Annotated in this window: 48 protein-coding genes; 30 read left to right on the forward strand and 18 right to left on the reverse strand. The window is 51.1% G+C overall.

Annotated elements, in window-relative coordinates; genetic code table 11:
- Positions 1-566: 566 nt before the first annotated feature.
- Complete coding sequence (locus Abci_RS08070) at positions 567-1,550, forward strand: DUF1852 domain-containing protein (protein ID WP_048838658.1); 984 nt, start codon at positions 567-569, stop codon at positions 1,548-1,550.
- 27 nt (positions 1,551-1,577) lie between these two features.
- Entirely contained in the window at positions 1,578-2,606 is a 1,029-nt protein-coding gene (locus Abci_RS08075; RefSeq protein ID WP_048838659.1) for a methionine synthase, read from the forward strand.
- Positions 2,607-2,825: 219 nt separating this feature from the next.
- Here the strand turns inward: Abci_RS08075 and Abci_RS08080 are convergent, their stop codons facing one another.
- The 3 genes from Abci_RS08080 to metF form a co-directional block, all read right to left on the reverse strand.
- Complete coding sequence (locus Abci_RS08080; protein ID WP_158319786.1) at positions 2,826-2,963, reverse strand: hypothetical protein; 138 nt, start codon at positions 2,961-2,963, stop codon at positions 2,826-2,828.
- 351 nt (positions 2,964-3,314) lie between these two features.
- Positions 3,315-3,872 carry an epoxyqueuosine reductase QueH gene (locus tag Abci_RS08085; protein WP_244877622.1) on the reverse strand — a complete coding sequence of 186 codons (558 nt, stop codon included), beginning with the start codon at positions 3,870-3,872 and terminating at the stop codon, positions 3,315-3,317.
- Between the two features lie 13 nt (positions 3,873-3,885).
- Positions 3,886-4,944, reverse strand: coding sequence for a methylenetetrahydrofolate reductase [NAD(P)H] (metF, locus tag Abci_RS08090; protein WP_048838661.1), 1,059 nt, complete (start codon positions 4,942-4,944; stop codon positions 3,886-3,888).
- 125 nt (positions 4,945-5,069) lie between these two features.
- Here metF and Abci_RS08095 point away from each other — a divergent pair, with 125 nt between their 5' ends.
- Positions 5,070-5,963 (forward strand): LysR family transcriptional regulator, encoded by an 894-nt coding sequence (locus Abci_RS08095; RefSeq protein ID WP_048838662.1) that lies wholly within the window; start codon positions 5,070-5,072, stop codon positions 5,961-5,963.
- 43 nt (positions 5,964-6,006) lie between these two features.
- On the opposite strand, the gene Abci_RS08100 is transcribed toward Abci_RS08095, so the two are convergent.
- On the reverse strand, positions 6,007-6,840 hold the full coding sequence (locus Abci_RS08100; protein WP_181015833.1) for a helix-turn-helix transcriptional regulator: 834 nt from the start codon (positions 6,838-6,840) through the stop codon (positions 6,007-6,009).
- 297 nt (positions 6,841-7,137) lie between these two features.
- Between Abci_RS08100 and Abci_RS08105 the strand changes: the two genes are divergently transcribed.
- Positions 7,138-7,833, forward strand: a complete 696-nt coding sequence (locus Abci_RS08105) for an aspartate/glutamate racemase family protein (RefSeq protein WP_048838663.1) — start codon at positions 7,138-7,140, stop codon at positions 7,831-7,833.
- A 398-nt stretch (positions 7,834-8,231) separates the two neighbouring features.
- Here the strand turns inward: Abci_RS08105 and Abci_RS08110 are convergent, their stop codons facing one another.
- From Abci_RS08110 to Abci_RS08120, 3 genes are all read right to left on the reverse strand, one after another.
- Entirely contained in the window at positions 8,232-8,861 is a 630-nt protein-coding gene (locus Abci_RS08110; protein ID WP_048838664.1) for a LysE family translocator, read from the reverse strand.
- 43 nt (positions 8,862-8,904) lie between these two features.
- Positions 8,905-10,098, reverse strand: coding sequence for a pyridoxal phosphate-dependent aminotransferase (locus Abci_RS08115; RefSeq protein ID WP_181015834.1), 1,194 nt, complete (start codon positions 10,096-10,098; stop codon positions 8,905-8,907).
- Between the two features lie 308 nt (positions 10,099-10,406).
- A complete protein-coding gene (locus Abci_RS08120; RefSeq protein WP_048838665.1) occupies positions 10,407-11,279 on the reverse strand; it encodes a PhzF family phenazine biosynthesis protein in 873 nt (290 codons plus the stop codon).
- Positions 11,280-11,708: 429 nt separating this feature from the next.
- Between Abci_RS08120 and Abci_RS08125 the strand changes: the two genes are divergently transcribed.
- Positions 11,709-12,317 carry a nitroreductase family protein gene (locus Abci_RS08125; RefSeq protein WP_048838666.1) on the forward strand — a complete coding sequence of 203 codons (609 nt, stop codon included), beginning with the start codon at positions 11,709-11,711 and terminating at the stop codon, positions 12,315-12,317.
- Between the two features lie 91 nt (positions 12,318-12,408).
- Here the strand turns inward: Abci_RS08125 and Abci_RS08130 are convergent, their stop codons facing one another.
- Genes Abci_RS08130 through Abci_RS08145 form a run of 4 tightly spaced genes read right to left on the reverse strand, consistent with a single transcriptional unit; the run spans position 12,409 to position 17,947 of the window.
- A complete protein-coding gene (locus tag Abci_RS08130) occupies positions 12,409-13,386 on the reverse strand; it encodes an LLM class flavin-dependent oxidoreductase (RefSeq protein ID WP_048838667.1) in 978 nt (325 codons plus the stop codon).
- A 6-nt stretch (positions 13,387-13,392) separates the two neighbouring features.
- Entirely contained in the window at positions 13,393-14,385 is a 993-nt protein-coding gene (locus Abci_RS08135; RefSeq protein WP_048838697.1) for an LLM class flavin-dependent oxidoreductase, read from the reverse strand.
- Positions 14,386-14,398: 13 nt separating this feature from the next.
- Positions 14,399-15,721 carry an LLM class flavin-dependent oxidoreductase gene (locus Abci_RS08140; RefSeq protein ID WP_048838668.1) on the reverse strand — a complete coding sequence of 441 codons (1,323 nt, stop codon included), beginning with the start codon at positions 15,719-15,721 and terminating at the stop codon, positions 14,399-14,401.
- Between the two features lie 45 nt (positions 15,722-15,766).
- Positions 15,767-17,947, reverse strand: a complete 2,181-nt coding sequence (locus tag Abci_RS08145) for a TonB-dependent receptor (RefSeq protein WP_244877624.1) — start codon at positions 17,945-17,947, stop codon at positions 15,767-15,769.
- Between the two features lie 694 nt (positions 17,948-18,641).
- On the opposite strand from Abci_RS08145, the gene Abci_RS08150 reads away from it, so the two are divergent.
- The 9 genes from Abci_RS08150 to Abci_RS08190 are packed head-to-tail and all read left to right on the forward strand — an operon-like array spanning position 18,642 to position 28,150.
- Complete coding sequence (locus Abci_RS08150; protein ID WP_048838670.1) at positions 18,642-19,970, forward strand: LLM class flavin-dependent oxidoreductase; 1,329 nt, start codon at positions 18,642-18,644, stop codon at positions 19,968-19,970.
- Entirely contained in the window at positions 19,970-21,496 is a 1,527-nt protein-coding gene (locus Abci_RS08155) for an ABC transporter substrate-binding protein (protein WP_084597590.1), read from the forward strand. The genes Abci_RS08150 and Abci_RS08155 overlap by 1 nt, the downstream gene beginning before the upstream one ends.
- A complete protein-coding gene (locus Abci_RS08160; protein ID WP_048838671.1) occupies positions 21,496-22,464 on the forward strand; it encodes an ABC transporter permease in 969 nt (322 codons plus the stop codon). The genes Abci_RS08155 and Abci_RS08160 overlap by 1 nt, the downstream gene beginning before the upstream one ends.
- The gene (locus Abci_RS08165) at positions 22,461-23,306 is read left to right on the forward strand and encodes an ABC transporter permease (protein ID WP_048838672.1); all 846 of its coding nucleotides are present in this window, start codon (positions 22,461-22,463) and stop codon (positions 23,304-23,306) included. The genes Abci_RS08160 and Abci_RS08165 overlap by 4 nt, the downstream gene beginning before the upstream one ends.
- Positions 23,303-24,148, forward strand: coding sequence for an ATP-binding cassette domain-containing protein (locus tag Abci_RS08170; RefSeq protein WP_048838673.1), 846 nt, complete (start codon positions 23,303-23,305; stop codon positions 24,146-24,148). The genes Abci_RS08165 and Abci_RS08170 overlap by 4 nt, the downstream gene beginning before the upstream one ends.
- Positions 24,141-24,917 carry an ABC transporter ATP-binding protein gene (locus tag Abci_RS08175; protein WP_052944803.1) on the forward strand — a complete coding sequence of 259 codons (777 nt, stop codon included), beginning with the start codon at positions 24,141-24,143 and terminating at the stop codon, positions 24,915-24,917. The genes Abci_RS08170 and Abci_RS08175 overlap by 8 nt, the downstream gene beginning before the upstream one ends.
- Complete coding sequence (locus Abci_RS08180; RefSeq protein WP_084597591.1) at positions 24,914-25,924, forward strand: P1 family peptidase; 1,011 nt, start codon at positions 24,914-24,916, stop codon at positions 25,922-25,924. The genes Abci_RS08175 and Abci_RS08180 overlap by 4 nt, the downstream gene beginning before the upstream one ends.
- Before the next feature lie 9 nt (positions 25,925-25,933).
- Entirely contained in the window at positions 25,934-26,779 is an 846-nt protein-coding gene (locus Abci_RS08185) for an alpha/beta fold hydrolase (RefSeq protein WP_048838675.1), read from the forward strand.
- An 18-nt stretch (positions 26,780-26,797) separates the two neighbouring features.
- Positions 26,798-28,150, forward strand: a complete 1,353-nt coding sequence (locus Abci_RS08190) for a hypothetical protein (protein WP_048838676.1) — start codon at positions 26,798-26,800, stop codon at positions 28,148-28,150.
- Between the two features lie 312 nt (positions 28,151-28,462).
- Here Abci_RS08190 and Abci_RS08195 read toward each other — a convergent pair whose 3' ends face one another.
- A complete protein-coding gene (locus Abci_RS08195; RefSeq protein WP_371861417.1) occupies positions 28,463-29,872 on the reverse strand; it encodes an amidohydrolase in 1,410 nt (469 codons plus the stop codon).
- 184 nt (positions 29,873-30,056) lie between these two features.
- Between Abci_RS08195 and Abci_RS08200 the strand changes: the two genes are divergently transcribed.
- The 6 genes from Abci_RS08200 to Abci_RS08225 are packed head-to-tail and all read left to right on the forward strand — an operon-like array spanning position 30,057 to position 37,779.
- Positions 30,057-32,543: a TonB-dependent receptor plug domain-containing protein gene (locus Abci_RS08200; RefSeq protein ID WP_084597592.1), complete on the forward strand. Its 2,487-nt coding sequence runs from the start codon at positions 30,057-30,059 to the stop codon at positions 32,541-32,543.
- An 18-nt stretch (positions 32,544-32,561) separates the two neighbouring features.
- Positions 32,562-33,506 carry a transporter substrate-binding domain-containing protein gene (locus Abci_RS08205; RefSeq protein WP_048838677.1) on the forward strand — a complete coding sequence of 315 codons (945 nt, stop codon included), beginning with the start codon at positions 32,562-32,564 and terminating at the stop codon, positions 33,504-33,506.
- Positions 33,503-34,336 (forward strand): amino acid ABC transporter permease, encoded by an 834-nt coding sequence (locus Abci_RS08210; RefSeq protein ID WP_048838678.1) that lies wholly within the window; start codon positions 33,503-33,505, stop codon positions 34,334-34,336. The genes Abci_RS08205 and Abci_RS08210 overlap by 4 nt, the downstream gene beginning before the upstream one ends.
- Positions 34,333-35,088 (forward strand): amino acid ABC transporter ATP-binding protein, encoded by a 756-nt coding sequence (locus Abci_RS08215; RefSeq protein WP_048838679.1) that lies wholly within the window; start codon positions 34,333-34,335, stop codon positions 35,086-35,088. The genes Abci_RS08210 and Abci_RS08215 overlap by 4 nt, the downstream gene beginning before the upstream one ends.
- A gap of 27 nt (positions 35,089-35,115) precedes the next feature.
- Positions 35,116-36,429, forward strand: a complete 1,314-nt coding sequence (locus Abci_RS08220) for an LLM class flavin-dependent oxidoreductase (protein ID WP_048838680.1) — start codon at positions 35,116-35,118, stop codon at positions 36,427-36,429.
- Positions 36,430-36,441: 12 nt separating this feature from the next.
- Positions 36,442-37,779: an MmgE/PrpD family protein gene (locus Abci_RS08225; protein WP_048838681.1), complete on the forward strand. Its 1,338-nt coding sequence runs from the start codon at positions 36,442-36,444 to the stop codon at positions 37,777-37,779.
- Between the two features lie 212 nt (positions 37,780-37,991).
- Here Abci_RS08225 and Abci_RS08230 read toward each other — a convergent pair whose 3' ends face one another.
- On the reverse strand, positions 37,992-39,083 hold the full coding sequence (locus Abci_RS08230; RefSeq protein ID WP_146806971.1) for a PilN domain-containing protein: 1,092 nt from the start codon (positions 39,081-39,083) through the stop codon (positions 37,992-37,994).
- 249 nt (positions 39,084-39,332) lie between these two features.
- Between Abci_RS08230 and Abci_RS08235 the strand changes: the two genes are divergently transcribed.
- Positions 39,333-40,736 (forward strand): cytochrome-c peroxidase, encoded by a 1,404-nt coding sequence (locus tag Abci_RS08235; RefSeq protein ID WP_244877625.1) that lies wholly within the window; start codon positions 39,333-39,335, stop codon positions 40,734-40,736.
- A gap of 39 nt (positions 40,737-40,775) precedes the next feature.
- Here the strand turns inward: Abci_RS08235 and gspG are convergent, their stop codons facing one another.
- Positions 40,776-41,234: a type II secretion system major pseudopilin GspG gene (gene gspG / locus Abci_RS08240; RefSeq protein ID WP_048838683.1), complete on the reverse strand. Its 459-nt coding sequence runs from the start codon at positions 41,232-41,234 to the stop codon at positions 40,776-40,778.
- A gap of 107 nt (positions 41,235-41,341) precedes the next feature.
- On the opposite strand from gspG, the gene Abci_RS08245 reads away from it, so the two are divergent.
- The gene (locus Abci_RS08245; RefSeq protein WP_048838684.1) at positions 41,342-41,749 is read left to right on the forward strand and encodes a lytic transglycosylase domain-containing protein; all 408 of its coding nucleotides are present in this window, start codon (positions 41,342-41,344) and stop codon (positions 41,747-41,749) included.
- 117 nt (positions 41,750-41,866) lie between these two features.
- On the opposite strand, the gene Abci_RS08250 is transcribed toward Abci_RS08245, so the two are convergent.
- The 4 genes from Abci_RS08250 to Abci_RS08265 form a co-directional block, all read right to left on the reverse strand.
- A complete protein-coding gene (locus tag Abci_RS08250) occupies positions 41,867-42,772 on the reverse strand; it encodes a hypothetical protein (protein ID WP_048838685.1) in 906 nt (301 codons plus the stop codon).
- Positions 42,765-45,065 (reverse strand): type II secretion system secretin GspD, encoded by a 2,301-nt coding sequence (gspD, locus tag Abci_RS08255; RefSeq protein WP_048838686.1) that lies wholly within the window; start codon positions 45,063-45,065, stop codon positions 42,765-42,767. The genes Abci_RS08250 and gspD overlap by 8 nt, the downstream gene beginning before the upstream one ends.
- A gap of 5 nt (positions 45,066-45,070) precedes the next feature.
- Entirely contained in the window at positions 45,071-45,676 is a 606-nt protein-coding gene (gene gspM, locus Abci_RS08260; protein ID WP_048838687.1) for a type II secretion system protein GspM, read from the reverse strand.
- A gap of 219 nt (positions 45,677-45,895) precedes the next feature.
- Positions 45,896-46,645 carry a prepilin peptidase gene (locus tag Abci_RS08265; RefSeq protein WP_052944804.1) on the reverse strand — a complete coding sequence of 250 codons (750 nt, stop codon included), beginning with the start codon at positions 46,643-46,645 and terminating at the stop codon, positions 45,896-45,898.
- Between the two features lie 77 nt (positions 46,646-46,722).
- Here Abci_RS08265 and Abci_RS08270 point away from each other — a divergent pair, with 77 nt between their 5' ends.
- From Abci_RS08270 to Abci_RS08305, 8 genes are all read left to right on the forward strand, one after another.
- On the forward strand, positions 46,723-48,492 hold the full coding sequence (locus Abci_RS08270) for a GspE/PulE family protein (RefSeq protein ID WP_084597593.1): 1,770 nt from the start codon (positions 46,723-46,725) through the stop codon (positions 48,490-48,492).
- Positions 48,489-49,730 carry a type II secretion system F family protein gene (locus Abci_RS08275; protein ID WP_244877626.1) on the forward strand — a complete coding sequence of 414 codons (1,242 nt, stop codon included), beginning with the start codon at positions 48,489-48,491 and terminating at the stop codon, positions 49,728-49,730. Before Abci_RS08270 ends, Abci_RS08275 begins: the two co-directional genes overlap by 4 nt.
- Positions 49,714-50,145, forward strand: a complete 432-nt coding sequence (locus Abci_RS08280; RefSeq protein WP_048838689.1) for a prepilin-type N-terminal cleavage/methylation domain-containing protein — start codon at positions 49,714-49,716, stop codon at positions 50,143-50,145. The genes Abci_RS08275 and Abci_RS08280 overlap by 17 nt, the downstream gene beginning before the upstream one ends.
- Positions 50,135-50,533 (forward strand): prepilin-type N-terminal cleavage/methylation domain-containing protein, encoded by a 399-nt coding sequence (locus Abci_RS08285; protein WP_048838690.1) that lies wholly within the window; start codon positions 50,135-50,137, stop codon positions 50,531-50,533. The genes Abci_RS08280 and Abci_RS08285 overlap by 11 nt, the downstream gene beginning before the upstream one ends.
- Before the next feature lie 2 nt (positions 50,534-50,535).
- On the forward strand, positions 50,536-51,141 hold the full coding sequence (locus Abci_RS08290; protein ID WP_048838691.1) for a prepilin-type N-terminal cleavage/methylation domain-containing protein: 606 nt from the start codon (positions 50,536-50,538) through the stop codon (positions 51,139-51,141).
- Positions 51,131-51,580 (forward strand): hypothetical protein, encoded by a 450-nt coding sequence (locus tag Abci_RS08295; RefSeq protein WP_146806969.1) that lies wholly within the window; start codon positions 51,131-51,133, stop codon positions 51,578-51,580. The genes Abci_RS08290 and Abci_RS08295 overlap by 11 nt, the downstream gene beginning before the upstream one ends.
- A gap of 383 nt (positions 51,581-51,963) precedes the next feature.
- Positions 51,964-53,619, forward strand: a complete 1,656-nt coding sequence (locus tag Abci_RS08300) for a phospholipase C (protein WP_052944805.1) — start codon at positions 51,964-51,966, stop codon at positions 53,617-53,619.
- A 547-nt stretch (positions 53,620-54,166) separates the two neighbouring features.
- A partial coding sequence (locus Abci_RS08305; protein ID WP_048838694.1) for a hypothetical protein occupies positions 54,167-54,429 on the forward strand: 263 nt, incomplete at its 3' end.

A 54,429-nucleotide genomic window follows, 5' to 3' on the forward strand; every position in this document is an offset into this window, starting at 1 on the left:
TTTTACTCTCCGGTAAACCCGGGGCAGTTCAATACGCTCACGTGACAGACCGCTGCTCAGAGCTAAACGCACCGCCTCGTGCCTGAACTCACCCTTATAAACTCGTCCCATTCCAAATCTCCTTCATGACCATCTTCGGTCTTAAAGGTCCGGAACTAAACCGTGACACGTCCAAGCTCTTAGATAACGTAAACATACCGCTCACGATCTTACACTTTATCGCAAGACTTTAAATCAAAATCTCTTGCTTCTCTCAATAAATTAATAAGGTCTGAAACTAATTTTGATCGAGGTTGCGTGTAGAATATACGCTTGCGTTACATAATATCTCAGCAACAAACATAAGGTTTATAAATTTCTGATTTTGGCCTTCTTCGGAGGCAATCCTGCACCTCAAACAATAAAAAATATTGATGTATTTATGAAATAAAATCATTTCTGCTCACTGGTTTGTTCAGGCATAAAGCTAACATGATGATGACCATAACCGCCTAAAAAACCTAGAGATTAAAACTGGAGACGTTTCGCATTCTGGTTTGAGGTGGCAAAAGGGACGCAGGACAACAATGATTCAGGACCCCATATTCAGTATCCATCGGCTTCGTTTCGATGAAAACTATCATCCTTCCGACAGGACGCGCCTTACGACCAACTTTGCCAATTTAGCGAGGGGGGAAAGCCGTCAGGAAAATTTGCGCAATGTCCTTCGCATGATCGACAATCGTTTTAATGATCTGGCACATTGGGATAATCCTAAAAAAGATCGCTACACGCTTGAACTGGAGATCGTATCTGTGGAAATGGATCTCTCCTTTGCGGGCAAAAGCGGCAGCTTTCCGCTGATTGAAGTCCTGTACACGACAATTGTCGATATAAACGCTAATAAACGCATAGAAGGCCTCGCAGGGAACAGTTTTTCTTCTTACGTGCGGGATTATGACTTCAGCGTCTTATTGCCGAGTTATAATAAAGGGAAATCCGAATTCAGTGCCCCCCATAATTATGGCGATTTACACGGAAACCTTTTCAAAAGCGTTATGGAATCGACCGCATACAAGAATAATTTCAAAAAACCCCCAGTTATTTGCCTGAGTGTCTCGACTAACCGGACTTATCATCGAACGGAAAACCGGCATCCAGTTCTTGGCGTTGAATATGAACAGCGTGAATTTTCTCTGACAGACCAGTATTTTAAAAAAATGGGAATGCAAGTTCGGTATTTCATGCCGCGTAATAGTGTTGCGCCACTGGCTTTCTATTTTTTTGGTGATCTACTGTCCGACTATTCCGCTCTTGAGTTGATCAGCACCATCAGCGTGATGGAATCTTTTCAGAAGGTTTACCGTCCTGAAATTTACAATGCCAATTCTGCTGCGGCTGACTGTTGCCAGCCAAGCCTGAAGCATCAGGATTACTCCAATACGCGCATTGTCTACGACCGTGAGGAACGTACACAACTTGCGACCTCACAGGGGCGCTATACGGAAGAGCATTTCATCAAGCCGTATCATGATATTCTCGAAAAATGGTCTGCCGGTTACGCCGGTTAAGCTCTCAGAAACACAAGGTTATTTCTTATGAAAACATTACTTCCCACTTCAACGGCTGGTAGTCTGCCCAAACCCTCATGGCTTGCACAACCTGAAACGCTCTGGTCACCCTGGAAATTACAAGGGGAAGAGCTGGTCGAAGGTAAGCAGGATGCACTTCGCCTGACGCTTGATGATCAGGACCGTGCTGGCATTGATATTGTCAGCGATGGCGAGCAGACGCGTCAGCATTTCGTCACGACCTTTATTGAGCATCTCAGTGGTGTCGATTTTGAGAACCGTCAGACGGTTAAAATTCGCAATCGCTATAATGCAAGCGTGCCGTCGGTTGTCGACGCCGTAGCGCGTGAAAAACCGGTCTTTGTTGAGGACGCCAAGTTCTTACGCACATTGACGAAAAAACCCATCAAATGGGCTCTCCCTGGCCCCATGACGATGATAGACACGCTTCATGATGGCCACTACAAAAGCCGCGAAAAACTGGCTTGGGAATTTGCCAGAATTCTTAATCAGGAAGCAAAAGAACTAGAAGCGGCAGGCGTTGATATCATCCAGTTCGATGAACCCGCTTTCAATGTTTTCTTTGATGAGGTCAATGACTGGGGTATTGCCACGCTGGAGCGGGCCATTGAAGGGCTGAAATGCGAAACAGCAGTTCATATCTGTTATGGTTACGGCATCAAAGCCAACATTGACTGGAAAAATGCTCTTGGGGAAGAGTGGCGGCAGTATGAGGAGATTTTTCCCAAACTGCAGAAGTCCAATATCGATCTGATTTCACTGGAGTGTCAGAACTCCCGCGTTCCGATGGATCTAATCGAGCTCATTCGTGGGAAAAAGGTCATGGTCGGCGCTATTGATGTGGCCACTAAAACCATCGAGACGCCTGAGAAAGTCGCGGATATTTTGCGAAAAGCGCTTCAGTTCGTTGATGCGGACAAACTTTATCCGTGCACCAATTGCGGTATGGCACCACTCCCTCGCGATGTGGCGCGTGGCAAGCTGAATGCTCTCGGCGCAGGTGCAGAAATTGTTCGGAGAGAACTCTCAGCCTGACAGGCAACCCGTAAACTTTCTATCATGGAGGGCAGGGCCAGGTCTTGTCCTCCATGATGCCAGAATTTCCGGAGCCATCAGCAGTCTCTCCACGTTTTCAGCGCAGCATAAAGTCAGCGAGAAACGCCCGCGCTCCTTTATCACTTTCTTTCCAATCGGCCCGAACTTGCCGTCACGCATCCAGCTGATACGTTCCAGACTGGAACTCCCTTGGGCATTCTAAAGAGTGACCGTTGTGAAAAGAGGGATGCAGATTTCCTCGATCATACTGATCAGCTTTTCAATATCACACGCCTTATTGCCTGCTTCGTAAGGCGTATCCAGATGATGCTGAACCGATGCCAGCCTTTCCAACATTCATGCTTTCGGGAAGCGATAATACTGTGATGTTCCGAAAGATAATTTACAAATCGCGTCAGACGTTAGCCTTTTGAAGGAGCCAGACGCTCAGGTGCTTGGAGAGAATTTAGCATATCGCTGACAAGGGCGTGATGTATGGGTCGTGTCACGGTTCAAACAGTATTATGTCCAGATCAACGGAGCCACGGGTTTATACAACATGGGCAGCCAAACTGACTTTCCTCGTTTGGAATGCTGTCCTCCGGCTCATCACATATCAGAGCTGGTTGATGCTGTGGTTTATTATCATGTGCCGTGGTGAAGGGTGGAACTTTGCCAAGCGGACCAGCTTCTCCCTCTTGTGTGTAATCAGACCTCATCATCGTTTCCATAATAAAGTTTACCGAGCTCGATTGGAGAACGGCCCTGACTGCGGCGATGGGCATTGGTATCGCGCAGCGAATAGGCGCAGCCGCAATATTCCTGCTGGTAGAACTTCTCCTGTTTGCTGATCTCGATCATCCGCGCTGCCCCACCTCCTTTGCGCCAGTTGAAGTCCCAGAAGGACAGTCCTTCATAAGGGAATACGGCGCGTTGGCCACAATCATGGATCTGCGCCATGTTCTTCCATCGTGAAATACCGAGTGAACTGGTCATTACCGGGAAGCCATGTTCATGAGCGTAAAGCGCTGTGCGTTCGAAGCGCATATCGAAACACATAGTGCAACGCACACCACGTTCCGGTTCCCATTCCATGCCTTTCGCACGGGCAAACCAGTTGTCCCGGTCATAATCGGCGTCAACAAAGGAAACGCCGTGTTTATCGGCGAACCGGATGTTCTCGTCCTTGCGGAGAAGGTATTCCCGCTCTGGATGAATGTTCGGATTATAGAAGAAGATCGTGTAGTCGATACCCGATGCAGTCATGGCCTCCATCACTTCACCCGAACAGGGTGCGCAGCATGAGTGGAGGAGCACCTTCCTGTAGCCCTTTGGTGGTGTCAAAATCTGTCGAGGTTTCTCGCTCATCGGGAATTTCCGTTGTTTCCAAAGGGTCTGTCACATTATGAGATGCGTTTGTCTGGATCGGACGCACCCCAAGACTATGGGCAATCGCGTAAGTCAGGTCAGCACGGTTCAACGTGGAGATATGAAACTCGTTAAGTCCATAGGTCTGCAAAGTACGGATCTGCTCCACCGCCACCATACTGGCGACAATACGACGAAGATCAGGATTTTCCTCAGTCCCGTCGAACAAATTCCTCAGCCATGCTGGGACGGTCACCCCGCACACGGCGGAGAAGCGCACAATCTGCTCGTAATCCGAAACCGGCATGATACCAGGAATGATGGGAGCAGTAATTCCGGCCGCCAGACATCTGTCCAAGAAGCGCAGATAAATTTCACTATCAAAGAAATACTGCGTGATGGCCCGCGTGGCCCCCGCATCGAGCTTACGTTTGAGATTATCTAGATCAGCGTCTGGACTTGATGCTGTAGGATGGGTTTCGGGATAGGCGGCAACAGAGATATCAAAATCCGCGATACGACGCAGACCTGCGACAAGATTACTGGCACATGCATAGCCCGCCGGCTGCGGATTATAGTCTGTGGCACCTGCGGGAGGATCACCACGCAGAGCCACAATATGATGAACACCAGCATCCCAGTAACAACGGGCAAGGTCATCTACCTCCTCGCGGGTCGCGCCGACACAGGTCAGATGTGCAGCCGGAACAAGGTCAGTCTCCCGCTTCAGGCGCAATACTGTGGACAGAGTACCCGCCTGCGTGGTTCCACCCGCCCCGTAGGTGACAGAGACAAAGCGAGGCGCAAGCGGTGCCAGGCCCTGGATACAGTGCCAGAGCCGCTGTTCCATTGGGGCAGTGCGCGGTGGAACAAACTCAAAGGACAGGATAGGGATTGAGGCTTTGGAATTACGCGACAATGATCCGTCGATACGCTTTTCTGACAGCCAATTGCTCAAGCTGTTTGTCATGTTTGTGGCAAGCTCTCACAGCGTCCGCATGAATGATAGATTCGTCATAATAGAAGTTTATAAAAATGAACTAAAATGATATATTTTTATGGCTATATAAATTTTGTGCATTTATTGGGTAAGAGATGGACATTCTGGAACGCAGTCATCTGACAATCATTCGAGAAGTTGCACGGGAAGGTTCATTGACGGCTGCAGGAGCGCGTTTGAACGTGACCCAACCAGCACTCAGCCATTCTATTCGCAAGATTGAGCAACAGCTTGGCGTGAAGATATGGCGGCGGGAGGGACGATCTCTTGTTCTTACTCAGGCCGGTGAATGGCTTTTGTCCTTGGCAAACCGCTTGCTCCCGCAGTTTGAACTGGCAGAAAGCCGCTTGGAACAATTTGCAAATGGCGGGCGTGGTACACTGCGTATCGGCATGGAATGCCACCCTTGCTATCAGTGGCTTCTGAAAGTTGTGTCACCTTATCTGGAGAGATGGCCTAAGGTCGATGTTGACGTAAGACAGAAGTTCCAATTTGGCGGGATAGGCGCACTATTCAGTAATGAAATCGATATTCTGGTAACTCCTGATCCTCTGTATAAACCCGGCCTGAAATTTACGCCGGTATTCAATTATGAACTGGTGCTGGCCGTTGGTCCTGAACATCCTCTTCGGAATGCCAAATTTGTCTTGCCGGAACAACTCGCAGAGGAGACGTTAATTACCTATCCCGTTCCATCTGAACGGCTTGATATTTACACGCAATTTCTACAGCCGGCTGGTATTGGCCCCCGACAACAGAAGCAGATTGAGACGACAGACATCATGTTGGTGATGGTGGCCCATGGAAGAGGCGTTGCGGCACTCCCGCGCTGGCTCGTGAAGGAATATGCCACACGTTTTGAGCTTTATCCGGTGAAGCTTGGCAAGAAAGGTATTGCGAAACAGATATTTCTCGGCCACCGGGAAACTGATGAAGATATTAAATATCTGGAAGATTTTATAAAATTTGCTTCAGAAACAGGAAAATAACGGACTTATTATAGAATGAAGCGCGCTGTTGTAGGCTGCGCACCTAACGCGACGCCATCGCATACTGCTTTGGGGTAACACCGAAATAACGACGAAACTGATTAATGAGGTGACTCTGGTCATAAAAGCCAACGGTCGTTGCCGTTTGCGCGGCACTTATGCCTTTGGCGAGCAGAACCTTGGCGTGTCTGAGCCTGACTTGCGTCAGGTATTGATGAACAGAAAGTCCAGTCGCCGCACGAAAACTACGCATGAGATGATATTGGCTGAGGCCAACAGCCGAGGCAACATCATCCATACTCAGACGTCCGTGAAATTCGTCTGCGAGAAACGCCTGTGCCTTCCGGATATCAGCAGGACGTGATGCAGCTTTGACTGATCGACCGGTGCGCTCTCCATAGCGTGCGATAATGGTTCCCAGAGCGTCATAGACAGCACATTGTCGCTCAAGCGCATCTTGCGACTGGGATGCAAGAAGGGAGGCCTGTAAGAGCTCATCGGCAAGGGCCGTATTTTTCCTGAGAAGATCGCGCCCAAAATCCAGATTTCCCGTTCCAGGCAGGATGTCTGTTGCCAGTGCATTGATGAACTGGGCAGTCGGATAAAAAGCGCAATAATCCCATCCGAGGTCAGATTCTAAGGCTTCTCCTGTGTGCGCTTCTCCCGGCGGGATAATCATGATGCTACCGGGTTCGGCTATGCCATGATAGCGTGCGATCCGGTGGCGCTGAGCGCCGCGAATGAATGCGGCGATGACGAACTCATCATGGGAATGGGCGGGGTAGCGATAATCGAAGCAGGACGCACGCAGCACTTCCATCCCGTCGGGCAGGCTGGAATCGCGCCACAATTTCAACCTGTCTCGTATGTTCGCCATCTATCCTTCATTCCAATCTGTGCCCTGTGACACATGAGAGCAGGATTTTCCAATCCCGCGTTAGATACATTGATTAAGCAAGATACAGAGTAATGGAAACATGAGCGAGCAGATATGAATGAGGTTTGATCTCGACGGCCTTTGCGCCAGAAGGTCATCGGCCAGCCAGATTTTCAAACATTTCCGTCTTGGACCCGACCGCTTTGCACGCTCAAACTATCGTGGAATTTGTGCTTGCAGGATGGCCGCTCACTACGGCCTATGAAGAAACTTTACCGGCATTCAGGAGAGAACGCTATGCAAATGATTGGCCTTATCGGGGGCATGAGTTGGGAAAGCTCGGCGGAATATTACCGCATCATCAACGAAGGTGTTCGCAACCAGCGTGGGCCGACCGCATCCGCACCCTGCCTACTATGGTCTTTCGATTTTTCCGAAATCGAAGCGCTTCAGCATCAAGGGGACTGGGCAGGGCTGACTGCAAAAATGGTTGATGCGGCCCGGCGGCTAGAGGCCGGCGGAGCTAAGGTTCTACTGATTTGTACCAATACTATGCATCGTATGGCACCGGCTGTGCAGGCAGCGGTCAGCATTCCGCTCCTGCATATTGCTGACCCAACAGCAGAACGGATCAAGGCAGCAGGCTTCTCTAGGGTTGGTCTGCTGGGAACGGCTTTCACGATGGAGCATGATTTTTATAAAGGTCGTCTGATTAACAATCATGGCTTGGATGTTATTGTACCGAACAATGAGGATCGTGCTACCGTTCACCGCATCATCTACGAAGAATTGGTGGCAGGCCGGATTGAGGAAGCATCCCGAACAGCCTATAAAGCTGTCATTGCCCGTTTGGTTGAATCTGGCGTTGAAGCCGTAATTCTGGGCTGTACAGAAATCATGCTGTTGGTGAGACCCGAGGACAGCAGTGTGCCAATTTTTGACACTACAGCGCTCCACGCTGAAGCCGCAATCGAGTATGCGCTCAAAGCATAAGGCTCCCATACTCTATTACACCGTTGATGCCACTAAGCCGGTTGCTGTCTGATGACCTAGCAGAAATATGTTGGCGCTACCGGGGGAGGGGGATCACAGATCAGCAACCTACGCATAGTTCAAGACGCGCCAACATTTTTCAGTCAGATATTGGTAGTGCAAGCAAGACCGACCGATCACCAGTGACGCGACGTTGACACGCGCAGGAATGCGAACACCCTCAAGTACTATCTGAGCTTCTTAGTGCAGCAAAACACGCACTCTGTGGCCGGAAACGCCAAAGCACTTAATAACAACCTGTATTCCCCCGAAGAGAAAGTGGACATCAAAAAATTCAGTGCAATCAAACAAGATCGGCGAGAGAAGTTAGATAACTAAATGAGCCTCGGGATAAAAAATCAAGCTGGTCGGCTTCTTAGAAGAAGGGCTGCGAACCCGACGAAAATTGCTCCGGTGATGCGGTTGAAAACGCGTTTGATGGAAGGGCGGATCAGATAGTGAGACAAGGAGCGCCCACCAGCAGCATAAATCACATACCAGAAACACTCGACGGCTGCGAAGCTTGCGACAAGGATCGCAAACTGAGGAGCCTGTGCAGCACTGGGACTGACAAACTGAGGCAGGAACGCTGTTGCAAATAAAATAAGCTTGGGATTACTGATGCCGATAATAAAGCCGCCTCTAAACAGAGTAGTCGCGGGGAGTGAAGTAGAGAGTTTGTCTTCGCCAACATCAAGGGCTGCAACGTCGCTACGCCATGCCTTAATGCCAAGATAAAGTAGATAGGCAACACCGACATATCTCAAGATTTCAAATACACCCGGAAGCGTCATAAGCAGCGTGGTTAACCCTAATGCTGAGGCAGCTAAGACGGTTACAAGTGCCGTCAGGCAACCAGCCATAGCCGCAATGCTTCGCTTCATCCCAAAATCAACGCTGCGTGACAGAATGTGCAGCATGTTGGGACCCGGCGTACCAGAAAGCAGAAAAACCGCAGCTATAAAAAGCCACCACGTATGAAGTGTCATAACACAGCCTCTTCCTGACCAAGAACAAAAACGTAAAATACTTTTAAGACTGCAACCCTCTATCCGGAAAGTGGGTTTTACTTTTCTTTGCAATGGAATCAGCTATTCTTTGGCAGCCTTCCTCAATGTCGTCCTTTTTTCCGGCAAAGGATAGTCGAATATATTTGGCCCCTTGGTGGCGATCAAAATCTATCCCGGGAGCGACTGACACGCCTGCTTCGTGGAGAAGGTCGCGTGCAAAGACCATGCTGTCATTGGTAAGGTGACTGACGTCTGTATAAATGAAGAAGCCACCATCTGGCGGATGGAAAGAGGTAAGGCCAATTTCGGGCAAACGCCTGAGCAAGTATTCTCTATTGTCCGCATAGCCTGCTTTGACGGCTTCAAGTTCCTCCTTGGCATCGAAAGCAGCCAGAGCTGTGACCTGAGATAGTTCGTTAACACTCAGAGCAAGGTTCTGCGCCAGACATTCGGCTGTGCGGGCCATTCCCTCTGGCATGATCATCCAACCGATGCGCCAGCCCGTCATACAATAGTATTTTGAGAAACTGTTGATGACGATAGCATCATCAGAAAATTTCAGTGCGCTGACTGTTGGAAAATCATATACTAACCCGTGATAGATCTCATCCATGATCAACCGGATACCATAATCTGTGCAGCAGTTTACCACTGCTTCGAGACGATCAGGCCCCATCATGGTACCGTCAGGATTATTGGGGCTGGCCAGAACAATTCCCTTCAGCGGCTTTTTTGCATGAGCCTGTGCAATCTGTTTTGGTGTAACCGTCCAGCGTGATTCTTGCGTTGTGGGGATTTCAACACAGTCGAGACCAAGTGTTTTCAGGATATTTCGGTAAGCTGGATAACCGGGGGTTGGAATAGCGACACAATCGCCAACGTCGAAGAGGGCAAGGAAGGCCAATGTGAAAGCGGCGGAGGACCCGGTTGTGACTGCGACACGCTCGGGTGAAATATCCAAGCCGTATGTTTCCTGATAATGATGCGCTATTCGTGTCCGGAGCGCTGGTATACCAAGAGCTTCCGTATAGCCAATCCGCCCATGGCTGAGCATTTCAGAAGCTGCAATACGAGCCCGCTGAGGAGTGGGTGCGCTGGGCTGACCGATGGCCAGATGAATGATGGACTGCCCAGACCGCTCCAGTTTCAGGGCTTCAGACATGATGTCAATGGCATGAAAGGGGGCGACAACACTACGATGGGACAGGCGTATCATAAGTAAGGTCCAGAGCAAAAAATTAACTGAAAAAATCGATAACCATGGGTGAGTGATTTTTTATTGTACCATCTCCACCCATGTGACTTGGGACAGTTTCCAACATCTCAGAAAAGAGTCATTTTAGCTTTCAGCCCAAGCGAATCACGATACTTCCTGTTCTCAAGACATGCACCCTCATGCAGAACAACGAAGATCGGGTGTTGCCATATCTATGTGAGCGCTAGTGTCTTACTGTCCTGAGGTAGGAAGACGCCCAAACCGTCGGTGCATCAGGACGATCTCAAACCTGATGGTATTTCGATTTTTTAGATATGAATCTGCCCGTCCACGCAGGTTACGCAGGCTCCGCCAATCCGGACAATGCCATGCGCAGCTGTTTCCACGACAATATGACCTGACCGTCCACGCTTTTCCCCCTGCGTAGCGCAATACTGCCCTCCCTCTTCAGAGAGTTGGCCATGGGCAACCCGAAACGCTGCAACGGCTCCGTTCCCGCTGCCACAGACGGGATCTTCATCAACGCCGCAGGACGGAGCAAAGGATCGCACCTCAACGGCCGAAGGACTACCGTCTGGATAGGCGCCATAAAGTGAGAGGCCAGTCACACTAAGTTTGCGTTCAAATCGTGCTAAGCGAGAAAAATCGGGCTTGAGATCCAGGAGGGTTGCAGCATCCGCGACTTGAGCCACAATCCAGACAGCTCCAACATTGACGATTGCAGGGGGAATATCCGAGCGCACTTTTTGCCCAATGATTGTTTCTAGCTCTGTAATATCTTCCGGGTTCAAAGGCTCGATAGCCGCGTGTGGCATATCCAGCGTCAGTATCTGGGTGCCTTTGCTTTCCTGAACGGCGATTCGGATCAGTCCCTGACCACATTCCTGAATGACATAACCGTCTTTTGCCTTGATCAACCCGGCTTCAAGGGCCGCATGAGCACTGCCTAGAGTGGGATGACCAGCGAAGGGCAACTCGGAATGAGGTGTGAAGATACGAAGCCGATAATCAGCGTTTTCCTGCGTGGCTGGTAAAATGAAAGTTGTTTCAGAAAGATTGGTCCAGCCTGCAATATCCTGCATCTGTTGATCACTCAAACCCTGAGCGTCCATCACCACGGCAACCGGGTTGCCTTTGAACGGGCTGGAGGAAAAAGCATCGACAACTTTATAAGAACGCATCAATCAGGGCCTTTCCTACAGCGAGAGGCGAGTTAAAGGGAACCGCAGGCGACAGAGAGCGGTAAGCTAGTTCAGCAACATGCATAGGAGCACAAGCTTCGTAAAGCGAGCTTCTTAGGCAGTAAAAACACATGGCTCATATACCTACCTTTTACTCTAAATCTGTTGAGTCACAACAACTCACTGAGTTCAATTAATTACTACGGCTAGGCCCCTGTTTGACGTATTGTGCAAACGTTCTGTGCCGACTGGTATGATATTCCTGATATCGGGTTACGGCAGGAGAAAACACAAGGATTATTCTCATTAAATAGAACGTTTCGTCATTTTTCTGCGTAGAAACATAAGTGCTTTTGTGCTGAGATAACTCTGTCTTACATAACAATTTTATAGCTCTTCACAGTGAACAGAGAGAGGATAGAAATTCTCATGGTTTCGGCGAACACACATAAAAGAAGCTCTTCTGCGGCTCCGTTCATTCTGGAGCGCTGGTCGCCCCGTGCGTTCGTTCCGAGTGATATAGCCCAGACAGAGCTTCTGGCTTTACTGGAAGCTGGTCGCTGGGCACCATCCGCGTATAATCGTCAACCATGGCGTTTTATTTATGCACGACGCTCTACGCCGGAGTGGGAGCGCTTTTTATCTTTGTTGGTGCCATTTAATCGTGCTTGGGCAGAACATGCCTCTGCCGTGGTGTATGTGGCATCCCACCGCACTATAAAAGATGAAAAGACAGGCGTGACGCAGGATAATCCCACTCACGCTTTTGATGCGGGAGCTGCTAGCTTGCTCATTCAGCTTCAAGCTTTTCATGATGGATGGGTAGCCCATCCGGTCAGTGGTTTTGACCATGAAGCAGCACAGAGGCAGTTCAACGTTCCCGAAGAGTACGTGCTGCATGCTGCACTTATAATCGGTCGTTTGGGAGAAAAAGAAAGCTTGCCAGAGTATTTACAGAGTAAAGAGCAACTCTCAGATCGTCTTCCATTAGCCAATGTGGCATTTTCTGGGGCATGGCCAGAAGCCGATGTGAGTTAAGACCTGCAAGATAAATGTGCCACGTTTCTTATTGTATCAATAGGGAACGTGGCAACTTCTTATAAAAACTGTGCCGAATTAAAAGGGGAGGCTATTGACCTGAATAACGGCTTTGCCAGCCAAATTTTGGTGCGATCTCGTTCGCAATAATGTCCAGCCGTTTAATAGCATCATCAATCGTACTACTGGCCGATTGCACAACGACGATAAAGTCTGTCAAATAACCAAATAGGCAGGGGTCTTTTTGTAGGCTAGAAGTAATATCGCCCACGCTTCCATGATGAACATTCAATTTATCTATAATATCAGCAACGGATATTTCTCCAGCCGCCAATTTTTCTCGTTTTAGCCAGTCTCCAAAAGGCTTTAAATCTGGGGCAAGCTCCTGCTGTGCAGTTTGGCGGTCCGTTGCAGGAAAGACTGCGCGAATAATGCCAAGACGGGGTTTCTCATTCTTATTGTCCCATGTGTTGAGGTATGCTTCAGCCAGAGGCTTTTGTACTGTTGCAGGGTTATGCACTGCCGTGCCTAGTAGAAAGCCGTTACTCTGGTGTGCTGCCAATACAGCTCCTTCAGGCGTGCTATGTGAGTGCCATAATTTTTTCCGTAAAATTTGAGCATCTGGTAAGGATGAATTTTCAAACTGGTTCTGTAAGACGTTTAATTTATTATTGAATATGTCAGACCGTTTTTCATACTCCACATTGAAAGCGGGAAATGACACGACATTAGCGCCACCGCTGCCCAACCCAAGCTGGACGCGCTTGTTACTTAAGCTATTGAGCACAGTTGCATCTTCCGCCAAGCGTATAGGGTCTTCAAAAGGTAAAACCGTAATGCCTGTTGCCAGATGAATGTGCTGCGTGTGTGCCGCTATGGCAGAAAGTAGCAGGAGCGGGGAGGGTGAAAGACCTGTGCCGCGTGAAAGATGGTGCTGTGCAATCCAACCGCTCTCATAACCAAACTTTTCTGCGGCCACAAAAAGTTTGATCAGGTTGTTATAGGTTATCTGCGGTTCAGCGTCAGCGCTGACATGTGTTAAAAAACCCAGTTTGAAAGGGTTTGTCATGGTTATTTATGCTCCCCCAAAAAGAGAATTTATGGCTGGAACAATCTGCTCTGTATAAAGACGCAATCTGTGGGATGCCTGATCTGCAGATGTGGAGAAAGTCTGCACTTGGGCTGCAAAGTGAGAGACTGATCCTAGTGTGGGGTCTTGAGAGAGGTCTTCAATAATTTCTTCCGGATGCCCCCAAAAAACTCCCGCGTTTTTCAAGTAAGTCTGTAGGCTGTTAGCACTTGCTTCTGGTATAAACCTTCGTACATAGCGTAAAATGTCACTTCCAATCTCAGCCTCAACCGTTTTTTTATCGGCTCCGGGGATGATGGCGCGCATGAACGCTATGCGTGCTGGTGTTTGCGGTTTCTGGGTACGCCAGGTGTTTAAATACTGTTCTATCAACAGTGAATGCGCGGGCTTGTCCGGAGGCTGAGGGGCAAGGATAAGCCCGTTTCCACGTTCTGCGACAGCGCAACTATTACGGCTGCTTTCCCATATTTTATGCACAAGGTCAGGAACTGGTGGAGAGAGAACCAGATCATCTATAATATTTTTCCCGGCAAGAGCATTCGTTAGCGTGGCAATATGATCATCATAGAGTTTGTTACGATTTTCTACCGGAATACCAAAATGATCGAAGCTTTCCGTATCAAACCCTTTGCCAAGCCCCAACTCCAGCCGTCCATCACTCAGAACATTCAGCACTGCTGCATCTTCTGCCAGACGTAATGCCGGCTCAAGAGGGAGAATAATAACGGCAGTACCAAGCTGGATATGGCGTGTGTGTTGTGCCGCGTGAGCCAACCATACGAGAGGTGAGGGCAGGGCGCCGGTTTCTGTATGAAAGTGGTGTTGCGCCACCCAGCCTGTCGTCAGACCAGTTTGTTCAGCCTGTTTTAATAACGACAAGCCGGAATGGTAAGCTGACAAGGTGGTGTTGATGGACGGAGTGTAAAATCTGTTAAGGAAACCAAAGGTCAGTTTTGTTTTGCCATTATTTTTAGTCATGGAAGATCCATTGCTAAGCATGGAGGGGTGATGGCACGTCAAACCCAAAATGGCTTCTTAACGTGTTGCCTGAGTAATGTTTTTTGAATCGCCCCCGCTTCTGGAGTTCAGGCACGACCAGTTCAACAAAATCTTCTATTCCGCCGGGGTCATGCGTAAAAAACAGGTTGAACCCATCAGCAGCGTAACTGTCGTACCATTCTTCAAAGCGGTCTGCTATGTCTTCTGCTGTTCCGACAATTGCATTTCTTGCAGCTAGGTGAAGATAAAGCTGCCGAATGGACAATTGCTTTTCTTTCGCCAGCGCAACAGCAAAATCCCGTCTGCTGCCTTTATTGCCAATGGGAATATCGGGTAGAGGACCATCGATATCATCGTGGCTGAGGTCTATATCGTCACCCAATGTATCCGCCAAAAGTCGGCGGCCAAGCACAGGATCAATGAGATTTTGTAATTGCTCGAAGAAATCTTCTGCTTCTTGTCGTGTTTTTCCAACAACAGGTGTTATGCCTGGAAGAATACGAATGCTCTCTTTCGCTCTCCCAAACTGAGAGGCCATCGTTTTAATGTCATGATAATAATGTTGTGCTGCTTTTATCTCATCATGTGGTGAGAAAATAATTTCGGCAATGCGTGCGGCAAGCTGTTTTCCGCTCTCAGAGGCACCCGCCTGAACTAAAACCGGCTCGCCCTGTGGCGTGCGCGAAATATTAAGGGGGCCTTCTACCGCAAAATGCTTTCCTTTGTGGTGAATATTTTTCACCTTTTCAGGTATAAAATAGCGACTGTTTTTGGCATCCTTGACTACGGCCCCGTCTTCCCACGACTGCCAGAGTTTTCTTACGACATCAACAAACTCTTCTGCTCTATTATAACGCTCATTATGAAGGAGATGGGTATCTCGGCCAAAATTTCGTGCCTCTGCGCCAACCACCGAGGTCACAACATTCCAGCCAGCCCGCCCACCGGAGAGATGGTCGAGGGAGGCAAATTTGCGCGCGATATGATAGGGTTCGTTATAGCTGGTTGTGGCTGTCGCAATAAGCCCGATATGCTGTGTGACACCTGCAAGATAGGACAGCAGGGTTAGGGGCTCATAATGTTCACCGCGAGATGTACGGGTGAGGGCCTCCAGATCTTGCCCCCATAACGCGACAACATCCGCAACGAAAACGGCATCAAGCAGCCCTTTTTCCGCTATCTGGGCTATATGAGCGTAGGTTTGAATGTTCAGGCCAGCACCGCCTTGGCCTTTTGGGTGCTGCCATGCCGCCAAGTGATGCCCGCCATTATTGATCATGGCGAGCAAGTTCATGTGCCCGGCTCTTTTACTCATGATGAGGGATCCTTGTAAAAAAGGGGTAAGCCCTGTCCAGGCAGGTTAATAATTCACGCCAAGCCTTACACCCCAAGTAGCGGGCATGCCTGCCAGAGCAACATTAGCACCATCAACAAAATAGTTTCTTTCAACATCATATTTTTTGTTGAAAATATTTTTCCCGAAAGCAGAAACAGACCACTTTCCACTCTTAGGCCCAAAGGCAAGATCTGCTCCCCAAAGGGTGTAGCCCGGCACATTATAGTTTCCGCCAAAAAGGGAGTGATAGGTGCTGCGCAGGCTGTAATTCATGCCTGTTGTCAGGGCGTAATCCCCAAGGCTCCAGTTATAGCTGACAGAACCATTGACGGTAAATTGCGGGAAAGGAAGTTGTTCTCCCTTACGGTTTCTGTAGTCACCTACATAGGTGCCGTTAACAATATGCGCTCCGGCAAGAGATGAAAACTTGTCAAAGGCTCCGACAGCAAACCCAGCGGACTGGGAGAGCGTCAGGCCGGACAAGGGGTGCCACTCAGCCTCAATTTCTCCGCCATACATGTGAGAGCGCGGTGCGTTGACAATAGACCCCACCAATCCTGTCTGCGGATTGAGCGATGCAGATTGAATCTGCTGGTTGCTATAGTCATAGTAAAAACCGGCTACGTTTAACCGCAAGTGCTGTTCAGGAAGAGAGAACTTATTCCCTACCTCATAAGCCAGCAGAGATTCAGGCTTGAACGGTGCGGCGGAGACGCCAACGGCATTTGAATTGTACGTTGTAAAACCACCAGATTTAATGCCGCGCGTAAAAGAGACATAGAGCATATCATTTTTGACTGGATTATACTGCACCTCAAACTTGCCAGAGGGGAGGGTGAAGTCTGTGCTTTCTCCATGCAGCACGTTACCAGGGTTTGTGATAGCGCCATTGATAACCTGGAAAGACCCCATATTCGCCAGTTTACGCTGTTCGTGCTCAATCCGGACGCCGCCGGTCAGGCGCAGCTTGCTGGTAATATGATACGTTGCCTGCCCAAAACCGCTAATGGTGTTTACAAACTGCGAATAGCGCAGGTCTCGGTCAAAGCCGTAGAGGTCTGCAAATCCGGACTGGTAGCGGTCATTCATATACTGGTGTGCATAGTAAATGCCAGCCACCCATGTTAGCCGCTGTTTGTTGGGCGATGTAAAACGGAGTTCATTGGCAAGCACATTGGCGCGGGTCTTGAAGGACACATCCGCTAATGTAGCAGGCCATGCGTCAAAATTCATATATTCCTGACGCTGCATGTTGTCATAACTTATCAGGTCAGTCACCGTGGCAAAGGGAAGTGTTTTTTCTGCCCGGAAGCTCATACCCCCAACATCTACATGGGAGAACGGTTTGGTGTTCGGGTTAATGCCAAGCTGCTTGGCAAATTCGGGAGATGTGCCCCAGTTTGTCTGGTATCTGTCTGAGCTGACAGCATAAACTGGGGCAGTGGGATTGAGTTTGTTGTAGGCAGCCATCGGGCTGTAGAGGTGCAGCCCATTTGCATCGGAGCGGTCACGGCTACCGTGCAGGTTGAATTCAAATTTCAGAGTATCTGTTGCCTGATAATCCAGCAGGAGGCGTGCTGCCCCTCTGTTTACGCGGCCAAGCCCCAACCCTGCGCTATTATGTTGCCAGTTCCCGCCTTGCTCGGTCTCACCAGAGAGGCGGTAGCGCAGTTTGTCGGTTATGGGGCCAGAAATATAACCGTCAATTTTTGCGCTATCGAAGCGGCCATATTGCACATCTCCTCCCGCATGGAAGGTGGAAGTTGGTTTGTTTAGAATATAGTTAATCGCACCGCCTGTTGTATTGCGACCGTATAATGTGCCCTGAGGGCCGCGCAGCACTTCTACACGGCTGATATCAAACATCATGCCGTTTGTGGCGAAGGGCACAGGATTAGCGACTTCGTCAACATACACGCCAACGGTCGGGGCATTATTGCTCGCATAGTCATTAAACCCGACGCCACGAATAGCAAAGGCGGGCTGACCGCTTCCAAATTGGGGTGTCACTTGCAGGGACGGCGTAAGATACTGCAAATCAAAAACGTTATTTACGTTGCGCGTCTGGAGTGCTTTGCCACTAATAACACTGAGGGACGAGCCAATGTTCTGTGGGCTTTCCGTTCGTCTTTCTGACGTAACAAGAACCTCTTCCGTCTCGTGTGCTGTGACATCCTGTGCCTTCTTGGCTGGGGGAGGAAGCACTGGTTTTGCCGTTTTTTGGCTTTTAGCTTCAGATGGGACTGGATGTGCAGCCTTATGATGTGTCTGCCCCAATGCCTGACTACTGAATGTAACAAATAGCATACTTGATGCCAAAAGCGTATATTTTTGCGAAAGGCGGTTAAGTCTGAAAAAGGAAGCTTTCGACGAAAGCATGATCAAGAGTCCCTGATAAAATGTGCAACGCGCGGAAGTGAAGACGGATCAGCTGTCAACATCGGGGTCTGTCTATAAGCCTTAAGCAGTTTATAGGCCCAGCGATGATACGCTTTAAAAGTGGTTTCTGTTTGCGCATTTGACTTGCTGTTCCTGTTGCGCTCTGACTTGTCAGTGCGCTGTTGATCCAATAAAACCATCACACATAGTTAAAAATAAAAACAACATTAAAAAATAAGAATTAATGTAAATTAATAACGGGTGTGGTGGGGTTATTCTGCTTGCATAATCTGATTGCGCTATTCCGCGTATGAAAAACTCTTTTATTTACAGTTACATATGATTTTTTCGTCATCCCTAAAATAACAATAAAATTTAGTGGAAATAAAAACTTCCTCGTATTGTGTTTCGAATGCGAAGCTTATATCGTTCTTTTCAGGCCAGATTTGGCGGTGGTGTTTGTGCTCGTTAAAAATGGGGTTTCAGGCATCTTATTTATATAACGAAAAGGTATAGTTATATGTCGCGCACCATGAACCTTGCAGCCTTTCTTCTTCCGACAGGGCATCATGCAGCGGCATGGCGGCACGCGGGTTCTGTTAAAGATGCGGGGGTTAATTTTCAGCATCATATTGAACTGGCAAAAACTGCTGAACGTGGCTTGTTTGATGCGGTCTTTATAGCAGATTTTACCAGCGGGATTGATGAGGACGGAATAGAAGGTTTCAAGCGGATGACCTATGCGTCATCCTTTGAGCCTCTCACGCTTATTTCAGCACTTTCAGCCGTTACTCAGCGCATTGGTGTTGTGGGGACCGTGAGCACAACCTACACCGTGCCCTATCATCTGGCACGGCAGTTTCTGTCTCTCGACCAAATCAATGGCGGGCGGTCCGGGTGGAATTTGGTCACAACAGCCAATGTGCGGGAGTCCGTGCATTATGGGGTGCCAGACCATATCCGTCATGCTGACAGATACCAGCGCGCGCGGGAATTTGCCGATCTGGTCATGAAATTCTGGGACGGGTGGGATGATGGCGCTTTTGTTAGAGATGTGGAAAGCGGTCTCTTTTTTGACCCCACCTTGCGGCGTGGCGTAACACATGATGGTCCGCTCTTTGCCGCCTCTGGCCAGTTGGATATTCCACGCTCTCCTCAGGGGCGGCCTGTTATTGTGCAGGCTGGGTCTTCAGAGCCGGGCCGCCAACTGGCGGCAGAAACAGCGGAAATGGTTTTTACCGCCCAGCAGGATAGAGAAGAAGCCCGTGCTTTCCGTACAGATCTGCATGAGCGGATGCGCGTTATCGGTCGGCCCACTTCGTCCCTGAAGGTCATGCCGGGTGTGTATCCTCTTGTGGGGCGCACTCAGGCCGAAGCGGAAGATTTGAAAGATCAGCTTGATAACCTGACCCACCCGGAAGTGGGCCTGCTGCTGCTGTCCCGCATGACGGGGACAGATCTGCGCGGCCTGCCTTTGGATGGACCATTGCCAGAGCCACCGGCTATTATTAACGGAAACCAGAGCCGGCAGACCCTGCTGCTGCAAATGGCCCGTAAACGTAACCTGAGCATCCGCGAGCTTTATCTTGAAGTCAGCGGGGCACGAGGGCACTGGACAATCTGGGGCGACCCAACCCAGATAGCAGATCAGCTTGAAGAGTGGTTTGTGACGGGAGCGGCAGATGGATTTAACGTCATGCCACCTATCTTGCCCAAAAGTCTGAATGATTTTGTTGATCTGGTTGTGCCGGAATTGCAAAAGAGAGGGCTTTTCCGCACACAGTACACGGGCACAACTCTGCGGGAGCATCTTGGTCTTGCCCGCCCTGCTCCAGGTGAAATTCCATAATGTTTTCTGCTGCAACGCTTCATCGCCCAAAAAAAACGAGGCTTAGGATCATTCTTGGCCTGACGTTGTTTTGCGCGGTTGGTGGTACGCCGTCTTCCGCTATGGCGGGCGCACAGGATGGAAGCATTGCTGTTGGTATTAATATTTCCCCATCCACACTGGACCCTACAACCAACCCATCAGAAGGTATTCGGAACGTCACCTACGCCAATATCTATGAGGGTTTGACGGCAGAGGATGAGCAGGGGGCTGTTCATCCTCTTCTTGCTCAATCGTGGTCTGTGTCGCCAGATGGGGTGCACTATGCGTTTGCGCTGCATCCCAATGTCCAGTTTCATGATGGTGCGCCCTTAACTTGCGCTACGGTCAAGTTTTCTCTTGATAGAGCACGCGCACCGGAAAGCCTTAATCCGCAAAAGCAGATTTTTGAGAACATTCAGGATGTTTCCTGTCCCTCTGATCTGAGCGTTTCGGTAACACTCAAGGCACCTCATGCAAGTTTCTTATCAGAGTTGGCGTGGGCAGACGCGGTGATTGTTGCGCCACAGTCGGCGGCGGGCAATGCTCAGCATCCCATAGGTACCGGACCATTCATTTTCAAGGACTGGAAGCGGGCCGAGAGCATTACGCTGAAGAAGAACCCGACTTATTGGGGCACACCGGCAAAACTCAAGACAGTCATATTCCGGTTTTATACCGACCCGCTGGCCGCAGCCAATGCCTTGTTGGATGGTCAGTTGGATGCATACCCAAGCTTTCCGGCACCGGAAATGGCGGCACGGTTTACACAAAACTCCGCTTTTGTTGTCAAACAGGGGATTGCCCCTTTCAAAGCCATGCTTGCGCTGAATAATAGGCGCAAACTCTTTGCCCAGCCTCTTGTTAGGCAGGCTCTGGCCTACGCGCTGGACCGCGCTGGCATTACAGAGGCAATGGATATTCCCGGCGCGTTGGTTCTGGGGTCTCACATGAGCCCTGAAAACCAAAACTATACTGATTTATCGAGTGTTTATCCGTACAACCCAGAAAAAGCCAAGGCTCTGCTCAGACAGGCCGGGGTTGAGCCGGGTACGCGTTTAAAACTGGTTTTGCCGCCAATAGCCTATGCGCATACCACGGGTGAACTTGTGGCTGCGTATCTGGAACAAGTTGGCCTTAACGTGACGATAACACAGCTTGAATGGCCTGCGTGGCTGGCACAGGTGTTTGGGCATCATGATTTTGATATGACGGTTATTGCCCATACCGAGCCAGATGATATTGGAATTTACGCAAGAAAAGATTATTATTTTGGCTATAATAATCCAGATTTTCAGGCCTTGTACGCAGCCTATGAAGCCGAGCAGGACCCTGCTAAACGGCACACGCTTTCTGTGCAAATGCAGGAAAAGCTGGCCCACGATGTGCCAAATGTTTTTCTATTTTTCGTGCCCCGCACCAATATAGCACGCCGTGAAGTAAAAGGGTTATGGAATAGGCTGCCATTGCCTGCCACGCCAATGTCCAGCGTGTTTTGGGGGCAATAATGCAAAATTTTCTGTGGCCATTCCGGTTTATTGGCAGCCGCCTTGTTCTGTTGATACTGGCAAGTCTCATCATTTTTTTCAGCATGACACTCCTGCCCGGAGATCCCGCTGAGGTGCTACTGGGGGTAGATGCCCAACCGGACACTCTGGCGGCCCTGCACCACCAACTGGGTCTGGACCAGTCCTTGCCTGTGCAATATTGGCATTGGGCAACGGGCCTCCTTCACGGTAATTTCGGACAGAGCTACGGCTATAACGTGCCCGTCTGGTCCCTGCTGCTTGAGCGGCTGCAAGTGTCCTTGCCTCTTGCCGGGATAGCGCTTACCGCAGCCGTTACGCTGGGTTTATTACTGGGTGTGTTTACGGCAACGCAGCGGGGTACATGGCTGGACCTTGCTTTCATGGGGGCCATACAGTTCACAAAAGCTGTGCCCGATTTCTGGTTAGCTATGTTGCTGACCGGTTTTTTCGCACTCTCTCTCCACTGGTTTCCTGCGGGTGGTTTTGCGGGGTGGGAGCAGGGTGGTAGCGCCGCCTTACGGTCCTTAGTGTTGCCAGCAGTTGCGCTGGCATTACCACAAGCTGCCGTGCTTGCGCGGTACACGCGTTCCGCCGTGATAGCAGTGCTGGATGAACCGTTTATACTGACGGCCCGTGCCCATGGTCTGTCAGAGCGGCAGGTGCTGTGCCGGCATGTGCTGCCGCGCAGCCTGCCATCTGTGCTTGCGGTAGTGTCGCTACAAATACCCTTATTGCTGTCTGGCACCATTATTGTGGAAAATGTCTTTAACCTTAAAGGCACCGGAGCTCTGTTGCTGGAAGCCGTCAATCAACGAGATGTTCCCGTTGTGCAGGCCTGTGTGCTGCTTATCGTAGCAGTGGTGGTGGTTGAAAAAGGCCTTTTGCAATGGCTGGAAATGCGTCTGAGCCCTTGGCTGGCTTCTGGCCGAAATGGTCGTGCGGCATGAATATTCTGAAGCGCATTACAAGCGACACAAGGTTTCCGTCTCTTGGGCTGGCCTTAGGAAGTGCGTGTGTGCTGGGTGTGCTGGTGCCGGGTGCCGTGCTCTGGCTTGCACATTTACATGCCACTTTTGGTATAGATATACACGCCCGCTTAAAACCACCCACCTTTGCACACTGGCTGGGAACAGACCCGCTGGGCCGGGACACTCTGGCATTTTCTCTAGTGGGCGCAGTAAACAGCTACGGCATCAGTTACCTTTCAATGGTTTTAGCGCTCGGGCTGGGTACAGGGCTGGGCGTTCTGGCTGCGGCAGCGGGGCAGAAAACAAAAATCATTGCCAATGGCGTGGTTGAGCTGGGTATTGCGTTTCCGCCCATTATTATCGCGGCCCTTTTGGTGACCTTGTGTGGCGCTGGTGTGGTGCAGGAAATATGTGCTCTGGCCATCTTCTTTATTCCCGGCTTCGTCAGGCTTGGGCAGCAGGCGGCAGCCAATATTTACGCGCAGGACTACATAGCGGCAGCCCGTCTTTCGGCACTTACACCGTGGCGTATTCTGCTACGCCATGTGTTGCCCAACATGGTGCCGGGTTTGCTTGTGCAGTTTTCTGTCAACGTGGCACTGGCCATGCTGGCCGAAACCGGGTTGTCCTACCTTGGCTTGGGCGCACCGCCCCCATTGCCGGAGCTTGGCCGTATTCTCGCATCTTATCAGGTGCATATTTATGACCATCCACATCTGGTGGCCGTGCCGGGGGTGGTTGTGGTGCTGCTTGTGCTGGGGACCAACATGGTAGGAGATGGTTTGAGAGACCGCTTTGCCCGGCAGGAGCATATATCATGACAGTGGGAACCATCCCTCTACAGGTGCAGCAGGTCAGTGTTGGCCTGTCGTATTCTGCAACATCGAGGACTGTGCTGCATGATCTGAGCTTTGATGTGCAGGCGGGCGAAATTCTCGGCGTTGTTGGGGAATCTGGAAGCGGCAAAACCACGTTGGGCGTTGCCTGCCTTGGGTTGCTGCCGCCAGTATTTCACACCACAGGACGTGTGCTGCTAGCGGGTAGGAACTTTACTGCCTTACCGGAGAACGCCCGCTACCGGCTGCGGGGGCAGGGTATCGGTTATGTGCCGCAGGAACCCATGAAAGCGCTTAACCCCGGTATGACAGTGGCCGCCCATATTGCACAAACACTGCCTGCGGGCCTTGGTAAAAAAGAGCGTCTGGAGCGCGTTGACTACTGGCTTGCACAAGTTGGCCTGCCGAGCGGCACTTCCATGCGGCAGGCGTACCCTTTTGCGCTTTCTGGGGGACAAAGACAGCGCGTTCTCTTGGCTGCTGCTCTGGCCGGAGAACCAGCGGTGCTTATTGCTGATGAATTCACCACAGCGTTGGACCCGGCAACACGTCGCAATGTCATGGTATTGCTAAAAAAGCAGGCGCAAAAAAGAAATATGGCAGTTGTCGTTATTTCACATGACCTTGAGCTTGTGGCGCATAATACAGACACAGTGCTCGTGTTGCGTGGTGGCAAGTGTGTCGAGTATGGGCCAACTCAGACAGTGCTGGCTCAGCCAACATCCAGTTATTTGCAAGCTTTGCTTGCACTTTCTCTCCAGTTTACGCCACGCCCCCCTTTAAGCCTGTTTGAACCCGAGGCAATTAGGAGCGCACAGTATGACTGAGCTTCTGGCTGTGCAGAATGTCTCTTTTTCTCGTAGCGGGGGGAGAGGGAACACACGCCCTATCCTGAAGGGGCTGAATTTTGAGGTAAAGCCGGGTGAGACGGTCGCCATAGTGGGTCAGTCTGGCACCGGCAAAACCACGTTAGCCCATATTCTGGCAGGGCTTATGCCACCTACAAGCGGCTCTGTGCGCTATAAGGGGGTGGAAACACAGCATCTCGCTCATCGGCAAAACAGGTCGCTACGTCCTGACCTGCAAATGATTTTTCAAGACCCGTATAGTTCTTTAGACCCCCGGCAGACTGTCAGCGCTATTATGGATGAACCCTTGTGGGCGCGGGCGCTGGATGATGGGCAAAAGCAGAAACGCGTTTCCGACATGCTCCATGCGTTGGCTTTGCCGCCGGAAAGCCTTGGGCGGCGTGCGCATGAATTTTCAGGTGGGCAACGGCAGCGTATTGCCATTGCGCGGGCTTTAGTTGGTTATCCCTCTCTCGTTATAGCAGATGAAGCTGTCTCGGCACTGGATGCGTCTGCCCAAGCGCGGGTGCTGAATCTGCTACTGGAGCAGCAGCAACAGACCGGACTTTCTCTTGTTTTTATCAGTCATGACATGGCAGTGGTCCAGCATATGGCGCACAGAGTCATTGTGCTGGCTGACGGCGCGATTGTGGAGGAAGGGCCAACCGGGCAGGTTTTTGCAAATCCGCGTTCCGCCCACACAGCAGCCCTTATTCAAAAAGACTTATGGAAAGACACAAACGTATGAGCGGCTCTCTTACGGATATTGCAGGCATAAGCGTAGGCAATGTGCAGGACTTCACGCACCGTACGGGGGTGTCTGTGGTGCGTTTTGCCAAGCCTGCCATAGCGTCTATCAGCGTTCTTGGTGGTGCACCTGCGTTGCGAGATACAGCACTGCTTGAGCCTGAAATGATGGTCGAACGTATTCATGCCATCGTCCTATCTGGTGGGTCAGTCTATGGGCTGGATGCAACCAGCGGTGTGCAATCCGTCCTGCAACAGGAATTTAAAAAGAAACCCGCACTCGACAATAAAATTCGTGTGCCGATTGTTGTTCAGGCTAGCCTGTTCGATCTGGCAAATGGCGGTGATAAAACATGGTCGCGCGGGTTTTATGCCCATCTGGGGGAACAGGCCGCGCAGGCAGCCTCGTCTGATGCGGTGGCGCAGGGTACGGTCGGGGCAGGCACAGGGGCTACAACGGCCACTCTTCGTGGCGGCCTTGGCAGTGCCAGCGTGATAACAGCCGCAGGCTATACAGTCTCCGCCCTTATAGCGGTCAATGCCATTGGCAACGCCACAGTAGGTGACGGGCCGCATTTCTGGAGCGCACCTTTTGAACGTAACGCGGAATTCGGTGGGTTGGGCTTTGCGCCTAACAGCGCGCAAGCCGCGCAACAACTGCGCATAAAGCCGGATTACGTAGCAGGCACGACTATAGGGGTTGTTGCAACCAATGCGACCCTTACGCCCGTGCAAGCCAAACGTCTGGCCATAGTCGGGCAGGACGGTGTGGCTCGCGGTGTTTTTCCTGCACACCTACCACAAGATGGCGACACAATTTTTGGCATTTCCACAGAAGAAAAACCTGCCCCCAACCTGACTGATTTTTGTGAAATTCTACAAGCAGCCACCGTAGTGACAGCACGTGCAATTGCTCTTGGCGTGTACCACGCTGCGCCGTTGGGCTGGGCAGATTGTGTTCCCAGTTGGCAGGAAGTTTTCTCGGACCACTCCGACAAGAGAGAGTAGGTATAAAATATGGCGCACACTCTGCAAGAACATGGCCTGCCTATTACATCTGGCCGCAAGCTGCATGTGGCAACACGCCAGACAAGCGCGCCCTTAACCCTTTTTTTTGTGCATGGCGGAGGTGGCAATAAAAACCAGTGGCGGGAGCAGTTCGACCATTTCTCTCATAAATCCGTTAATCTTGTGGCGTGGGATGCTTTTGGACACGGTAAGAGTCAGAACTCCAAGCAGGAAAAAGATTTTACAGCAGATGCTTTCCTGACAGATTTTCTAACTATTTTTGAAAAATATAAAACAGAACAAAACATTATTATCGCGCACTCTTTTGGCTGCCGCCTTACGTTGGCATGGTTGCTGCAAGTCTGGCAGAAACACCATGTTCTCCCAATAGACGGGGCAATGTTACTGGGGCCAGCACCGCATGAGCAAAGCCGCCGTGGTCTTTTTAACAACTGGATGGACAGGCTGCCGCTGACTGTCATGGAGCTTCTGCGCGAGCGCTTGGCGCGCCGGTTTGAGGCTCTGGCATGGCACCCCAATACCGATGCTCACCTGATAGCGCAGGAGCGGCAGGCAACACAGGGCAATACCCTTTTCATGATGCGCGCTCTGTTACGGAATGGCCCTATTTTCAAGGCGCACAGTTTGAGAGATCTCCCCTTTTTTCCGGTTACGCTGGTAGCTGGCAAGCAGGATGGTCTTGTGCCGTTTTCTGTTGTTGAGAATGTAAATGCCGCTTTGTCTGGCTCAACCGTGTCTGTTCTGGAGCCTTGCGGGCATCAAATCATGCTTGAACAGCCCAAGATGGTGAACCAGCTTATAGAGCAGCTTATCCAACGCGTAACAACCGCTTAGTCATAAAAAGAAACAGACATGCAGGATATTCTGGGTAACGCCATAACAGTTCAAACTGCGCAGGACCTTCAGGCAGTTAATGACTTTATAGAGGGTTTTCTAGGGTATAATCAGTGCATTATCACTGTTCTTGCAACGGCGGAAACCTCCCAGAATGGCTTGGTGCATATTTATGCCGGGTTGCTGTGGATGCTGTCTGAAACAGGGGATATCCCACAGGCCGCGCAGCAGCATGCTCAAAAGGCCAAGGCGGCCACGGGGCTTAATGCGCGTGAGCAGCTGCTGTTGCAAACGCTTACCCTCTGGCTACAGTCCGACATGGCCGGTGTAAGACAAACCTTACAAACGCTTTTAAGCCAGTGGCCCGGCGATCTGGTGGCTCTAAAAATTCATCAGTATGATGATTTTAATAATGGCCGTTTTCTGGAGATGCTGCGTATTACGGAGCTCTGCCATTCAGCCGCCGCCAGCAATACGCATTTTCAGGGGATGCGGGCTTTTGCTTTTGAGCAATGCCATCTGTTTGACCATGCGGAGGAGGCTGCACGGCAGGCACTGGCGCTAGACCCACAAGAGGCATGGGCACAACATGCTCTGGCCCATATCATGCTCACCCAAGGTCGTATAGAAGAAGGGGTGTCTTTTCTGTCTGCCCATACACAGGAGTGGGGGCGTCTCACCTCGTTCCTTTACACACATCTGTGGTGGCACAAGGCACTGTTTCATATCAGCTTGGGTCAGCAGCCTGTAGCTTTGGCGATATATGATGAGCATTGCTGGGCGCGTGACCGTACATTTTCTCAGGATCAAGCCGGCGCAGTTTCTCTCTTGTTACGCCTCGAACTCACAGGCGTTGACATTGGTAATCGCTGGGAAGATTTGAGCGCCTATCTGGTGCCGCGACAGCATGACGTTGCCCAACCTTTTCTGACTCTTCATTACCTCTATGGCTTATTGCGTGCCCGCAAACCAGAAGGAGATGTCCTTCTGACCGCAATACGAGGTGCTGCGGCGCAAAAAAAATCAACTCTTCATGCAGCATGGCGCGAGGTAGGTGCGGCATTGGCAGAAGCTCTGGCGGCACATGCTCAAGAACGTTATGATGCTGTTTTGCCTTTGCTGGATCCGGTTATGGGTCGTATTGGCCAGATTGGTGGAAGCCACGCGCAACGAGATCTATTTGAACAAGTCGCTTTGGATGCCATGCTACGGACAGGTAAAAACTCTAGGGCACAACAGATCTTGGAGACCAGGCGTTTGACCACGCCGTATGATGTGCCAACAAACAAAGCATTAGCAGCACTCTATGAGCAATCTGGCCTCAACGCGCTTGCTCAAGAAGCGAGAGACAGACTGTTACGCACGATATAATATTGACTTTCTTGAGAAAGAAAATTTTTTATGTTGAAAATATTTTATTAATGGTCGTGATGTGCAAAATAAAAAATATCATGTATCCGACAATGTAACCCGTAATAATCATAGAGGATGACATACTTGCAGGCTCTCTTTTTGCGAGGGTATTATGTCTGTTCATCTAAAAATTTCTCTACACCTCATACACGTGTGAAAAAGCGTAAGAATAAGAGCTTGAGAGTAGTAGCGGCTTGCACTCCATACAAGCCGCCATTTACTGCTCTTTAGTGCAAGAGTTCAGGCGTTAAAACCAATAGAATTTGCCCCTCATTGCGGCTTATGCGTTGGCGGTGGCTCAACTGCTTTTGGAATAACGCTTTTATAATCTCGTTTTTTACCTTCTTTTTCCAGTATGAATGGGTTTTCAAGGATATTAATGGCAGTTGCCGCCATAATTTTGGCTGCATGCAACATGCCCTTATGGGCAAGGGAGGACTTCCCCTGTGCAGTAGCCTGCCATGAATGAAGCGAGGTTCCAACTGCCATGGTGGTTGCAAGTAATTGCACGGTTGGTACAATCCAACTCACATCGCCAACGTCTGTTGAACCTAAGATATTTTTTGTGAAATAGGGCCGGTACGGAATAATCTCATTAAAGATAGAGACATTTTCCTGATAGGGAATTTCCATCATGCTATAAGCGGATACGATGTCGGTTTGTGGAATGGTCGCCTGAATATCCTGAGCATATTGATAGTCTGTCGGGCTTAAAGGGAGTGGGCCAAGCTCTTCAATATTATCCTGCATCAGTTTTTCCAGCTTTGGCGCGGGCATGAGGTTAGCCATACCGCTTAAAACCTGGATATCGACTTGTGTTTCAGTCATCAGCGCGGCGCCATGCGCAATATTTTCCACCCGTTTTTGTAGCGGAAAAAGATCCTCCAGTTTTTCAGCGCGTATCATGTAACGAATACGCGTTTCTGACTGCACAACATTCGCCGCTTTTCCACCCGCATTTATATAAGCGTAGTGGATACGGGAGGTTGGCAGCATGTGTTCGCGTAAGTAATTGACCCCAACATTCATAAGTTCCGCTGCATCCAGCGCTGAACGCCCGAGATGAGGGGACATCGCAGCATGGGATGACCGGCCAGTGAAAACAAAGTCCATGCAGACATTGGCGAGAGAAGACGGAGGGCAGACAGTCGTAAAAGCGAAAGGGTGCCAACTAATAGCACAATCCACGCCATCAAATGCGCCATTACGGATCATGAACACTTTTCCCGCACCGCCTTCTTCAGCGGGGCAGCCGTAATATCTCACCGTGCCTGGGGTTCCCGTCTGTTCCAGCCAGTCTTTTACCGCTGTTGCAGCTGCCAGCGCACCCGCGCCTAATAGATTATGCCCACATCCATGCCCATTCCCGTCTGGAGTAATCGGGGCAGGGTGGGAAACATTGGCCTCCTGACTGAGGTTGGGGAGTGCATCAAACTCCCCTAGAAAAGCAATGACCGGGCCGCCGCTCCCGCTTTCCCCCATGACAGCAGTTTTTAGGCCTCCTGCACACTCTGTAACCCTAAACCCTTGCTCCAAGAGCGTTTCTCTATGAAGCGCACAAGAAGAAACCTCCTGAAAATTTGTTTCAGGCACCTCCCACACACTGTCACTTAAAGTTTCAAAAACGGGGCCTTTCTGGTCAACTAGTTGCCAGATTGTTTTCTCATTTTGCAATTTCACTATCCCTTTTTGTGAAAATTATATAAATTAGGGAGATTGGTAGCGTTATTTTCAGCACCTCGATGCATTAATATTTATTCATCAAAAAACCATCGTGAAATCAGATGCCCTTATTGACGTGGATTTATGTGGGTGTATTTTGCATCAACTATATTAAATAGTTAAATTATGAAGGCGCAGGGTAATGTCGTTGAGTGGTGATCTTTTTTTTCAACATATAAACCACACAAAAAAGCGGTATTTGCTTGTTGGCGTCTGTGCGGCTCTTCCTCTTTCTGCTGCTCATGCTCAGGATACTCGGTATAGTAACAAAGCCTCTGCGGTTCCGGCCGATGTGGTGGACGCAGGGACGTCTTCTAGTGAAAAATCAGAATCTGTCATTGTTACAGGGACCCATGCGACCAACCGAAAAGCCCGCGATAGTACATCGCCGATAACCGTTGTCTCTGCCGCAACTTTACGGAGGTCAGGCCAACTGAATCTGGCTGATGCAATAACGCGTGTTGACCCGTCCATTACCATGGCAACTTTACCGACAGAAACCGGGGCTCTTACCTCTGCAATTCGTATGCGTGGGTTGAACCCTAATGAAGTGCTGGTTCTTGTGGATGGTAAGCGCAGGCATACAACAGCCAATCTGACGGCAGCAGCAGGTCCACAGCAAGGTTCAACGGCTGTGGATCTGAATATGATACCAGCTAACGCAATTGACCACATAGAAATTCTGCGGGATGGCGCGGCCGCTATGTATGGGTCAGACGCCATTGCCGGGGTTGTCAATATTATCACAAAGAAAACAGACCATGGTCTGGATGCTTCGGCTCAAACCGGAGCGAATGCCTATAACGGTGACGGCTGGCAGTATTCTGTTGGTATGGATGGCGGAATGAAGTTGGGGCGGGATGGCTTCCTGCATTTGAGTGGCCAAGTTTATCATACGGACCATTTCGTCAACAGTTCTAAAAGTGTCTGGAGCCACCAATGGACGCCAGGGTCTTCCTGGGCACCTACGTCTGATAAAAGCCTTTCCACGCCAGAAGAAACACGAGGCAACCTTGCTCTGGAATGGGCAAAGCCGATTACGGAAGGGATAGAAAGCTACGGCTTGATTACTTATGCGCATCGTCATGCTGAGGCCATAGAGCATTACCGCCTACCAACAGTAGCACCAACAGCATTCCCAGCAGGCTTCTCACCGCTAGAAATCATTGATGAGGACGACTACCAAGCCAATATTGGCCTCCGTGGTAAAAACCTTCTAGGATTTGATTGGGATATTAGCACTCTCTACGGAGAAGATAATGACCGGATTGATAACAAAGACACTTTCAATTCAGGCTATTATAAAAAATATGGCTACTCTCCCACTAAAGTAAGAGCATCAAATTTCACCCTATCCCAATGGACCAGTAATCTTGATCTAAGGCGTAATTTCTCTATTGCACATGCCGTACCAGTCACTCTTGCCATGGGCGCTGAGCACAGGCTGGAAATGTATGGCATTCGCGCAGGCGATCTGGCTTCATATTCAGAAGGGGGGATGGCCTCTTCTACAGCGCTTTCACCCTATAATGCTGGCCATTGGGACAGAAATGTATGGGCCGGTTATATAGATGGAGATTTCCACCCACTTAAACATTGGGATCTCGATTTCGCTGGGCGTTTTGAGCATTACACTGACTTTGGCAATACAGAAAATGGTAAAGTCAGCACGCGTTACGACTTCACCAAGCGTATTGCTGTACGTGGGACCATTAGTAATGGCTTTCGAGCGCCATCTTTGGCGGAAGAGCATTTTAGCAACCTTGGCGTAACCCCCACTGGAGCATCAGGTCTGTTGTCGACAACCAGTGAGGCTGGTCGTTCAATTGGGGCACAGCATCTTAAACCTGAACGGTCTACCAATGTTGAAGGTGGCATTATTCTGGAGCCGATTGATGGCTTCCATCTCTCGGCAGATGTTTACCAGATCAATATTCGGGACCGCATCATTGGGTCAGGATTTGTGAATGGTCAGACTGCGTATGATGCTATTGCTCTGACAGGTATGGAGCTTCCTACAGGCGGAAACGTCAACCTCAACAATATCAAAGCCAACTATATGGCAAACGCGGCAAGCACCCGTACACAAGGCTTGGATCTTCAGGCCGATTACCTCCTGCATTTGCACCAATATGGAAATCTCACACTTTCCATGATGCTGAATCTCAATCGCACCCGTCTGCATCATGTTAATACAAATGCTTATGGCAACCCCTTGGTGAGTGCCCAGACAATTGGTTATCTCACCACGGCCTCGCCACGGAGCAAAATTGTGCTGAATGCGTTCTGGAGCAACGGTGTGTGGGATGTGAACGTACGCCAGACACGTTATGGGCAGACAACATCGCTGCTAACATATCAGGATTTAGCACCTGCGGCTGTCAGATATTCCACATCTCAGTTTTCTGAGTTTAGCAATACGCCTGTCTGGATGACTGATCTGGAAGTGGGGTACCGCTTTAACCGACACTGGCATGCCTCCATTGGCGCAAATAATATTTTTAACCAACGGCCACGGCATGTTCCGGCACAAAACAACTATCTTGGCACACGCCCGTATGATCAGGTTGCATCCAGTCTGCCTATTTATGGCGCGTATTACTACGGACGCGTTAATGCAAGTTTCTAAAAGCAAGTTGCTTTTTTCATGAAGCGAGAAGTGTTTTGTGCGGGTATTCTTATGGTTTTGGGCCTTGTTCTGGTTCAGAACTTGGGGCGCAAGGCGGAAAATTTTATTCCGTACCAAACAGATATTGCCGTGCCTGTTGCACAGGATCTGCAAGAGCGTGTCCCGGCTGAATACAGGCGCAGTGGAGCGTTATTGGTTGCCACTCACCCAACAACGCCCCCCACGGTATTCCTTACACCAGATACGATGCAGTTGCAGGGCAGGGAGATTGATATTATGGCAGCTGTAGCCCAACTACTGGGGTTAAAGCTGTACTGGGTGAACCCGGGAAGTTTGGGAAGCACGGTCCTTGGGCTTGCCAGCCATCGTTATGATATAGCTTTAGCTAACCTGAACGTAACAGAAACACGGCTGAAAAAAATAGATTTTGTTTCCTATTTTGATGACAAGCGCCTTGGTCTCTTAGGCTTGGCCTCAACACAAGGGCAGGTGACCCAATGGCATGATTTATGCGGTCTCACTATAGGCGCAGGGTCTGGCACAGAAAATGCAACTGTGCTGCAAAACCATAGTTGGGAGTGTAAACAAGTGGGGGCAGCGCCTATTATTGTCATGCTTTTTCCATCCCGCCCAGCAGGTGTTCAGGCTATTATTAGTGGCCGTGTTCCTTATTTTCTTGGCCCTTACGAAGGCGTAAAGGCCATGGCGCAAGGCAGCCACGGACAAATTGTTCTTGCTGCTACGCTGGACCGTCACGGAAGCTATGTTGGAATGGGCTTGCCCCACCCGTCATCGTTAACACCAGTTATAACAGATGCTGTTAATCGCTTAATAGAACTCGGGATTTACCAGAAAATACTTGATAAATGGGGTATTTCTTACGGTGAAATTGGAAAAAGTTATAGCAATATGGATATTCTAAACTCCGTAGGCGCACAAAATGATGGAAGGGCCTTACAATGAGCCATAACCTTGTTATTGTGCCCAAAACAAAAATTGCGGAGCGCCTTGCGACCATAGTGGTTGCCGCCTGTGTTGCAGCACTTCTCTATTCAATTTTTAAAAATCCGCGTTTTGAATGGCAGATCGTTTTTGCAAATTTTACGGCACCAGCCCTGCTGAAAGGGTTGTTGGTCACGCTTGAACTGACATTTTTTGCAGTTTTTTTTGGCTTTCCACTTGGGACTGTTTTAGCGGCAATGCGGCAGGCCGATAGTAGGCTACTACAAAGCGTAAGCTGGTTCTATGTATGGGTTTTTCGTTCTGTTCCCATGCTTGTACAGTTATTTTTCTGGTTCAATATTGCTGCGTTGTACCCGCGCTTAGCTTTGACGCTGCCCGGTTTGGGCGAGCTATATTCTTTTCCAACAAACCATGTGTTGACCGGCTTTTCCGCAGCAGTTCTGGCATTGGTTCTTCATGACGCTGCATATACCAGTGAAATTATACGTACAGGCTTACGGAGTGTTCCAACTGGCCAGCGGGATGCCGCTCGGGCGTTGGGATTTACCAATTCTGGTGTGATGTATAACATTGTTTTTCCCCAGGCATTCAGAGTCATTTTACCTGCTGCGGGCAATCAGATTATAAGCACATTAAAAGCGACATCTGTTGTTTCTGTCATAGCATTGCAAGATGTACTGTATTCTGCGCAAGAAATTTATGAACGCACATATGATGTTATACCGCTCCTGATTGTTGCCTCTCTCTGGTATCTTGTTGTCACGTCTCTCTTATCCATGGGGCAATACTGGGTGGAAGGTCGGCTTTCGCGTAAGGATCAGCCGTTATGAGCGGTCTCGAAATATCAGGTTTTTCCAGAAAAATTTCAGGAAAAACCATCCTTGATAACATCAACTTAATTGTACCATCGGGACAGACTTGTGTGCTACTTGGCCCGTCGGGTTCTGGAAAGTCTACATTACTACGGTGCATTAATCATCTTGATCGTATTGATAGTGGCATTATTCGGCTGAACGGTGAAATCATCGGTTACAGACAAACTGGTGACAAGCTATACGAACTCTCTGGTGGAGAAATTGCACGCCAGAGAACCCGAATAGGCATGGTTTTTCAACAGTACAACCTTTTCCCACATCTTTCCGTTTTGGAAAATATTATCATTGCGCCACTTAAAATCCTCAAGAAAAAGAGAGGGGATGTTATAGATCAGGCATTGGTTCTTTTAAAAACTGTGGGTTTAGAAAGTCACGCACATGCTCTCCCGTCATCACTCTCTGGTGGTCAGCAGCAGCGCGTTGCCATTGTCAGGGCGCTTATCATGCAGCCTGAAGTCATGTTGTTTGATGAACCTACGGCGGCATTAGACCCGGAACTGGTGCAGAGCATGGCGAGATTGCTGAAGCAATTAAGCGAGCAAGCAATGACCATGGTGATTGTAACACACGAACTAAGTTTTGCCCGTGCTTTGCAAGGTAACGTCGCGTTTATGGAGAATGGTCGCATTATCGAACACGGCCCATCGCATGACTTATTTACTCACCCACAGCATGTGCGCACTGCCGATTTTCTTCGTCAGTCTTGATAGTGAAATTTTGATAAGGACAAAGCTATGTCAAAACAAATGCATTTAGGCGTTTTTGTGCAGGCAACAGGGCACCATGTTTCAGGATGGAGAGTGCCAGAAGCGGAAACGGGCTCAGAAAACCTAGCGCTTCTTCAGAAAATCGCTGCGATAGCGGAGCGCGGCAAGTTTGATCTTTTCTTTCTGGCAGATGGCCTGACATCCAGCCTGACGGCACATCCTTCCACTATGGTCCGGTTTGAGCCTACAACTTTGCTGGGCGCGATTGCCATGTCCACCCGGCATATAGGGCTGGCCGCTACGGTCTCTACTACTTATAGTGAGCCTTATCAGGTGGCGCGTACGTTCGCTTCCCTTGATCACCTCAGTAATGGCCGCGCAGCCTGGAATGTGGTCACAACCAGTTACGCACGCTCTGCGGCTAATTTTACCCGGTCCACCCACCCAGGTCACGATAACCGTTATGAAATAGCGGAAGAATTTGTCGATGTTTGTAAAGGGTTGTGGGACAGTTGGGACGATGGCGCAATTGTTGCCGACAAGGCCAGCGGAACTTTTGCTCTCCCAAATAAAATGCACCAACTAAACCACAAAGGGCAGTTTTTTACGGTTCAGGGTCCGCTGAATGCATCGCGCCCACCGCAAGGGCATCCAATTATTATTCAGGCAGGTTCTTCCATACCTGGACAAAATCTTGCAGCGCGTACAGCAGACATCGTTTTTACTGCACAAGGGGATTTGGCGGAAGCGCAAGCATTTTACGCAAGCCTTAAAGGGCGTCTTGTAAACTTTGGTAGAGAGCGTAACGATCTTGTTGTTATGCCCGGTGTCTTCCCGGTTATTGGTCGTGACGAAACAGAAGTAGAAGAAAACTATCAAAAACTGAAAGAATTGACGGATTTACCCAGTGCGATTGGCCTTCTTTCAGAACGTCTTGGGCACGACGTAACGCAATTTGACCTTGATGGCCCACTTCCAGCAGATCTTGCTATTTCTGATGAAATCCAAAGCAGGGGTGAGCTCTTGAAGGCTCTTGCCTTAAGAGAGAATATGACTGTGCGCGAGTTAGCGTTACATGTTGGGATGGCGCGTGGCCATAATGTGCTAAAAGGCACTCCATCTGTTATTGCTGACCATTTGCAGCTGTGGTTTGAGAGCAATGCGGCTGATGGCTTCAATATCATGCCTGCATGGTTTCCGGGACAATTTGAACTTTTTGTAGATTATGTTGTTCCAGAATTGCAGAAAAGAAAATTGTTCAGGAAAGAGTATGAGGGCGCGACATTACGCGACATTTTAGGTCTGGAAAGGCCACAAAACAGCTTTTTCCCAAAACTGTAGGAGCCGTTTTTTATGCCTTCTTCCCTAACATATCGTTTTTCAGAGCTGGCTTTAACGGCACATCCTCCAGAAAGTGTGATTGAGCTTTCTCGGTCTGGTTTAATCGATTGCCTAGGCTGCGCTTTTGCAGGCATTGATAATCCAGCCTATCAGAAAGTAAGAGCCGCTTTTTTGCCGCTGGCTGGGCAAAAAGGCAGCTTCCTTCTCGGTCAAGACATAGAAGTGGACCCGGCAACAGCGGCATTATTAAACGGGACACTGTCTCATGTTCTCGATTTTGATGATATTCATTCTGATGTAAGAGGCCACCCCAGCATCGTGGTGTTGTCCGCTCTGTTTGCATATGTGCCCAATATTCCAAATGTCACGGCTATTCAGTTCTTAGCGGCATATTGTGTGGGAGTGGAAGCCATGGCGCGGTTAGGGCGCGCCATGCGGCATAAACATTACGAGACCGGCTTTCATGCAACAGCAACGTTGGGCCCCTTAGGTGCAACTGTTGCCCTTGGGTATTTATTAAACGTGACGCCCGGTTTGCTGAGTAATGCTTTAGGAATAGCGGCGACCCAAGCAGCAGGATTACGCGCGCAGTTTTCAACTGAAGTGAAGCCTATTCATGCAGGTTTTGCTGCGCGTTCCGCTATCTCAGCTATTCTTTTAACTCTTGCCGGTGTCGAGGGAAATAGAGATATTCTTGACTCTCAATTTGGGTTTTTTAAAACATTAGGCATGGATGACGCACTGCCAGCAGCGTGCCTGAACGGTTGGGGGAAGGAATGGGCTATTGAAAATCCCGGACTAATTTTTAAGCTCTATCCATGTTGTGGCGCTAGTTATTTACCGATTTCTTCTTTCCTTGAATTACGTAAAAATAATAATTTTTCATGGGATGAAATAGAAAAAATAATCGTGACGTTTCCTCCTGGAGGAGATGCAGCCTTGACTGTCACAAAACCAGAAACAGGGAGGCAAGGACAGTTCAGTATTGAGTATATTTTAGCAGCTTTTCTTGTCAAAAAAAATGTTGATTTATCTTTGTTTAAAGATGGTACCATAGCGCCAGACATCTCGTCTGTAATGTCACTCATTTCAAGAGAAACAGATTTTCAAGCTCCCACTCTGCAAGAAGCTCCAGAAAAGCGTTTTGCAAAAGTTACCGTTATTTTCAAGAATTCCACATCAATTTCCCATGTCTCACGTTCGTTGCCTGATGTTTCTAAGCAAGACATAAAAAATAAGTTTTTCCAGAACACACATTCTATATTAGCGAAAAACGCCGATGTTTGGAATGATATTTACTCCATGAGATCAAGTGAAGACTTATGTTTATTACTTAAATTATTAAAATAGGTACTTTTAAATTTCAGATGCGATGAACGATTAGCTTAGAGCTATAGACATGTAGGCTTCGAGCACTCAGAAAATTTCATCCTGATTAGGTAGATCATTGTGCAACTTGAGGCGGTTAGATACCTTACCGCTTTCGTTTTTAGTCTGGTGAAGCAACGTGTTCCGCTTACAATCTGAGCAAAACTTCGATACCTTCAAACACTAACATGTTCCTAATTCGGAACAGATCCATGCAGCGTGAAGCTTTCGCCTCGGCCATCAGGCAGACGCAAGAGTGGCCCAACAAATTTGGGGTCTTGAAGAGTGTTATCATGCTCAAGCTGACTAATCAGGCGAGCGGCCTCTTTTGACTGGCCTTCCAGCGTAATCTGACCCTGTTTCACCGAGAGTGATTCCAAAAACGTCGTGTCAGGTAGCGATTGCGTCAAGGTGGACAAAAGCACGAGAGGAGAGCCAACCCGTTGAATTTCTCGGTTCAGGAGCGTACTGGCACTTGTGAGGGCCTCAATACGGTTGCGGAGTGTTTCTGCAACCATCCTTGAAGGCTGGAGTTCTTCCAGCCGAGCAGAAAGCCGATAATCAGTGACTGACTGCCAGATGAAGGGCGTACTAAGAAATATCCCCAAAGCAAGCACGATCAAAAAGAGAGTTTTTCTGGATGTTTTTTGGCAAAAGCTATGATCGATAAGAGGTAGGCTTACTGCCGACTGATCAGTCTGGTTTGCAACGCTAACAGGACTAAGGTGACCGGCTTTGAAGGCATCCAACCAAGGAGCAAGAGGGGCCAGCGGTGCGACACTGAGCAAATATTCAGCTTCCTCTGCATGGTCAGAGGGCAGGGGCGTGAGGCCCCAAACACTTTCGTCCGAAGGGAAAGGTACGATCCGATCCATCTGATACCCGATAACCGAGACAGCATCTCCCGCCACGGCGGCAGGAACCCGGATAACGCGTTGCAAAATCGGCAGGTCTGGAAACACCACACGTATATGGAGAGCCTTTTGCCTGCGATAACGCCACCTTTGCAAAAAAGGCTGACGAGCCGCGCATAGGCTGGTGATATCAGCCATGCCTTCCTGCGTTGCGGGAACTTGCAGGGACGGCTGATTGGGCAGTTGCGCAAGCAGGGTTAAAGTCCCTGTTGAGGAAGAAATTACCACAACGGGCACGGCATAACGGTTCCGGACAGTCTGCACCATGCGCGACAGGCGGCCCGGAAGATAACGGGAAGATGCTTTGCGCAGAACGACCATGTTCTGCTCAAGCCACCAGTGAGTGAAGGCGCTAAGGGATAGTGTGTTCAAACAACTCTCGTGTGGATGACGGCCAGACCCTAACTGGGTATCTCGCTAGGCAAAAACGCAACGGCTACTTTAGCATTGGTGGCTTCGGCCAGTCAGGACCTAAGCTGTGACAGTTTTAAGATATTTCAGTCTTGTCACCATTCCAATAAGTTTTTCATCAAACAATCATAATTACAAGAAGAGGTTAGTGCTAAGCAGCCCCGGCCCCGGAAGACTAGGTCCGAACGCTGCAAAAGAAGGTTTTCATTCGTGCGCTCCTTTAAGCTGTTTCAATCAACATTTCTGGTGACCGGATGTGCCGCACTGCTGGCTCTCGGACTTGCGGGATATGCCAACGCTCAGCCAACAGGTGGGCAGTCCTGCAATCCGACTGCGGATGGAAGCAACCCGTGCCCGCGTAAGCTGCACGTGCATACGCAGCAACCGCTCTCCACCATGGCAACAGTCGGCAAGGCCATGTTTTTTGATCCCGCTTTGTCCGGTTCCGGCAAGCTTTCCTGCGCGTCATGCCACGTGCCCAGCCTGCATTATGGCCCAGCTGGAAATACATCGGTTTTTATGGGAGGTGTGACGGGAAACCGCGAAGGACGGCGCGAAATTCCGAGCCTGACTTATCTTGAACGCCAGCCGCCGTTTAGCATTGGTCCTGATGATGCTGTGGCAGACGATGTTGCCCCCACCATTGCCGTTCCGGTAGGGGGAGGGGCACATGCTGCCAAAAGTGCCTCTAACACTGTCAATTCTGCGACTAACCTCGTACCACAAGGCGGCTTGTTCCTGGATGGCCGGGCAGACACGCTGCATCAGCAGGCCAGTGGCCCAATGTTTGACCCAGATGAGATGGCTGGTCTGCCTGAAAAAGTGACGGCCCGTCTCCAGACAGCTGACTATGCTGCACCATTGCGGGATCTTGCAGGCGTTAGAGGCCGTAAATCATCTGACTTCCTGCTATCAGAAGGTCTGTTTGCTCTGGCAAGATACCAGATTGAAGACCAGAAATTTCATTCTTACTCCAGCAAGTTTGATTCATGGTTGCAGGGGAAAGCACGTTTTTCACCGATAGAACGACAGGGTTATCTGCTGTTCAACGACCCGCAGAAAGGAAATTGTGCCGCATGCCATGTGGATACAGTGCGGGGGGATGGCTTGCCGCCGCTTTTTACCGACCATCAGTACGAAGCCCTTGCAGCACCGCGTAATCCTGCACTTACACATACGCGTGACGCCTCATACTATGATCTGGGCGTGTGCGACCAGAAATCGGGAGGCCGCAAGGATCTGGCACCGTATTGCGGTATGTTTGCAACCCCAACGCTACGGAATGTTGCAACCCGCCATACCTTTTTCCACAATGGGGTTTTCCATTCTCTGGAAGATGTCATGGATTTCTACGTTATGCGGGATCTGGAGCCGGGGCGGTTTTATCCGAGAGGGCCGGATGGCAAGGTACAAATCTATAATGATATTCCCACCGCCTATCAGGGAAACATTGACAAGAGCGATGCCCCGTTTGACAGGAAGCCCGGTGAAAAACCAGCCTTGAATGAAGCCGAACGTAAGGCGATTATAGCCTTTTTGCAGACGTTGACAGATGGCTGGAAGGGCGATGTTGCTCAGGCTGATGGGGCTGCGCTGAGTCAGAAGAAAAACTGAGAACCATGCGCCCGACCCTGCTGTCGGGCGCATAGAATATTACGGATTGCAGATGGAGCCAGGTTGGCCAGGACTTGCGGCGCCAGTGCCTCGGGCTCCAGCAGAGCACAGGTCGTACTCATGACCGTCTCGCGATGATGGAGCCTGATAGCTGTAAGGGTGGTTCCATGGGTCTTTTGGCTCACTAGCATCTTTCAGATAGGGGCCATTCCAGTTTTGCGCGTCAGCCGGTTTATGGATGAGAGCCGCAAGGCCTTCTTCCGTTGTTGGGTAGGCTCCCACATCAAGCTTATACAGATCCAGCACCGAGCCAAGCCGGGAGATGGATTGCTTTGCAACTGATACGCGTGCGCCACCAAGTTGGCGCAGTGCTGCAGGCGCAACAAGCCCAATCAGCAAGGCCAGAATGGCTAGCACGACGAGAATTTCCAACAGGGTGAAACCAGCCTGCGGATCAGTCTCGTCTGGGGGGAGGGTGGTTGGAGGAGAGTTTGTCATAAAATGCTCACAGGACTTGCGCGAAGGACAGGCGCATTATAAAACGCCGCCCCGGAAAAGCGACGACTGGGTTGTGCAGAAAATAGCCCGTTGCGATCAGGATTACGATGCCAATTCCCCTTCTTGCGTGCATGGTTGCCAGTGCAATCCGATACGACATCCCACCCCGTGTTCTTCCCGTAATTCAGAAAGTCGAAGGGGGCGTTGCAGGCATGGTCCGACGGAATACGGATGGCAGTTCTGATCTGGGTCTGATGCAAATTAACACGCGTTGGGTGCAGCCTCTGGCTGAGGTAAGCCATTTGCCCGCTGTGCAGACTGCCGCACGGTTGGTATCTGATTCCTGCTTCAATGTGGCTGCGTCTGCGCTTATCCTGCGCACATATATCAATGAGGCTCATGGTGATCTTATGCAGGCCATAGGCTATTATCATTCCCATACGCCATCATTGAATGCAACATACCGCCAGAAGGTGCTGAACACCGCGATCTCAATGTTCCCAGCCAAACAGTAACGCGATCGACCATGCTCTAATACTCGTGAAGTAAGGTTTCAACCGGCAGGGGGCTGGAAGAGCACGAAGTTCATCAAACTGTCTTTATTCTCAAATACGGTTTACGTTTCAGGTCCGCTATAACTGGTCCTGGCGAATTGTCCCGAGTGACAGAAAAGCAAAGGGGGTGCTGCGCCCGGGCTGCGGTGCCAGCACAGCCCGGCGGATCAGCATATGGCCGCCGGGACGTATTACCCGTGCCGTAACAATTAACGTGTGCTCTGCCCAGTCTACCGCAGTGTCTTCCTGCTCTCGCTGCGGGGTAGAGGCACCTTGGATAGGAGGTGCCCCCCCCTGAGTTTGTAGTCGGTCAAACACAGCACGCATAAAAGGATCACGTGTGTGAGGGGAGGGCATGTCTTTTTGCGTAAAAGAGATGTGTGGAGCGAGTGTTGCTAAAAGATTGGGTGTCATACCGGGAATCTCCCCGATGTCATCCAATGTGTGCATGGGGCGTGCTGCGGGTTTGCATGTTCCCAGTGTTGCAAGCAGGCTGATATTGGCCTGCCTGTTTGCCTGCTGTGCTAGAGATGGAGGGGTACGCCACAGCACAGTCATACGGGCTAGTGTCTGTGCGGCTGGCGTCTGTAATCCCGCCACTTCAAAAACGGCGGTTAACAGGCCGGGCGGTGCAGTATTCGGGTTAATTTTCCCGGCCTCAACCTGTATACGCACATCTGCTGTCAGATCTGGCTCTGTAATGGCGTGAAAGCGACCATCTGCCCCCCAATGGGCGGCACCTCCAGCCAATAAGTGATATAAGGCGGTCTGAATTGCGGCATCGGCTTCCGCCTGAGTGGTGGCCAGCAGAGTCTCTGCCGCATCCTGCTCCGTGGCGGCTTTGCTCCCAGCCAGCAGTGCTGTACCAATTAGACTAATAAGAACCAGCGTCCAGAGCACGAGCAGCAAAGCGAAGCCTTGCTGCGTCTCAGGCAAATTTCCGGACGCGTTGTGCATAGTGCTCGAGTTGGGAGCGTCAGTCATGCAACCCGATGGCTTTTAAAATCCGTTGCTGCGGATCGGGCGAGCCTGTCTGCTGCGTGTGAGCAAGTTCGGGTGCCAGTGCTGCGGATTGCGCGAGATTGCGGCGAAGGTCTTCTGTCATGGCGCGGGCATCGTTCTGGCTGCGGATAACATGTGGAGTGATGAGCACCAGAAGTTCTGTCCGTTCCCGTAGATTGGTCTGCTGGCTACCTAGCATTCCCAGAATGGGAATATCCTTCAACCAGGGCAGGCCCTGATTACCGCGTGATGCGTTATCTGTAATCAACCCGGCAAGCCCGACCGTCTGCCCATCCTCAATCGCCACGCGGGAGCTCACCTGCCGCTGGGAGAATGTGGGGCTGTTAATGCCGGAAGACCCCGTGCTTGTGGTCGTGGATGAGACGGAACTGACCTGCTGGGAGATATCCAAAGTCACCAGACCGGTATTGCTCACATGCGGGGTGACCTGAAGGATGACGCCGGTTGGTTGGTAGTTGATGGAATTGGTAATGGTGGAGTTGGAGGTGACAACGCTGGTCGTTGCACCGGTCAGGTAGGGCACCAAATTACCCACCATGAGGGACGCTGGCTGGTTATCAACCACCATGATCTGCGGGGATGACAGAACACGCACTTTGGTAACGCTTTGCAACGCGTTGATAACGAAAGGCGCGCCGCCCTGCCCACTGCCCCCCAACACAAATCCCGGAAAGCTGGAAGAAAGCTGAGAGGAGACCAGATTGGCAGCGCCCAAGCTCTGGGTTGCATTGCTCAGAACGCCGTTAATACCACCAGATTTGAAGAAAAACTGTGTGCCGTACTCAAGAGAGTCGTTCAGCGTGACTTCCGCCACGGTGGCATCGACCATCACCTGAAGCGGCATGATATCAATTTTATGCAGCATGGCCGTAATGGTTTCTGTTTCAGCCCGTGTACCATAGACCAGAATAGAGTTGTTTTGCAGGTCCGGAATAATGCGAATGTGAGAGCTGTTCTCATTATTTTCGCTCATATTCCCCAAGCCGCCCAGAAGCGGATTGTTGCTGATCCCGTCATTCTGGTTGGTTGTCTGGTTTTGTCCGCTGTTACCATTCAAGCTACCGCCGAAGGCGCTTGAACTGGAATCTCCAGAACTATTACCAGACATCAGAGACCCAGACTGGCTTGACCCCAGGCCGGAAGCGCCTGACATGCTGCCAAAACCGGATGAGCTGTTACTGTTATTTGAAGCCATGCCCGTTTGCTGTTTGGGCGAAGGCGTTGGAACGGCCGTGACATGCTCAGGTGTGAAGGCCTGCTGGAGCACATAGGCGACATCATTCGCCCGGCCATTCTGAAGGTAAAATGCGCTCCAGTTCCTTACTGTCTGTTTCCGTCCTGCTTCAATAACAGAAAAGGCCCGGCGCGCATCCTCAATCAGGCGCGGCTGCCGCGCTGTGACCAAAATGGAATCAATGCTCGGCATGGGGAACAGACGGATTGACTCAGTGCCTGTGCCGTCGCCACTGGTGCGGCGGACACCCAAAGCATTTTTCAGAGCTTGGCTAAGCTCACTGACTGTACCAGTCGTGGCGGGAAGCAGCAGATAAGATTGCCCAGCCAGTGTATCGGTATCAAACGTATGGACCAGTTCTGTCAGGGTTTCCCGTGTGGCCGGGTCTCCCGAAAGGATGATGGTATTGCTGTCCGGGTCTGCCGCAACGTGTCCACCACCCTGCACAACGGGCTGGATCAGTTTTGCAATACTAGCGGCATTTGTATACCGCAGCGGGATAGCCGTTGTACTGTTGCCAGACCCAGCACCGGAGCCGGGGCCTCGCCCGCCTGACGATAGAGAGACCACCCGATATAGGCCGCTTTGCGTCACAAGTGTTGCATTAGCCCCTGCAAGCAGCACGCGCAGGGTAGGGATGAGTTGGTCCCTCCGTAAAGGCTGCGCAGTGTGTAGGGTTGCAGTGCCCTGCACGGAGGGATCAATCATGTAATTAACGTGCAGAATACCGCCAAGAATTTGCTCTGTGACGGCATGGATGTCCGTATCAGCAAAATTCAAGGAAATATCGCCACCTCCGCTTATGGCAGTTCCTGGCATACCGCCGCGTGTACCGCTTCCCATACGTACAAACGTCTGGCCGTTGGCGGGTAGGGGCGCTACGGCTCCGTCTTCCCGTACAGTTGCGCGAATATCATGCGCAGGCACAGGCAGAGGAGCAAGTTCGGGCGGTTTCTGGGTACAGCCAGCTATGGAAAGCAGGAGGGAGGCGGCGCTGAAGCGGCGGAGAATGTGCGGCATGATCCTCAGGGTGTCTGAGCGGTTTGACCGGGTGTGCCGCGATCGGCTCTGAAACCCGTAATGGAAAGAGTTGAATCTACAGCGCTGGTATGCCCGCGCGTAGCGTTGGTAACCGTGCGTGCACGCTGAATTTCCAGATCTTCCACCAGTAACCGGGGTTCTGTGTGATCAAGATCATCAAGCAGCGCCACAAAGGCGGCCCAATTTCCTGTCAGCGCAATGCGCACACTAATTGCCCGGAAATGCCCAATGGCGTGCGGCGGTACGGTCTCCTGGCTGGCAATTTCAATCTGACGCCTAGTAGCCAGCGCCTGCACTGTCTGTACGAGGTTGGCTGCGGCTTCAGAATCACTCTGCCCCGCCAGCAGCAGATGCTTACTGGAAGCCGACGCATGGCGCTCCTGATAGCGCCGTTTAAGCTCCGGGGTCTGACGGATGAGATGTTCAGTATGGCTAAGGACCGCACGCTGGTCTTCCAGCGCTGTGGCCCGGTTGTGGTAGAAAGAGAGCAATGAAAAGCCTGTCATGGCCAAAAAAGCAACACCGGCAAAAGTCACGCTACAGGCTAGGATCTGCCCGCTCAGGCCAGCAGGAAGACGTGCATTCGTCACGCGCTATGCCTGCCAGACAGCCAAATGGCGACTAGGTGCAAGGGACAGGTAAGCAAGGAAGCTCATTAACGTGTTCATGCCTTGTGCGCAGCAACAGAGGAAGACCGTGAGGGTGCTTACCACCGCCTTCTTCCGGGTGGCGAGGGGGGAAATAGTGACAGTTTGATGAAACGTTCCGCATGCGACCCATGCTGATCTGGTCGCTTAAGGGTGGTTCTCTTATAACCAGCCCCAAATGTGCTGCATTAATCGCGCTATCCAGACTGATAGAGCCAAACACGGGCCAAAGGGCAGCATCATTCTGGCATTCAGGTGCCGCCCCCGCACCATCATAACGAGAGCAAGGATGAAACCGCAGAGAGATGCGCCGAGCAGGACACAAGGTAATGCCTGGAGCCCAAGCCACGCTCCTCCCGCCGCGAGAAGTTTGGCATCTCCTCCTCCTATGCCAACTCTGCCCCGCACAGCCTTATATACTATGGCTACAGTAACCAGCAGTGCCCACCCAGCGAGAGCACCAGCTACCCGACTGAACAATGAGGGACCATCTGCACTTATAGTCCCTTCCACAAGGCCACCTATCAGCAAGGGGAGGGTCAGGACATCTGGCAGCAGGAAGGTTTCAAAATCAATCCAGCTTAATGCCAGCAGGACCCAACCCAGCACGATTGTCCCGTACAAAAAGGACGAGTTGGGATCTGATATCATAAGCACCAGCGCCGCTATGGCCGTTGCTGCGAGTTCAATAGCTGGATGAAACGGATCAATTCGGGCTTTGCACGCGCGGCAGCGCCCAAGTTGAGCGGCGTAGCTGAGCAGAGGGATCAGCTCAGTCGGGCCAAGAGTATGGTGGCACACCTCACAACGGGAGCGGTCAATCCCAACCGCTTCGCCACGCGGAAGCCGACGAATGAGAACACCCAAAAAGCTGCCAATAAACGGTGCAATGGCCAGAAGAAGGAAGCGCATGCGGTATTTTGTGCCGGAGGTTCTGATGGCCTGCAAGCATCAGGTCTACCCAGATCTCAGAAAAAGGTTTGCGTAGGATGAGCGTTTCCATTCTTCCCGCCCCGGGAACACGAGCACAGGCAGAAACTCGGCTGGCAGATACCCTGATGCAGGCAGGCACGTGTGACGCCGCTGTGCTGGAAAGGGCGCGACGGGTTGCAACGGAAAACCGGCAGGCACTGCCCACCATTCTGCTTCAGCTCGGTCTGGTCAGCGAGGCTGCGTTGGCTACTGCCTATGCCACATTGACAGGTCACTCGGTGGTTTCTGCCACCGCGCTGGCGGCCCTGGAAGAGCCGGTTTTCCCTGATATTCTTGCCGCCCCTTTTTTGCGGCAGGCGTCTGCCGTACCGCTGGCGTGTGAGAATGGAATATTGCTATTGGCTATGGCGGACCCGCTGGATGATTTTGTTGTGCAAGCTGTTTCTCTGGCTGTTTCTTTGCCAGTGCGCCCAATGGCAGCACTGCCGGTTGATCTGGAAGCCGCTTTAAGCCGCCTTTACCCGGCAACACTGGCCGCTGATTCTCCGGATACGGAAGAGGGGACCGCAGAGGGTGATCCGCTTGAAGAGGATGCGGACCGCCTGAAGGATCTGGCGAGTGAAGCACCCGTGATCCGGCTGGTGAACCAGATTATTTTCCGAGCGGTTGAGACCCATGCGTCTGATATCCACTTTGAACCCTTCGAAGACAGGCTAGGGGTACGTTTCAGGTACGATGGCGTTCTTCATGAAATGGAAAGCCAACCTGCACGGCTGATTGCTGCGGTTATCTCCCGTATCAAGATTATGGCACGCCTGGATATTGCTGAACGCCGCCTGCCGCAGGATGGTCGTATCAAACTGGCTGTGCGCGGGCGTGCGGTGGATTTCCGTGTCTCCACCATTCCGGCATTGCACGGAGAGTCTGTGGTCATGCGTGTACTGGACCGAGGCTCTGTTAAATTTGAATATGGGCGCCTGGGCCTCTCTCCGGGTGTAATTGCGCAATTCCGTGCAGCACTGGAGGAGCCAAACGGCATTGTGCTGGTTACCGGGCCAACGGGAAGCGGTAAAACCACAACGCTTTATACGGGTTTAGCGCAGTTAAATGTCACTGAGCGCAAGGTAGTAACGATTGAAGATCCAATCGAATATCAGTTGGCCGGGATCAATCAGATTCAAATTCGACCGCAAATCGGCCTGACCTTTGCAACACTCCTGCGCGCCATTCTGCGCCAGGATCCGGATGTCATTATGGTGGGTGAGATCCGTGATCTGGAAACAGCCCAGATTGCTGCGCAGGCAGCGCTTACCGGCCATCTTGTTCTTTCTACCTTGCACACGAACTCAGCCGCCGCCGCCATTACCCGCCTGCGGGATATGGGGTTGGAGGACTATCTACAAACAGCCGTGTTGCGGGGTGTCCTGGCGCAGCGGCTCGTGCGCGGGCTCTGCCATAGCTGCCGTACCCCGCTACAGCTTGACGCTGTGGTGGCAGAGCGACTGGGTGTGCCAGCAGAGCGGGCCGCATCACTCTGGCAGGCGGTTGGGTGTCCGGAGTGCCGTCACACCGGGTATCGCGGACGTATTGCCATTGCGGAATATCTGGTGCCATCACCTGCTATTGTGCGGCTGATCCTTGCGCGGGCTGATCACACGGCTATTGAGCGGCAGGCTGCGGAAGAAGGTATGAAGACCCTTTTTCAGGCAGGGATAGACGCCGCCTGTGAAGGGGAAACGACAGTTGAGGAAGTCATGCGGATTATCCGCGCTGAGACTGAAACGCGGCCTGATATGGCTCCTGTGAGCGGGGCCGCGAACGAGTGAGTATCACATGGCATTATAGTGCACTCACAGTAGAGGGGCAGCTCCAGCGTGGACAGGCACAGGGGCCGGATGAGGCCCATGTGGTGGCATATTTACGGCGCAGCGGCCTGACACCTGTGCGCGTGACAGCACAGTCTGAACGAGGCAGGCTCGCGGGCCTTCAGATCTCATTTACCCTACGCCGCACAGGTCTGAGGCGCTCGCAGGTTGCTGACATTACGCGGGAACTGGCGCTGATGCTGGGGGCAGGGCTGGATCTGGACCGCGCTTTGCGGTTTTTGATTGAAACCTTGCCGGAAACAGGGCGTGCAGGCCTACGCGCCCGCACAGTGCTGATAGAATTACGTGACGCCATGCGGAATGGTGGATCCTTTGCAACGGCGCTTGCCACCCGTTCTGATAGTTTTACACCACTCTATATCAATCTGGTGAAGGCTGGGGAGGCTGGGGGCGCTCTAGGGGAGGCTCTCGACCGACTGGCAACGCTAATGGAGCGGGAGCGTAAACTCACAACCTCCATTCAATCCGCACTGATTTACCCAGCCATTCTGGTGGTGGCCTCCATTGGCTCGGTCGTATTGCTCCTTACAGGTGTGCTTCCTCAGTTTGTTCCCCTGTTTGCCGAGGCAGGAGCTCAACTTCCGTTTCTAACGCGATGTGTGATTGCCGCCGGAGATTTTTTGACCCGCTGGGGGTTAGGTCTGCTTCTTGGCTGCTTGGCGGCAATGTTTATGCTGCGAGCTTTACTGGCACAACCTGCCTTCCGCCTACGGTTTGACCAGACTTTGCTCCGTTTGCCGGTGGTCGGTGCGCTTTCACGGAATATCATGGCGGCAAGGCTAACGCGCACGCTGGGAACGCTTTTGCAGAATGGCGTCTCTTTGCTGAGCGCTCTGAAAATTAGTGAGGACGTTATTGGCAACCGCGCCGGGGCGGGGGCCGTGGCAGCAGCGGCTCTTGTAGCGCGGGAGGGAGGAGGCCTCTCACGTCCTTTGGAAAGTACGGGCCTATTCCCGCCGCGTGCTATTCATCTGATGCGCCTGGGTGAGGAAACCGCCCAGCTTGGCCCCTTGTGCCTACGTGCGGCGGAATTACATGAGGACGCGGTGCGGGTGGATCTGCAACGTCTGGTAGCGTTGCTAGTGCCTGCCATTACTGTTGTTATGGGGGCAGTCGTGGCAGGTATTGTCTCAGCGCTGTTGCTGGCCATGTTGGGGCTAAATGACCTGGCGCACTAAACAGGAGCAGGGCTTTACGCTGCTGGAAATGATCATTGTACTGGCGATTGCCGGACTTTTCCTCTCCCTGATGCTGGAGCGCGGCCCTGTGCACAGCACGCTGGCCTCTTTCTTGCAGGCGCGTGAGGCGCTCCTGTCTACCCTGCGCACAGCGCGTCTGGATGCCATGACAAAAGGAGCGCCAATTACAGTCCGGTTTAATTCGGCGCAGAATCAGATACTCGAACTTTCCTCAAAAACTATTATTAAAACAGTTTATCTACCAAAAGAAGCTGCCCTGTTGGCGCCCATGCCCTTTGTTTTCCAACCTGATGGCCTTGGCGCTCCAGTCGCTTGGGTCTTGCATGTGCAGGCCAGAACTCTCAGCGTCTCTGTTAGCCCTCTGACGGGGAGAATTATGGCACATGGCTTCTGAAAGATGCTCCGTGACGGAGGGAGGGTTTACTCTACTGGAAGTGATTGTGGCTATTGCTATTGCTGCGGCAGGTATGGCGGTGCTGGCGGCCATACTCGGCGGTAATCTGGACAGGGTGGTCCGATCCGGCAACCGTGAGGACGCGCTGGCCCGTGCCCGTTCCCGGCTGGATAGTGCATTGGTTCTGACACATCCCGCGATCGGACGTCAGGAAGGGTCTGACCCAGACGGATATCGCTGGGTGATGGAAACCCGCCAGATAGCAGTGCTTCCGTCAGGCCGTGGCATTCCTCTCGCGTTCTATGCGGTGGATGTTGAAGTGCTCTGGGGTAACGGTGCGCGTGTGCACCTGACCGGGCGGCGGTTTGCTTCGCCTTCCGTGCCATGAGAATGCTCGGGCAGGGAAAAAGTATTTCCCCAAGAGAAACCCATGCACAATGCGGTTTTACACTTCTGGAGATGCTCGTAGTTACGGCGTTATTGGGGCTGCTGTTTCTCATGCTGTCTGGAGGTGTGACATTCGGCCTGCGTGGCTGGGCGCGCCAGCACGCTGAACAGGACCGGATTGCTGAACAGGCGGAAACGGACGCAACTCTCCGCAAGCTTCTGAGTGCTGTTATATCCGAAGACGGATCCGTAACAGGCGCTGAGGACCGCCTGGCTCTGACAACTCTGACAAAACTACCCGATGGGAAGGAGCATGAAGTCAGTCTTGGTTTGGGAGTGAACCGTGAAAAACAACTGGTTGTGCGCTGGCGGGCACATCACCGACCGGGCTGCGGCCCGGAGGAAAACGCGCATGAAGAAATTCTTGCCAACGCCATTTCTGCGCTACATTTACGGTACTGGGGAGGCTCTCCGGCAGCATGGCACACCGCATGGACAGGAGGCGCTCCGTTACTGTTTGGCGTCAGGGTTGTGCCAGCACATGCTGCGCCGTGGTCTGAGATCATAATTAAACCGTTCAGAACAGATGGAACTGCTGATGAGCCTTAACTACAGAATATGTGTGCTGGTATGGCTCGGAGCTTTGCAGGGCTTTTGGACTGGAACCTCTCCTGCTTTTTCATCGCCAATTCGTTTGGCAGAGAACACTGCGCCAGAAGATACCGTAAAAACAGTGCTCAGCCGCCCGTTGTTTGCACCTAGTCGACGACCAGATACCGTTGCTGTACAGTCTGATACTTTGCCTGTGCTGACAGGTATTGTTCATTCTGCCGGTCAGGACGGTGCGCTGTTCCGGGGAGAACAGAATTCTGCAGGGCATCTGGTGCACCAAGGGGAGAGTATTGCAGGGTGGCACATTATCGCTGTGACACGGGAGGCGGTCACTCTGGAACGCGGAGGGCATCAGATTGTTCAGCGGCCGGATTTTCAGCACCATCAGGGTGCAGAGGGAGTCACCCAGCCCCGTGTGCCCGATGCGGGAGAATAGGCCCAGTAGCGAATTACATGTCTTTTGAGTAATTTTTATAAAGATCATTTATAATGAAAGAGATTTCTTAATAGCCATGTTTTATGCCTCGATAATCTGTCCTCATGTTTCTGATGAAGTTGGTAGATGTTCAGAACTATTCTTATTTACAGAAAAGCAAGAGTTCCGTTGTCATAAGTTCTTCATGAAATAGTCACACATCAATTTGAAAACAAAGGCTATTGAGCGTTTGGTTTAGCAATTATGCGCTCTGCTTACGGTTTCGCATCCATCACTGTCCAGACCGGCATCTCTCTCTTGGATGCCGGTGTTTTCATGATGGGGCGTGTCGTCAACGGAGGCAGTACAATACGAAAGGTGACCTAACGGTGTTCGCCAGGCCCATGAAAGTCGCATTGTCGGCTCTTCTTTCGCTGTCTATTTCTCTGCCTGCCCTCAGCAACGCTGCTGGTATCCGGGGCTCCAGAACCGTGCATCTGCCGGCATCCAGCTTCGCCACAAAAACGCCCATCAAGCATCTTGTGGTAATTTATCAGGAAAATATTTCCTTCGACCACTATTTTGCAACCTACCCCAAGGCTGCAAACCCGAGTGGCGAGCCTGCTTTTACCGCCGCAGCCGGCACGCCGCAGGTGAATAACCTGCAGAATGCTAACCTGCTGGACCAGAATCCCAACAGCAGCAGTGCAAATGGCAGTGCCGCAGCTCTACCGTTCCGTCTTGACAGGACGCAGGCAGCTACCGCTGACCAAAACCATGCGTACACACCAGAACAGAGAGCGACTAACAACGGCGCCATGGACCTTTTCCCTAAATATACAGGGCGCGGGACATCCGGTGGTGTGGGGGCGTTTGGTACGGCAGGGCAGGTTCTCGGTTATTATGACGGGAACACGGTTACCGCTTACTGGAACTACGCCCAGCATTTTGCCATGAGTGACAATAACTATACAGATACTTATGGTCCCTCCACGCCAGGCGCTTTGGAAGTCGTTGGCGGCCAGACCAACGGCGTGCAGACCATTGTTGGTCCAGCAACGTCCAGCGCCGTTATTGCGGATGGTCAGGGCGGCTACACGATGATTAATGACGTAGACCCGGCATATGACGTCTGCTCTTCCAAATCCAATGCCGTATTGCTGAACGCGAAAAACATTGGTGACCTGCTCAATACCAAGAACATCCCTTGGGGTGGGTTCATGGGCGGGTTTGATCTGACGACGACCAATAGTGACGGCACGACAAGTTGCCAGCGCCGTACCTATTCTGATGTAGTGTCAGAAGATGTCACGGATTACATCCCGCATCACAACTGGTTCCAGTATTTTGCCACCACGTCTAACCCACAGCATACACGCCCATCTTCCATGGCGGCTGTTGGGTACAGCACAATGGCAAACTCGACGGCAGTTGAACCGGCCAACCATCAGTACGATCTGAACGATTTCTACTCCTCACTGAAGGCGGGCAATTTCCCGGCAGTGTCCTACATTAAAATGCCTGCGTATCAGGATGGCCATGCCGGCTATTCCGACCCGCTGGACGAACAGGCTGGTGTGGTGAAACTAGTCAACTTCATCCAGCAGCAGCCGGAATGGAGCAGCACCGCTGTCATCATCGCGTATGATGACTCTGATGGTTGGTATGATCACCAGTATGTGGCTCCTCAGCATGGTTCTTTTGATGCCACTGCGGATCAGGTCAACGGAAGCGGCGTCTGCGGCACGGCTGGTAGCCAGCCTATGGGCGTTGGCGGTCAACCGGTTAACGGGCGTTGTGGTCCAGGCACACGTCTGCCCTTTATCGTCATCTCTCCCTACGCCAAGGCAAACTCTGTCAGCCACACACTCTCAACAGAATCTTCAGTGGTTCGCTTCATTGAGGATAACTGGTTGAACGGTGCGCGTCTGGGCGGCGGGTCTTTTGACGAAACATCTGGCAGCATTGAAGACCTGTTCGACTTTACGCATCAGCGTTCCGGCCAACTTCTACTCGACCCGGCAACAGGTAGTATCCTGACTGACACCATCAGCAATTAAAGAGCCGTTCCTGATGTAGTCTAAAGTAAATAATAACTACATCTTCCATTTTAGATGAGACTTTTGGGCACCCGGCACAGATCTCTGTGCCGAGTGCCTCATTTCTGTAAATATACTGAAAAAAATTTAAAGGTCTGCATCCAGAGCGTTCCGTTATCATAAAGACTTCATGGAAACGTCACACCAATCAGTTCCAAACCTCTTTAGAAGTCTTCGCAGAAAAATATACCTCGCGTGAAGGTGGCGTTCGAAGTGTCTCGGCGATTGTCATCTAGCTCGTTAAATTGAAGAGTTTTTCTTTATGGTGACACGATTTTTCGCCGCAGCGCCCCGCCTCAGAATTATGCTGCTGACAGGACCTACTTTCTGCATTTCAAAAAACCGTGTTTCAGTTTTTCTAAATGCAAAGACTGTAGAAACCGGATGTGACCTGATCCGGGGATAGCTCCAGCAGCAGCACCAGATTCCTCACATATCCCAACAGACTTTGTTCCGCTTCTCCCCCGTGCGCCTCATGGCGTCATACCCGGTATCGAAAGAAAAGAGCATGGATAACGTTACTTCAGGTTCCACACAGACGGAAACCGACACAACCGTGCAATCTGGTGCCGTTGTAAACAACGGTGAAACCCTCGATATTGCCACTGGTGTCAGCTTCTCTTCTGTTGCCGTTAACACTGGTGGTTTGGTTTCTGTCTCAGGCACTCTGTCCGGGGTTACGGTGTCTGGCGGCGAAGTCGATGTGTTCTATGGAGGTATTGTCTCTGCGGCCAGTTTGATGAACAGCGGTTACCTGTTTGTGGAGCAGGG

This window comes from Acetobacter cibinongensis (assembly GCF_000963925.1).
Classification (GTDB): domain Bacteria; phylum Pseudomonadota; class Alphaproteobacteria; order Acetobacterales; family Acetobacteraceae; genus Acetobacter; species Acetobacter cibinongensis.

Excerpts from the sequence above, each read along its gene's own strand:
- Abci_RS08290 (WP_048838691.1), top strand. The coding sequence starts at position 50,536 with ATGCTCGGGCAGGGAAAAAGTATTTCCCCAAGAGAAACCCATGCACAA.
- Abci_RS08110 (WP_048838664.1), bottom strand. The coding sequence starts at position 8,861 with ATGACACTTCATACGTGGTGGCTTTTTATAGCTGCGGTTTTTCTGCTT.
- Abci_RS08250 (WP_048838685.1), bottom strand. The coding sequence starts at position 42,772 with ATGACTGACGCTCCCAACTCGAGCACTATGCACAACGCGTCCGGAAAT.
- Abci_RS08220 (WP_048838680.1), top strand. The coding sequence starts at position 35,116 with ATGTCAAAACAAATGCATTTAGGCGTTTTTGTGCAGGCAACAGGGCAC.
- Abci_RS08155 (WP_084597590.1), top strand. The coding sequence starts at position 19,970 with ATGTTTTCTGCTGCAACGCTTCATCGCCCAAAAAAAACGAGGCTTAGG.
- Abci_RS08300 (WP_052944805.1), top strand. The coding sequence starts at position 51,964 with ATGAAAGTCGCATTGTCGGCTCTTCTTTCGCTGTCTATTTCTCTGCCT.
- Abci_RS08200 (WP_084597592.1), top strand. The coding sequence starts at position 30,057 with ATGTCGTTGAGTGGTGATCTTTTTTTTCAACATATAAACCACACAAAA.
- Abci_RS08185 (WP_048838675.1), top strand. The coding sequence starts at position 25,934 with ATGGCGCACACTCTGCAAGAACATGGCCTGCCTATTACATCTGGCCGC.
- Abci_RS08150 (WP_048838670.1), top strand. The coding sequence starts at position 18,642 with ATGTCGCGCACCATGAACCTTGCAGCCTTTCTTCTTCCGACAGGGCAT.
- Abci_RS08070 (WP_048838658.1), top strand. The coding sequence starts at position 567 with ATGATTCAGGACCCCATATTCAGTATCCATCGGCTTCGTTTCGATGAA.
- Abci_RS08160 (WP_048838671.1), top strand. The coding sequence starts at position 21,496 with ATGCAAAATTTTCTGTGGCCATTCCGGTTTATTGGCAGCCGCCTTGTT.
- Abci_RS08120 (WP_048838665.1), bottom strand. The coding sequence starts at position 11,279 with ATGCGTTCTTATAAAGTTGTCGATGCTTTTTCCTCCAGCCCGTTCAAA.
- Abci_RS08125 (WP_048838666.1), top strand. The coding sequence starts at position 11,709 with ATGGTTTCGGCGAACACACATAAAAGAAGCTCTTCTGCGGCTCCGTTC.
- Abci_RS08265 (WP_052944804.1), bottom strand. The coding sequence starts at position 46,645 with ATGCGCTTCCTTCTTCTGGCCATTGCACCGTTTATTGGCAGCTTTTTG.
- Abci_RS08295 (WP_146806969.1), top strand. The coding sequence starts at position 51,131 with ATGAGCCTTAACTACAGAATATGTGTGCTGGTATGGCTCGGAGCTTTG.
- Abci_RS08095 (WP_048838662.1), top strand. The coding sequence starts at position 5,070 with ATGGACATTCTGGAACGCAGTCATCTGACAATCATTCGAGAAGTTGCA.
- Abci_RS08085 (WP_244877622.1), bottom strand. The coding sequence starts at position 3,872 with ATGACTGCATCGGGTATCGACTACACGATCTTCTTCTATAATCCGAAC.
- Abci_RS08080 (WP_158319786.1), bottom strand. The coding sequence starts at position 2,963 with ATGTTGGAAAGGCTGGCATCGGTTCAGCATCATCTGGATACGCCTTAC.
- Abci_RS08210 (WP_048838678.1), top strand. The coding sequence starts at position 33,503 with ATGAGCCATAACCTTGTTATTGTGCCCAAAACAAAAATTGCGGAGCGC.
- Abci_RS08135 (WP_048838697.1), bottom strand. The coding sequence starts at position 14,385 with ATGACTAAAAATAATGGCAAAACAAAACTGACCTTTGGTTTCCTTAAC.
- Abci_RS08130 (WP_048838667.1), bottom strand. The coding sequence starts at position 13,386 with ATGACAAACCCTTTCAAACTGGGTTTTTTAACACATGTCAGCGCTGAC.
- gspD (WP_048838686.1), bottom strand. The coding sequence starts at position 45,065 with ATGCCGCACATTCTCCGCCGCTTCAGCGCCGCCTCCCTCCTGCTTTCC.
- Abci_RS08270 (WP_084597593.1), top strand. The coding sequence starts at position 46,723 with ATGAGCGTTTCCATTCTTCCCGCCCCGGGAACACGAGCACAGGCAGAA.
- Abci_RS08285 (WP_048838690.1), top strand. The coding sequence starts at position 50,135 with ATGGCTTCTGAAAGATGCTCCGTGACGGAGGGAGGGTTTACTCTACTG.
- Abci_RS08100 (WP_181015833.1), bottom strand. The coding sequence starts at position 6,840 with ATGGCGAACATACGAGACAGGTTGAAATTGTGGCGCGATTCCAGCCTG.
- Abci_RS08225 (WP_048838681.1), top strand. The coding sequence starts at position 36,442 with ATGCCTTCTTCCCTAACATATCGTTTTTCAGAGCTGGCTTTAACGGCA.
- Abci_RS08075 (WP_048838659.1), top strand. The coding sequence starts at position 1,578 with ATGAAAACATTACTTCCCACTTCAACGGCTGGTAGTCTGCCCAAACCC.
- Abci_RS08180 (WP_084597591.1), top strand. The coding sequence starts at position 24,914 with ATGAGCGGCTCTCTTACGGATATTGCAGGCATAAGCGTAGGCAATGTG.
- Abci_RS08190 (WP_048838676.1), top strand. The coding sequence starts at position 26,798 with ATGCAGGATATTCTGGGTAACGCCATAACAGTTCAAACTGCGCAGGAC.
- Abci_RS08215 (WP_048838679.1), top strand. The coding sequence starts at position 34,333 with ATGAGCGGTCTCGAAATATCAGGTTTTTCCAGAAAAATTTCAGGAAAA.
- Abci_RS08280 (WP_048838689.1), top strand. The coding sequence starts at position 49,714 with ATGACCTGGCGCACTAAACAGGAGCAGGGCTTTACGCTGCTGGAAATG.
- Abci_RS08105 (WP_048838663.1), top strand. The coding sequence starts at position 7,138 with ATGCAAATGATTGGCCTTATCGGGGGCATGAGTTGGGAAAGCTCGGCG.
- metF (WP_048838661.1), bottom strand. The coding sequence starts at position 4,944 with ATGACAAACAGCTTGAGCAATTGGCTGTCAGAAAAGCGTATCGACGGA.
- Abci_RS08140 (WP_048838668.1), bottom strand. The coding sequence starts at position 15,721 with ATGAGTAAAAGAGCCGGGCACATGAACTTGCTCGCCATGATCAATAAT.
- Abci_RS08175 (WP_052944803.1), top strand. The coding sequence starts at position 24,141 with ATGACTGAGCTTCTGGCTGTGCAGAATGTCTCTTTTTCTCGTAGCGGG.
- Abci_RS08115 (WP_181015834.1), bottom strand. The coding sequence starts at position 10,098 with ATGATACGCCTGTCCCATCGTAGTGTTGTCGCCCCCTTTCATGCCATT.
- Abci_RS08205 (WP_048838677.1), top strand. The coding sequence starts at position 32,562 with ATGAAGCGAGAAGTGTTTTGTGCGGGTATTCTTATGGTTTTGGGCCTT.
- Abci_RS08165 (WP_048838672.1), top strand. The coding sequence starts at position 22,461 with ATGAATATTCTGAAGCGCATTACAAGCGACACAAGGTTTCCGTCTCTT.
- gspG (WP_048838683.1), bottom strand. The coding sequence starts at position 41,234 with ATGACAAACTCTCCTCCAACCACCCTCCCCCCAGACGAGACTGATCCG.
- Abci_RS08170 (WP_048838673.1), top strand. The coding sequence starts at position 23,303 with ATGACAGTGGGAACCATCCCTCTACAGGTGCAGCAGGTCAGTGTTGGC.
- Abci_RS08245 (WP_048838684.1), top strand. The coding sequence starts at position 41,342 with ATGCCAATTCCCCTTCTTGCGTGCATGGTTGCCAGTGCAATCCGATAC.